The organism is Streptomyces sp. S3(2020), from assembly GCF_013044505.1.
Taxonomy (GTDB): domain Bacteria; phylum Actinomycetota; class Actinomycetes; order Streptomycetales; family Streptomycetaceae; genus Streptomyces.
Window position 1 is genome coordinate 1 of sequence record NZ_JABERD010000071.1, and the last position, 45,663, is coordinate 45,663.

Sequence of the window (45,663 nt, forward strand, 5' to 3'; positions counted from 1 at the left end):
GTCCCCCGGTTCCCCCGTGGGCACCGTCAACCCCGCCACCCCGCACGGCACTTCGTCCGTGGCGTACGGCAGTCGCAGCACCCCGTCCCGCGTCCACAGCCCGGCGCCCGTCAACCACCCCATGGGCGCCGCGAGATGGTGGACCCGCCGCCCGTTCGGCCGCCACATGCCGACCCAGCTGCCGACCGGCCCGTCGATCCGCAGCGCCACCGCGCAGCTCTCCGGCATCAGCACAAGACCCGGCTGGATGGCGAACGGTGTCACCACGCACTCGGGCAGCCGCAGGCTCTCCGGGAACCGCACCGGCAGCGTGCCGCCGAGCACCCCCCAGCCGAGCCGCTCCTCACCGGGCGCGTCCGAGCGGATCAGCAGCAGCCCGCTGTCCGGGTCGGCCAGCAGCAGCCGGTCGTCACTGCCCGCGGCGATCTGGAGCAGCGGAGACACCTCACCGCCCCGCTCCAGATCGACCACGATCGCCTTGACGCACCCCCCGACCTCCCGGTCGAGCGCCAGCATCCGCCCCGCCCGGTCCAGCCACACCCCGCCCGAGCAGCGCCCCGGGATCTCCGCGAGATGCTCGGGCCCGAAGGCGCCCCCCGCCACCAGCCACACGGCGGTCGAGTGCCGGCCCACGGCGAGGGCGTACGCCTTCTCGCCGCCCGGCGCGGGCGGCAGCAGCCACAGCCGGGTGCCCTCCTCCGGGCACTCGACCGCCCCGAGCGGCAGCTCGCCGGTGTCGGGACCGGTCGGGTAGAGCAGCGAGAAATTGTGCCGCCCGTCCGTGAACCGCCTGATCAGAACCCGTCCGTCGCCCATCGGCTGCACCTCGGTGCCCGGCTCCTCCGGCTGGTTGCCGGGCAGCGGTACCGCGTACGGCTCGGGGCCGTCCAACGTCCAGCGCTCCGGGAACCAGGAGTCGCCGTCCAGCGTGAGGCGGGCGGCGTACGCGCCGTCCGCGGTGATCGTGCAGCCAGCCTGCGGCGTACCGTCCTCGTCCGCCGCCGTGGGCTCGATCGCACAGGCCGTCATCGTTCGGTCACCTCCGGCCACGAAGCTAGTTTTCGCACGCACAGACGTGGGACGAGCCGACGACCGCTTCACACAAAGGGGTGGCCCAGGAACGATTCGCCTGAGGAAAGCGGGACGATTGTGCTGGGCGGGGTCATCGGGAGCCGGACCGGTACATCGGCACAGACCAGCCAGGTAGCCTTTCCCCCGTGCCCCGTCTGTCTGAAGTCATCACCGCGCTGGAGAACCTGTGGCCCGCCGAGCGGGCCGAGTCCTGGGACGCGGTCGGCACCGTCGTGGGCGACCCCGACCAGGAGGTCTCGCGGGTCCTGTTCGCCGTCGACCCGGTCCAGGAGATCGTCGACGAGGCCGTGAAGCTGGGCGCCGACCTGCTGGTCACCCACCACCCGCTCTATCTGCGCGGTACGACGACGGTCGCGGCGACCACCTTCAAGGGCCGCGTCGTCCACACCCTCATCAAGAACGACATCGCGCTGCACGTCGCGCACACGAACGCGGACACGGCGGACCCGGGCGTGAGCGACGCGCTCGCGGGCGCGCTGGACCTCCGTGTCGTACGACCGCTGGTGCCGGACCCCTCCGACGCCTCGGGGCGCCGGGGCCTCGGCCGGATCTGCGAGCTGGACCACCCGCTGCCGCTGAGGGAGTTCGCGGCGAGGGCCGCCGCCCGCCTCCCCGCCACCGCGCAGGGCATCCGCGTGGCCGGTGACCCGGAGTCGACGATCCGCACGGTCGCCGTCAGCGGCGGCTCCGGCGACAGCCTCTTCGACGTCGTGCGCGCCGCGGGCGTCGACGCCTTCCTCACCGCGGACCTGCGCCACCACCCGGCCTCCGAGGCCGTGGCCCACAGTCCTCTCGCGCTGCTCGACGCGGCGCACTGGGCCACCGAATGGCCCTGGTGCGAGCTGGCCGCGACCCAGCTCGACGAGATCTCCGACCGTCACGGATGGGACCTGCGCGTCCACGTCTCCAAGACGGTCACCGACCCCTGGACCGCCCACGCGGCGTCCAATCCGACGGAAACCCCTGGAGCCCCCAACTGAACGCCGCGCCCGCCGACCAGATCCGCCTTCTCGACGTCCAGTCCCTCGACGTCCGCCTCCAGCAGCTCGCGCACAAGCGCAAGTCGCTGCCCGAGCACGCCGAGATCGAGTCGCTGACCAAGGACCACACCCAGCTGCGTGACCTGCTGGTCGCCGCGCAGACCGAGGAGAGCGACACCGCCCGCGAGCAGACCAAGGCCGAGCAGGACGTGGACCAGGTGCGCCAGCGCGCCACCCGCGACCAGCAGCGCCTGGACTCCGGGGCCGTCACCTCCCCGAAGGACCTGGAGAACCTCCAGCGCGAGATCACCTCCCTCGCCAAGCGCCAGGGCGACCTCGAGGACATCGTCCTGGAGGTCATGGAGCGCCGGGAGTCCGCGCAGGAGCGGGTCGTCGAGCTGACCGAGCGGGTCGGTGCGGTGCAGGGCAAGATCGACGACGCGACGGCCCGCCGGGAGGCGGCGTTCGAGGGCATCGACGGCGAGGTCGCCACCGTCACCAAGGAGCGCGAGGTCGTCTCGGGCACGATCCCCGCGGACCTGCTCAAGCTCTACGACAAGCTGCGCGTGCAGCAGGGCGGCATCGGCGCGGCGAAGCTGTACCAGCGGACCTGCCAGGGCTGCCGCCAGGAGCTGGCGATCACCGACATCAACGAGATCCGCTCGGCCGCGCCGGACACCGTCGTCCGCTGCGAGAACTGCGCCCGCATCCTGGTGCGCACGTCCGAGTCCGGCCTCTAGGAGCCTGTGTCGTGCGGGAGTTCATCGTCGAGGCCGACGGCGGGTCCCGGGGCAACCCCGGCCCCGCGGGCTACGGTTCCGTGGTCATCGACGCGACGACGGGCGAGACGCTGCTGGAGCGGGCCGAGTACATCGGCGTCGCGACCAACAACGTCGCCGAGTACCGGGGCCTGCTGGCCGGCCTCCGCGCGGCCCATGAACTGGACCCCGCCGCCTCCGTCCACGTCCGCATGGACTCCAAGCTCGTCGTCGAGCAGATGTCGGGCCGCTGGAAGATCAAGCACCCGGACATGAAGCCGCTCGCGATGGAGGCGGGGCGGGTGTATCCGGCGGACCAGGTGACGTACGAGTGGATCCCACGGGCCAGCAACAAGCACGCCGACCGGTTGGCGAACGAGGCGATGGATGCGGGGAAGAGGGGGGAGCGGTGGACTGCGTCGGCGTCCACGGCGGAGCTGGACGTGGCTGACTCCGCGTCCGTCGCGGCTTCCACGGCGGAGACCGACGTGGCTGACTCATCGTCCGTCGCGGCTTCTACGGCGGAGCCGGACGTGACCGCCGCTCCTTCCCCTGCCGACGCTTCCCGCCGCGGAGCGGTGGAGTTCTCGGGCGGCGGAGCCGCTGCGGCTGATGTGCGTGCCGCGAAGGTGGTCGCGAGTCCTGGGTGGGCGCCGGCGGACATGGGGGCGCCGGCGACTTTCGTGCTGCTGCGGCACGGGGAGACGCCGTTGACTCCGCAGAAGCGGTTCTCGGGGAGTGGGGGGACCGATCCGTCCCTGTCCGAGGTCGGGCGTGAGCAGGCCGAGCGCGTCGCCGCCGCCCTCGCCCGGCGTGGGACGGTCCAGGAGATCCTCGCCTCGCCCCTCACCCGTACCCGGGAGACCGCCGCCGCCGTGGCCGAGCGGCTCGGGCTGGACGTGACCGTCGAGGACGGGCTCAGGGAGACCGACTTCGGCGCGTGGGAGGGGCTCACCTTCGCCGAGGTGCGGGAGCGGTACCCCGACGACCTCAACACCTGGCTCTCCGACCCCGACGCCGAACCCACCGGCGGCGGTGAGAGCTTCGCGGCCACCGCCACCCGTATCGCGGCGACGAGGGACAAGCTGGTCGCGGCATACGCGGGACGCACGGTCCTGCTCGTCACCCACGTCACGCCGATCAAGACGTTCGTACGCCTCGCGCTCGGCGCCCCGCCGGAGTCCCTGTTCCGGATGGAACTGTCGGCCGCGTCCCTGTCCGCCGTGGCGTACTACGCCGACGGCAACGCGAGCGTACGGCTCTTCAACGACACGTCCCACCTGCGTCCCTGAGCCCCGACGCCGCGCGGGCCAGCTCCTCGATCCGGGCCCAGTCCCGCGCGGCGACCGCATCCGGGGGCAGCATCCAGGTCCCGCCCACGCAGCCGACGTTGGGCAGGGACAGATACTCCGGCGCGTTCGCCGGACCGATACCCCCCGTAGGGCAGAACCGCGCCTGGGGCAGCGGCCCGGCCAGCGACCTCAGATACGCCGTTCCGCCCGCCGCCTGCGCCGGGAAGAACTTCATCTCCCGCACCCCGCGTTCAAGGAGCGCCACCACCTCCGACACCGTGGACACCCCCGGCAGGAACGGCACCCCGGACGCCCGCATCGCGTCGAGGAGCACGTCCGTCCAGCCCGGGCTGACGAGGAACCGCGCCCCGGCCCGTACGCACCGCGTCACCTGCTCCGGCGTCACGACCGTCCCCGCCCCGACCACCGCGCCCGGCACCCCGTCGGCGATCGCCCGGATCGCGTCCAACGCGACCGGCGTCCGCAAGGTCACCTCGATCGCCGGCAGCCCTCCGGCCACCAGCGCCCGCGCCAGCGGCACGGCATCGGAGGCGTCCTCGATGACGACGACGGGCACGACGGGGGCGAGATCCAGCACACTCATGGCCTCATCGTGCCCACGAGGAGCGAGGCGCGCAACGAGCGTTGCAGAGTGCGCAATGGCTGGCCGGGTTGGGTTGGTTCCTAGTGGATCTCGTCCACCAGCACATCCAGCGACCAGGCCTTCCCCGCCCCCTTCGGCGGCTCCACCTCCACCACGTACCCGAGGTCCCGCAGCGCCTCCACCAGCTCGGCGGGCCCCGCCGGAGCGATGCCCGCCGACAGCAGACTCCGTACGATCCGCCCCTTGGTCGCCTTGTTGAAGTGGCTGACCACCTTTCGCGTCGGCGCGTGGAGCACCCGCACACCCGCCGTCCGCGAGGCCACGTCCCCCTTCGGCTTCCACGCCGCCGTATAGGCCGAGGACCGCAGATCCAGCACCAGCCCGTCCCCGGCGGCCTCGGGAAGCGCCGCCGCCATCGGCGTACGCCAGTGCGCGCCGAGCGCTCCGAGGCCGGGCAGCTTCACACCCATGGAGCACCGGTACGACGGGATCCTGTCGGCGACCCCGACGGCACCCCACAGCCCCGAGAAGACGAGCAGCTGACGGGCGGCCCGCTTCCTGGCGGCCGCGTCGAGGGAGGACAGCTCCAGAGCGTCGTACAGCACACCCGTGTAGATCTCCCCGGCGGGCCGCGCCCCGGCGGTCCGCAGCTCGGTGTTCTTGCCGACCTCGCCCCTCAGCCCCTCGCTCAGCCCGAGCACCTCGCGCGCCTTGTCCTCGTCACCGGCGCACAGTTCGACGAGCTCGCCGAGCACGGCCGCACGGGCCTCGGTCAGCCCCGGCAGCGACAACGACTCCAGCTTCAGCGGAGCGCCACGACCGGAGGAGGCCTTGCCTTCGGACGGCGGCAGCAGGACAAGCACGGGCGGGATCTCCTTCTGTAGGGCTGTAGATCCTGTAGATCCTTAGGGCTGTAGATCCTTTGGATCCAGTAGAGCTCCCGGACAGCGTACGGGCCCCGATGTGCTTACCCTCGCTGTATGCCCCGCCGCCACATCCGCGTGACCGGCGCCCCCGAAGCCCCCCTCCGGGCCGCCCTCACAGCGCTGCGCACCGAACTGGGAGTGCCGGAGACCTATCCGCCGGGGGCCATGGCGGACGTCGGGACACCTCCCGTACTCCCGTCGTACGACGCCACCGACATCCCCCTGTTCACCATCGACCCGCCCACCTCCACCGACCTCGACCAGGCGATGCACCTCTCCCGCCGGGGCAGCGGCTACCGCGTCCGGTACGCCATCGCGGACGTCGCCGCCTTCGTCGTACCCGGATCGGCGTTGGACCAGGAGACCCACCGGCGGGTGATGACCCTCTACTTCCCGGACGAGAAGGTCCCCCTGCACCCGACCCCGCTGAGCGAGGGCGCGGCCAGCCTGCTGCCGGACCAGGTGTGCCCGGCCGCACTGTGGACGATCGACCTCGACGCGGAGGGCCGTACGGAGGCCGTCGACGTACGCCGCGCGCTGGTCCGCAGCCGGGCGAAGCTCGACTACGAGGGCGTACAGAAGGAGATCTCCGCGAAGACCGCCGAGGAGCCGCTCGCCCTGCTGGAGGTGATCGGGCGGCTGCGGGAGGAACTGGAGGTGGAGCGGGGCGGGATCTCGCTGAAGGTCCCCGAGCAGGAGATCGTGGAGCGGGACGGCACGTACGAACTGACCTACCGCGCCGGAACGCCCGCAGACGGCTGGAACGCCCAGATCTCCCTGCTCACCGGCATGGCCGCGGCCGACCTGATGCTCGCGTACGGCACCGGCGTGCTCCGCACCCTCCCCGCCGCCCCCGACGGCGCGGTGGGCCGCCTGCGCCGTACGGCCCACGCCCTGCACATCGACTGGCCGCACCATGTGTCGTACGCGGCGCTGGTCCGCTCCCTGGACCCGCGTGTCCCGCACCACGCGGCGTTCCTCCAGGAGTGCACGACGCTGCTGCGGGGCGCGGGCTACACGGTCTTCCGGGACGGCGTACTGCCCGACATCACCACCCACTCCGCGGTCGCCGCGCCGTACGCCCACTGCACGGCTCCCCTGCGCCGCCTGGCCGACCGGTACGCGTCGGAGATCTGTCTGGCGGCGGTGGCGGGGGAGCCGGTGCCCGACTGGGTCCTCGCCGCTTTTGATCAGCTGCCGCGCGAAATGGCCGAGGGCGGCCGACGCGCGGGCGCGGTGGAACGGGCCTGCGTGGACATCGTCGAGGGGGCCCTGCTGAAGGACCGGGTGGGGGAGGTGTTCGACGGCTGCGTGGTGGAGGTGGAGGAGCGCCGACCGACGGTGGGCGTGGTGCAGTTGGAGTCACCGGCGGTCATCGGACGGATCGAGGGTGCCGGTCTGCCTCTGGGCGAGCGGCTGCGGGTCCGCCTCACCCAGGCGGGCCCGGGACCTGTGCGTTTCGAGCGTGCGTGATCGCGCGGACGAGCTCGCCGGGTTCGTCGGTGTGGAAGCGGACGAGGTGGATCTGCTTCGGCCGCCCGAAGAAGGTGAAGTGGGTGACTGGCTGGGCCAGTTCGAGGGTGACGGTGGTCCGTGCGCCCATGGTGAGGTCGAGTTCGCCGTCGGCGCGGTGGTGGGTGGTGCGCAACTCGCGTCGTACGGAGGCGATGTGCCGTAGCGGTACACGCAGATCCACGTGCGCGGACCGTCGGATCCGCAGGGAGTCGGCCGCGAGCACGTGGGGCCGTACGACGTTGGCCGCGTGCATGCCGACGACGAGGACGACGGTGTAGACGTCCAGGACGAGAACGGGCCGGTGCACGGCCGGCAGGTCCCGCAGGAGCACGGACATGGTCACCGACTCGATCACGCACACGAACGCGAACCCGAACATCAACGGGCCCTCGCCACGGGCGTATCCGAATCCCTGTCCGCGGCGGGCCTGGTGCGTCCGCTGCGCCGCCCACAGCACGAGGCTGACGAGCAGCCGCAGTTCGTGCCGTACGAGGGCGGAGGCCGCCGTTCTCATGTCTCCTCCTCGGTGCGGACGCGGGTGAGGATGCGCAGGGCGCGGCGGATGGCCTCCGCCTGGGCCGGGGCGAAGTCGGCGTAGAAGGCGCGCAGGAAACTGTGGTCCTCGTCGATGTCGGTCGAGGGCAGGAGTTCCGGCGGGATGAGGGCCGCGAGCGTACGGGCCGCCTCGGCGACCTCGGGGTCGCCGGGGGCCGCGTCGGCGAGGGCGTCGAGCAGCGCGTACGCCTCGTTGGCCGCGGTGACGGCCTCGGGTGAGCCGAGCGCCGAGCCGACGGCACTCATCAGCCGCTCCCGTTCCTCCGGACTCGCGGCGGTCTCGATCAGTGCGAGGACCTCGCGGTCCTTGGCGGCCATGGGGGAGTCGGACAGCGGCGTCATCGCGCTGAACAGGACGGCGAGTTCGGGAGAGACGGGCCCCTCGGCAGGCAGTTCGCCGGCGTCCAGCAACGCCCGCAGCCGCACCCGCCGCTCCCGGATCGCCGTCTCCTGCCGCGCGAGATCCTCGTCCAGCTCCTGGAGGATCTCGGTCAGCTCCTTCTCCGTGTCATCGGCCAGCACGTCCCGCACCTCCGCGAGCCCCAGCCCCAACTCGGTCAGCCGCCGGATCCGCGCGAGCACGACGGCGTGCCGCAGCGTGTAGTCCCGATACCCGTTGCCCAGCCGCTCCGGCTCCGGCAGCAGCCCCTGATGGTGGTAATGCCGCACGGTCCGCGTGGTGACGCCGACGGCGGCGGCGAGTTCTCCGATCCGCATGGGATCAGTAGAGACGTTGACGTTGCGGCAGGGTCAAGCGGTGGTGCGCTGTGGGCGGTGCCGGCACCTCCTCTTGACGGCTAACGCCGTTAGCCTTACTTTTACGGATGTGAGGCTAACGCTGTTAGCTAACCAGTGGATCGCATCCAGCGATCGAGTCATCGACCGGAGGCAGTCATGAGCACCGTCGCGAACGCCACCACCCCGCACCGCTCGGTCCTCTCCCTGGCCCGCCGCACCGCATGGCTCGCCAACGCCCTGTTCTGGTCCGCCTTCGCGGTCCTGGAGGCCGTCAACCACGGCTGGCCGGCCGGCACCCTCGCGCTCGCCTTCTTCGTCCTGCCGGACCTGACCTTCCTGGTGGCCCTCGACGACGCGCCCCGGATGGCGAAGGGACAGCTGCCGCCGCGCGCGGTGCCGTACTACAACGCGATGCACCGGGCCCTGATCCCCCTGGGCCTGCTGCTGGCCTACTCGGTCCAGCCCTTCTTCGCCTGGCCCCCCGCCTTCGCGGCCCTGTGCGGCTGGCTCGCCCACATCTCGTACGATCGCGCCTTCGGCTACGGACTGCGTACGAGGGAGGGCTTCCAGCGTGGAACGGAGGAGGGTTTCCAGCGTGGAACCGAGGAGGGCTTCCGGCGTGGAGCCAAGGAAGGCTTCCGGCGTGACTGACCGTCTCACTCCCCGCGCCCGCGAGATCGCGACGGCCGCCCGGACCCTCCTGGAGGAGTCCGGGCCCGCCGCGCTCACCCTGCGGACCCTCGCCGACCGCCTCGGCATCAAGGCGCCCTCCCTCTACAAGCACTTCCCCGACAAGCACGCCGTGGAGGTGGAGCTGATCGCGCAGATGCTGGAGGAGTCGGCGGCGGCGATGGAGGCGGCGGAAGCACGCGAGCCCGGTTCCCTCCCGACCTTGGCGGAGACGTATCGCACCTACGCCCTCGACCACCCCCACCTCTACTGCCTCGCCACCGAACGCCCCCTGCCCCGCGCCGCACTGCCCGCCGGCCTGGAGGACCGGGCCGCGATGCCGCTGATGCGGGTGTGTGGCGGCGACATCGACCTGGCCCGTTCGGTGTGGGCGTTCGCCCACGGGATGGTGGTCCTGGAGATCCACGGACGGTTTCCGGACGACGCGGACCTGGCGGCGGCATGGGAAAGGGGCCTGAAGGCGTTCCATCCGTGAGAGTCCTCCAGGACGGGCCCGTCCTGGCCGGGGAAGCGGGAACGGGGGCGTCGGATGGGTGAGCAGGCCGTGTGGACGAGGGCGCGGCTGGGCCGGTGCGGACCGCGCCTGGACCTTCTGACGGCCCGTTTCGACAAGCACGTCTACGCCCCGCACGCCCACGACGAGTTCACGGTCGGCGTCTGCGTCGGCGGCTCGGAGGTCATCGACTACCGGGGCGGCCACATCCGTACGGGCCCGGGCTCCATCGTCGTACTGGCGCCGGGGGAGGTGCACACGGGCGGCCCCGGAAACGCGACGGACGGCTACGCGTACCGCGCGCTGTACGCGGATACGGGGCTGCTGAAGGACGGGATGCTGGGCCTGCCGCACTTCCGTGAGCCGCTGATAGACGACCCGGAACTGGCCGCGGCGTTGCTCGTGGTCCACACGGACCTGAACGCCTGCCCCGACCCCCTGGAGGCCGAGTCCCGCCTCCCATGGCTGCTCACGGCACTGGCCCGCCGCCACTCGGCATCCCGCCCGGCGCCGGACACGGTGCCGGGTGCCGACCGCATCGCGCTCGCCGTCCGAGACCGTCTGGCCGACGGACTGCTGGAACCCCCCTCGCTGGCGGACCTGGCCGCGGAACAGGGCCTTTCCCGCTACCAGTTGCTCCGTGCCTTCCGTACGACGATGGGGATACCGCCGTACGCCTGGCTGGCCCAGCACCGGGTGCACCGGGCCCGCCGCCTGCTGGAGTCGGGGATCCGCCCCGCCGATGTGGCGTCGCTGGTCGGCTTCGCGGACCAGGCGCACCTCACCCGCTGGTTCCGCCGCGTCCTCGGGGTGACCCCGGCGGCGTACCGCAACAGCGTTCAAGACGTCAGGCCCTGATCGGGCCGAAGGTGTGCGCATGACTGCACGCGGCTGGTTCCTGTTCTCCCTGATGGGAGTGGTCTGGGGCATCCCCTACCTGATGATCAAGGTGGCGGTGGAGGCCCCGCTGTCCCCGTCCTTCGTGGTGTTCACGCGCTGCGCGCTGGGCGCGGCGCTGCTGCTGCCGTTCGCGGTGCGGGGCCTGGGCGGGACGGTCAGGCGGGCCTGGAAGCCGATGCTGGCGTTCGCGTGCATAGAGATCATCGGCCCGTGGTTCACGCTGACGGACGCCGAACGCCACCTGTCCAGCTCGACGGCGGGTCTGCTGATCGCCGGGGTGCCGATCGTGGGGGTGACACTGGCGCGCTTCTTCGGGGACACGGAGCGGCTGGGGGCGAGGCGGTTGACGGGTCTGGGGTTGGGCCTGGCAGGGGTGGGAGTCCTGACGGTCCCGCACCTGACGGGAGGGGACGCGAGGTCGCTGGCGGAGGTACTGGTGACGGTGGTGGGCTACGCCACGGCTCCGCTGATAGCGGCACGACACCTGAGGGAGGTCCCGTCCTTGCAGCTCACGGCGTCCTGCCTGGGCCTGGCGGCGCTGGTGTACGCGACGCCGGCCGCGATGACCTGGCCGTCGGTCATGCCTTCGACGTCGGTGGTGCTGGCGCTGGCGGGCCTGGGGGTGATCTGCACGGCGGTGGCGTTCGTCGCGTTCCTGGAGCTGATCAAGGAGGTCGGCCCGACGCGCTCGACGGTGATCACGTACGTCAACCCGGCGGTGGCGGTGGCGGCGGGGGCGTTGTTCCTGGGCGAGGAGCTGACGCCGGGAATGGGGGTCGCCTTCACCCTGATCCTGGCGGGCTCGGTCCTGGCCACGGCGGCCGGTCCTGCGAAGGATGCGAGCCCGGTAACATGGTCGCCACGGCAGACGAGCCGGGCGGACGGCCGCGTGGAGTCCCCTTGACGGGGGGCTTCCCGAGGAACGTCCGGGCTCCACAGGGCAAGGTGGTGGCTAACGGCCACCCGGGGTGACCCGCGGGACAGTGCCACAGAAAACAGACCGCCGGGGACCTCGGTCCTCGGTAAGGGTGAAACGGTGGTGTAAGAGACCACCAGTGCCCAGGGTGACCTGGGCAGCTAGGTAAACCCCACCTGGAGCAAGGTCAAAAGGAGCCGCCGTAACAAGCGGCTCTGCGAGGACGTCCGAGGGCTGCCCGCCCGAGTCCCCGGGTAGACCGCACGAGGCCGGTGGCAACACCGGCCCTAGATGGATGGCCGTCTCCCCGACCGCCGCGAGGCAGTCGGGCGACAGAACCCGGCGTACAGCCCGACTCGTCTGCCGCCCCGTATTTCCGCAGGTCAGGGGCATTGTTTTTCCGCTAAACAAACCATCGGGGTCGAATCTGGGTCGAATCTGCGCTACGGGTATCGTCGTTTCTGTCTGCTGCCCATGCAGCATATCCGGGCATTCCGGGTGTTAAATCCGGCCCGGAGTCGCTATGGAGCAGACATCTCGGATGCTGATGCACTCGGAAGTACATGTACGAGGTGTCTCCGTCTCGGCTTTCTCCCGCCGTGCCTCCTCGTTCGTGTGCCACCAGTAGTAGCCGGAGCGGTCCCAGTCCAGGACGTCACACATGCGCTTCACGCCATGGGTGCTCCGGTGTTCGTCGACGAAACGGAAGCGGATTCACCGCGTCGTCTTCCTCGCGAAATAGGCGGCGGCCTTCCGGAGAATCTCGTGCCCTCCTTCAGTCGTGCGTTCACCCGCCGCAGGCGCTTGAGTTCATCCTTTTCATCCGAGGTCATATCGGCGTCACCCCGCCGTTCGCTGCCTCTCGGCGATTGTCGTCGCGGACCCACTTGCGTAACGTCTCCTGGACACTCAGGCTGGAGGCGATGTCCGTGAGGGGGCGGTCCTTCGAGGGACGAACCAGGTCCACTGCATTCCGCTTGAACTCTTCGGGGTAATTCTTCCGCTTTGCTGCCGTGGATCACTCCCTCTGGATGACGAAACATCCAGCGTCCAGGTGTCGGAATTTTGGGGGTTACTCCATGGCCCTCCAAACCCAGCCTCGGCAACACTGGCGCTGCCTATGGAAGTGGTCCCTTCCGGCTTGAGCACAGTCCACAGCTAGCGGTTTTCCTCGTCTTCCCGGCCCCGTCCGCACCTAATATCTCTTCAGCGTACATTCGGAAATTCAGAAACGGGCGCGATGATGCACCTATTCCCGGTCCTTCAGGGCTGTGAGTTCGGGATGGTGCGGGAAGTCGTCGGTTGCCGTATCGAGCAGTGTGCGGAGACTGATTTGCTGACCCCCTCCGCCGAGTTTGAGGTTGCGCAGTGCGGCGAACCAGTTCGCGCGGCCGGTTCCCTGGAGTTTCAGGCGTGAGATGTCTCCGCCTGCGCGGGCCCAGATTTCCTGATCGGTCGGACCGGCGGGGTACAGGTCGGTCATGATCGTTTCGATCGTGCGCCAGTGGTCGGGCTGAACCGGTTGTGCGGAGGTCGGGGTTTTCAGGCCGCCGCGGTCGAGTGCGATGGGGAAGTTGTCTTCCAGGTCGGAGGCCTTGAAGATAGGGTGCTGTCGCCCGGGAAAGGCTGTGCGGACATTTTCGGCGACGTGGTTAAAGACATCGAAGACCCGAATGAGACCGTCTCCCGTTGTGCGCGCTTTTCCTTCGAGTGCTTCGAGGAGATACTGAGTGAATACGCTGTTACGTTCGCCGTTCAGTACCAGGGAGTATTCCTGCGCGCGCGATGATGCAATGACGACGCGGCCGGTGCCCTGGGCGAGTTGTTGGAGAGACTTTTCGCTGAACCCGGCGTGGATAGAGTCTTCGTCGGTGTGTGTCTTCAGCGCGGCCACTCCGCCGGCGTGGCAGGCGTCAATCAGTACCAGGAGCCGTTGTGCCTTGATTGCGGCGAGTGCTGCGGTGAGCTCAACTTCGGGGAGGGTGGCTCCCAGAAGATTATTGGTCTGGAAGTCCACAGGGAGGAGGGCGCTTGTATCGCCTACCCCTGTGGGGAATCGGCCGCCATGTCCCGAGAAGAAGATGACGACGGTGTCTTCCGCCGTGGATGTTGATGCCAGGTCGGCCAGGCCGGATCGAATGCCGTGCAAGGTCGCCTGGTCGTCCAGGAGGACCTGGACTTGGTCCGGGGGGAAACCGCAGTACTCTGCTGCCCGGAGGACGGATGCGGTGTCCCGGGCGTCGTTCAGCACGGCTTCTGGGAGGCTGCTTATATTTTCGTAGTTGGCAATGCCGATTACTAGTGCTCGTCTTGTTCCGAGGGTCACCTTTTCGTAGCCTCATTTTCTTTGCGTACCGCTCGGCGGTCATCGCTCGTTCGTGAATTCTTGGTTATCGGCGAAGAAGCGAAGTGGCTGATTCGCTGGGTAGTCGTTACGCATTTCATTCAGCAGTTGCTTCAGGTGAGGATTTCCGATGCCGTGCTCGATGCGCTGGAGTGCTTGGTGCCACCGTGTGCGGCCACTGCCTCGTTGGTCGAGATCGGCCGTACGGCCTCCGGCTCGTTCCCACAGCTCCTGGTCGTTGGGCCCTGCCGGGTAGAGTTCGGCCGCCAGGTCTTCCAGTGCTTTCCACCTTTCGGCGGGGCTGATGGCAGACAACTTGAGTCGCCATCGGTCCAACAGACCGATCATAGGCAGGCACGCGCGCAGCGCGGGCCGGACGTCGTCACGTCCTTGTCGCAGCATTCCTGTGAGCTCGTCAGCCGTGTGTTTCCAATGCCGGTCGAGTGCGAGATCGCCGATGGCCTCCCATGTGGAGGGAGGAATGCGCTGTCCATGCGAGAGCGCTGCGCGAAGCCATCTACGGAAGCGGTATTCGTCGAATGTCGGCAACGCCGTCACAATCCCGACTACCTCACCGGCTTCCATGCGGCTGAGTTGGCTGTCGAGTTCGGGACTTCGGAGAACAGCGGTTTGGAGGTGCGGTTCCAGGCGGAAGGGGGGCAGGCCCGTACAGGCCTTCTCGAGCCATCCGTGTACGGTCGCCCGAGTGAGAGCGTCGAGATCTAGGCTGCTGAGTTTGGCCCATACTTCGGAACGGCGTGGGAAGGCACCGAGGTCAGCCAGGGGGGTGCGGGACAGGCAGCGGATGAGGCCGTCCTGAACCGGTCGACCGTCGATGAGGTCGGTGAGAGCAGCGTGGAATGCGGCTTGTGGATTAGCAGGACCTTGCCAGGCGTTCAGGTCGTATTTCAGCGAAGCCGTCCACAAGGTCTGAACTGTCTGAGTGGAGAAGTCGAGGTCCGCGAGGAGGACTGGCGTCCGGGCGGCGTAGTTGCCCGCCAGGTCAATCATCCGTGCGTCGCCGATGTCGACGGAGCAGCGCACAATCTCTTCTGGCGTCGCGTTCCTCAACGCCAGTTCCAGGCCATCTGCAACGGAGTGGGGTTCGGCGGTGAGTTGGAGGCGGGCGGCCTCGCACGGAGGGAAGGCGGTCGACACCGCGGCGCCGTGCAGCCGGGGAAAGCGCTCTTCGCGAGCGATGTCGATCATGTGCTGCGCCGCGCGGAGGGGAAGCATGCGCGGAGCTGCTTCAACCAATCGACCTACCAGTGCGTGGTCCGGCCTAGCCGCTGTCCACAGGGGTCGCGTGAGTTCTGGATCAGCGGCGACCCAGCGCCACACGGCGCGGGCGAACGCCGGACCTGGTGTGCCTGCTGCCTTCCGCAGGCCTCCAAGTACGGCCTCCCTCCACTGGCGCGTGCTCTTGGACGTGTGTATGGCGTCCTGGATCATCGTCGTGAACGAGGTGTCCTGGGCCGGCGGGAAGGTGTTGTCCCCCGTCCAGGTCTCCAGATGGGTCCATACAGCCTGCGCGTGCTCGAACCCTTGCATGTCGAGGTTGCGCAGTGTCAGAACGTCGCCAGCGGTCGCGGTTTCAAGCTGGTGCAGTAGGCGCTGCAGGAGCTTGGCCTTACCGTTTGTGCCGTGGCTGGGCTCGGGTGACAGCCGCTGCACAAGCCGAACGGCGGTGATGGTGTTGTCGATAGTGTCCGGCGTGTCGGTGGTCAGCCTGTAGGCCTGTTCCAGCAGGGGGAGTTCGCTGAATGCGGTGGCTTCGGCTCCGATTTCGTCAGCGAAGGAGCGTAGCAGCGTGCCTTGTTCGTGGCCGGTGAGGGCGGCGGCCGCCAGGGAACCTGGCGCCGGTGACACGGTGTCCAGCCGCTGGTGCCCGCGCCACCGCGCGACGAGGGCGTGAGGGGTGCAAACGAGTGCTGGCGTTGGAGTCTCGACAAGGTCGCTGGGGCCGAAGCTCAGGCGGAACGCGAAGTTGCGACGCAGGGCCGGCCACAGCCGAGCCCACAAAGACACGACCAAGTCGTCGAAGTCTTGGTGGCCCAGGCGGACCGCGGGGCCGGCCGAGCGCTGTGCGAGTGCTGCCGCAGCTGCTGGCAGATCGGTTGCGGCAGGCGGGATGTCGTTCCCGAGTTCGACTTCCAGGGGTGTGATGGCCAGAGGGGCGTGGGGTCGGGCCATCAACCAGGCGAGAAGGGGGCGCAAGTCGGAGACGGAGACGAGATCATTGAGCGGCACGATGAGCGCGTGGGACAGCACCATGCCAGCCCGTGTTGCCTGCGCGTCCAGAAAGGTGCGAGCGAGCACGTAGTGGTCATGGTGGGGAAACCCTGACAGGAAAGGTGACCACTCCACGCCGGGCGGCGCGGTGTCAGGCAGGTCAAGTCGGGGTGCCAGCTCCGCTGCAAGGCTCCAGGGGCCACTAGCATCCCTGAGTCCGTGCCCTCCCCGGACCTCCCCGAACAGTGCCTGTTCTGCATGTATACGCAAGGCCCTAGTCCGCCTCTTGTTGGCTCTGTTTGTCAAGGAGGAGGTGGATTGGCCAGGTGAGGTCGGGTGAGCGCTCACCCTCTGGCGTCACGACGAACCCGAACTGCTCCGGGCCCCGGCTGGAGTAGTCGCTGTCAGATGTGTGCGGGGTGAGGGGGCGGCCCAGGGCTGACAGCCCCATGACAGTGGGTGCGGGCCACGTAGCACTGAGAAACGCCCAGAACATCGGCAGACGTACCTGGAGCGCCTCGGACGGAGTGCCTTCGAATCCGAGTTCATCCCAGCAAGTGAGGAGTACGGCCAGCTGTGGGCTTCCCGGTCGAACTCCTGGGGACGACATGCCCCTGACGTAAACGAGCATTTGCAGAAGCTCAATGAGGCGCGCCTGGTCCGAGATCTGGTGAGCCGGATTCTCGGGCGCTGCTTTACGCAAGTCGGAAAGGGGTCGTGAGAGCACGTCGTCGCCCAACTGCGTCTGTTGGAGGCGGATCATCAGCATCCAGCGGTCCGCCTGCTGGACACGCGTGCACCAGGCATCCGACACGCGGCGAGTTTCGATCATGGATTTGATCTGCTCGCCGCCGTACTCGGGCCAGATGATTTGTCCGGATGTGCCGTCTTCCTGCGATACGGGCCACACGCTGTCCACATAGATGGAGGTGGCCGTGTGATCGGCTGCTTTTCCTTCACTGAGGCTTTCTAGTGCCGCTTCGAACGGCTCAAGGTTTGTAGCCTGGCCGTTCATACGCAGTCGGCAGTCCTTCTTCATGAGCCGCCTGAGCATTTGCGCCCCATAATGCGTTTTACCTACACCACTCTCGCCGAGCAGAAGGATGGAATCGCCGGAACCACTCATGCCGGTTTCACCCCGTACATGAAGAGCGGGTCGTCGCTGCCTGACGGGACTGACGGTAGGGCGGCGTGCGGCCGTCGTGAGGTGAGTGCCCAGTCGAGGAGTCGAGTCAGAACGTCATCTGCCTGTCGTTCGCCGGCATCGCCCGGGGTGACACTGACCGAGAATTCCTCAGCCTCGGGCATCGGGCCGAATACCGATTGGCGGACGGACTCCTCCATTGCGGGAGCGATAGAGACATCTGATTTGGTCCACACCAACGCAACGGGGCGTGATTGTCGCTCGTCGGCCACACGGGCGGCGAGTAGCTGCAGGGCGCTACGGGCGGATCCCATGCTTGCGCCCGACAGAGCTTCGCGGTCGGCGACGAGAAGAAAAACGTCCGCGTGTTCGGCGATCCAGCGGGCTCCTGCAGCTTCGGATCCGTCCTTGTTGATGGCCCACTTCTGGAACCACTCGCCAGGTGCGTCGGTGAAGAGGTAGTCCACGGGCTGCTTCTGCCCGGCACGAAAGCTCAGATGCAGCAACCCCGGAGCCCGCCCGCTGCGGCTCGCGGTGTGCGGGGGAAACCCGGGCGCCTGCCCGGGGGCCCAGCGCAGGGATTCCGCCACTGCCTCCCAGCCGGCCAGCGAGAAGGAGCCTGCAAACTGGCCTGCGCGCAATTCGGCGGCGCCTCGGCCCAACAGCAGGTACCAGGCGCCTAACATTGTCGTCTTCCCTGCGTTCTGCGGTCCGATAGTCGCGATGATCCGGGGACGGGCTCGGCCGGCGACGAAGGCGAGATCGGCAAGTCCCAGTGCACTGCCGGACCAGGGCAGCAGTACATCACCGGTCGGCTCGGGCACGGAAGTGTCCTTGCCCGAGCCGTGATATACGGGGCATGCAGAGAGGTCGACGTGGCCGAGAGCGCAGCCGGTGTCGGGAACGAAGCAGCTCTGCTGTGGGCAGTCGTCCATACCGTTCACCCTCGGCTTCGCCGCTTGCTGCTGCGGCTGGCCTTACTGGCGGCTGTGGCGCTGGTGGCCTGGAGTTCGCGGAACACCCAGCATGCCCACTGCGCCAACGTCAGGCGTGCAGCGTCTGGCACTCCGGTCAAGCGGCGGAATGCGCTCCGGTCGCGTGAGGCAGGCGCATCGCAGTGGGCGATCAGCGCGATCACCGGACCGCGGCCTTCGGGCGGCGCCGTGAGTAGCGCTCCCGCACCGCGAGCCATATCCAGCGACTTCTCGGTCTGCGCAAGCTCGACTAGGTCACTGACCGCGTAGGTCTGTTCCGTGTCAACCAGGGGAAGGGACATCACCGTCTCAGCCAGGAAGGCCACCACGCTGCCAGGGGATGACACCGGCACCTGCTGGTGCAGGTCGAAGGCCATCAGCGTTGCCGCCGCGGTCGGGGGCAAGTCCCGGTAGCTGACCCGGCGGGTCGGAGAGAACAGCGACTCTTTCCACCACACCAGGGCCACCCTGCGCTGGAGGCTTGTGGTGGCGGCTGCCACGGCGGTCAGCGCCTCGGCAACGTACTCGGAGACGCCTGTTGCCAGTGACCGGATGGGCTCCGACAAGTCGGCGTTGCCAACGGTCAGTCCGTTTACAGCCGTATCCAGGGCCTCAGCCACAGAAACAGCCATACGGTTACCGAACTCACCTGCCCAGTGCACAGGGTTATTGTGCGGCGAGTGTGGATTTCCGTTCGAGACCAACTGTTGCCCCTGCTGCGGGTCAACGTAATGAGGGCCTGCCGCCGCATAGAAGCCGGCCTTGAGATGGTCGACATCCGTAGGGTCGGCGGTCACCGTCAGTGGCGTGAGCTCCGGTACCTTAAGGTCCGCGATTGGGGCTGAGATGGAGGAGGGCACCGCCCACTCCGCTTCGGCCCGCGCATCGACGTCCTTCTCGATCTCCATGATCACGTCGGCCCACACCGCTGTGTCGGCACTCGGCACCGAAACCGAGAAAGCATTGCGAGCCAGGGCAACGAAAGCCGCTCCGACGGAGGGGGTGTCCGTAGCTGCCTGGACCAAACCCTCGAGAACAATGGCGCGAGCCACGGCAACCGGTGTGCCGGAGAACGTGTTCACGTACGTCACCCAGTGCTTGCTGAGGGCATCGAGCGCTTCGACGATCACGGGGTCGTCCCCGTCCACCTCGGGGTCGACAGCCGCGAGGACGTATGCCACTGCTTTGGAAGGAGACTTCCTCAGCTCACTGGCCAGCTCACCGGCAGCAGCGCCGATCTTGTCGAGCTTAGCGTCGTCTCCATTGACATCGATGAGCCCGCCTTTCAGGAAACGCAGAAGGATGCTCTCAGCCACTTACGCCCCACCCTTGCCGTGCTGATGATTCCCCTCCGGGGGGGGATCACATTCCGCTGTCACACTGCGGTCAGATGCCAGGCAACTCAGCATGCCGCCACAGGTCGTTCACGTCTTGCAGCCGCTTAGGCCCTGGACTGCAAGTCAGACAACAGAGCATAAGCGACAACAGGAGAACCACGGGCCGGTAGAGTCTGAAGTGGGCGTGTTCGGCGGGGTGTTACGTCACCTTGCACTCCGGGGATCATGAGTATGCCGTCGCGTGGCCCGGCGAAGGTGAGTTGGGGGCCGGTCGGCCGCACGACGGCCTGTTATAAATCGAGGCTCTTCGCGGAGGGCTCGGGGACCGGCTGGGCGGGCACGGCACGGGTGGATCTCATCTGATGCCAACAGGCGTGGGGCGCCGACGATCCCCGCTAGGGTTCACACCTTATCCACAATTGCTCTCGGCGGGGGACTTGTTCGTGTCGAGGATTGCTGCTCGTCGTGCTTCGGACCCGGCTCGGATCGGGCGCTTCCGGGTGGTCGGGGTGCTGGGCGCGGGTGGGATGGGCACCGTGTACGCCGCGGTCGGGGAGCGGGGTGAGCGGGTAGCGGTGAAGGCCGTGCGCGCCGGGCAGGCTGCGGATGACCAGTTCCGGGCCCGATTCCGGCGCGAGGTGCAGGTTCTGCGGCGGGTGTCGGGTCCGTGTCTGGTGCCGCTGCTGGAGGCCGATCCCGAGGCGGACATCCCGTGGCTGGCGACGGCCTACGTACCCGGCTTGACGCTCGGAGAGCACACGTCGGTGCACGGGCCGCTGGCTGGGATCCAGCTGCACCTGTTCGCCGCGGGGACGGCCGGGGCGCTCGCGGCCGTGCACGCCGCCGGGGTGGTCCACCGCGATCTGAAACCCGCGAATGTGATCCTGGCCCCGGACGGGCCGCGGGTGCTGGACTTCGGTATCGCCCACGTCTCCGACGGCACCGCGGTCACCCGTACCGGCCTGCTCACCGGGACCCCGGGCTGGCTGAGCCCCGAGTATTACCGTGACGGCACTGCCGGGCCGTCAGGGGATGTCTTTGCCTGGGGTGTGCTGCTTGCCTTCGCGGCCACCGGCCGCCACCCCTTCGGCGCCGGCAATGCCGAGGCCGTCGCCTTCCGTGTCCTCAGCGCCGAGCCGGACCTCGACGGTGTCCCCGACGACATGCTCAGCCTGGTGACGGCGTGCCTCGCCAAAGACCCGGGCCATCGGCCGTTGTCCGCCGTCGTGGCGCAGAAGACCGCCGAGCTGCTCGGCGAGCAGGCGACTCAGGTCCTCGGGGATGTCCACGACAGGCCGACCGCGGTCCCGAACCTGATCGCCGAGCAGTGGCATCCCCCGACCGTCGAAGACCCCGCCTGGCCGGCTTCCGCGACACGCCCTCCCTACAGCCGCGCCCGGCTCATCGTCGTCGCGGCCACTGTGTTCGCCGCGGCCGCCACAGGGACCTGGTTCGCGCTGGACCCGGGCCACGCCTCAGCGCGCGCCACCCACTCCCCACACACGGCCGCGTCCCGCCCCACCCTCGGCGCCACACCGGCTGGGACCACGTCACCTCCCGCCCGTTCCGCCGTCACCGAGTCGCAGACCCCGACCGTCGCGGCGTCGTCCGCGCCGACGCAGACCCAGGTGATCACCCTCAGCCCCTGGTCCCCAGTCGGCACTCCGGCAACCGGCATCACCATCACCGACCGTGCCAGCGGCTCTTGCTTCGGGACCGCCGAATCCACGATGCGCACGGACGCCTGGCGCTGCACCGCCGGCGACCGAATCCTCGACCCCTGTTTCTCCCCGGACTCCAATCCCTCGGACACCAGCGCTCTGTGCCTGGACGGAGCTCCCGACCGCATGGTCGAACTGTCGGTCCCCGAGGGCTTCCCCGGCAACAACAACCACATGCCGGACGGACCCGACATCGAACCGATCACCCTCGTCCTGACCAACGGCGCCCGCTGCTCGTTCGCCGGTGGAGGCACCGCAACGCTCGCGGGACAACGCCTGAACTACGGCTGCGACAACGGCGGCTACCTGTACGGCTACCCGAACAAGACCGCCGCCGTGTGGACCATCTCGTACGCCGCTCCCGGCAGCGGAGCCAGCGTCTCCACGCCGATCACGACTGTCTACGAGTAGCGCGCTGACAGCCACGCTGCTGAATCGGCGGATAGTGGCATCGGTCGCCGGATCCGGCTGAGCGGAATCGGTCATGGCTGACTTGCGCTCTTTCGGGCTCGTCCTGCGTTGCTGAGACTCTCGCTTCAGGAAGGTTCGGGGGAGGGCGAGATGGCTGTTCAACGTGGACGGAAGCCGGCTCGTCGTAGCGGGCGGGCCACAGGAGCAAAGCCGATCGTGCTCGGCGGAGGCGGCCTGCTCATCGTGCTGATGGCGTTCTGGTCGGAGGTGTGGCCGTACGTCGTTGGGAGCGTAGTCCTCGGCGGTATCGGAGCTATCGGCTGGTGGCTGTTGCGCACCGACCGGAGGGTGTGTGCTCGGGACCGCCGTTGGCGCCAGGACGAGGCGGTGAAGGCCGGTCGGCGGACCCTGGCCGAGGTGGATGCGATGGTGTGCACTGAATTCGAGGAGCTGGTCGCCGACTTGTGTGGATCCTTGTGAGGGCTACAGAGGAAGGGGCGGTCGATCTGCTGAGACGGTCACCGAAGCAGTGCGGCTGAGGCCGCTCCTGGACGCGGAGATTGGAGGCAGGAGGGGCAGGCCTCAGGACGCGGACGCCGCGCAAGCTACGAAGGTAGACCCGTTCCGCAACGACGTCGTCGGAGCGTCGATGTGTGAGAACGCGGTTCCGAACACGGTGACCATGACCTCCTCCACAGCGAGAGGTGGGTGGGCGTAGATATCCCAGGTCTCGGAGAATTTGGCGTGCCGGGAGAGTGCTTGCACGGTCTTCGGGTCGTGCTTGCCGGAGCCGCCGAGCGTGGTGGTGTAGAAGTGCTTGAGGTCGTGGAAGCGGGTTCTGTCCGGAAGTCCAGCTTGCTTCACGGCCTTTCGCCATTTCTGGTGGAAGTCGCTGATCAGTACGGGTCGGCCGTAACGGTTCGTGACGATCAGGCCCTCGTCCGGCGGCTCGTCGTAGCCGCGTGCCCGGCGGCGGCGCTCGGCGCCTGGTGAGACGGGCTCCGGCTCCGAGAAACGTGACACGTGGTGTAGCAGCCGCTCGATCAGGAAGTGATCCACCGGCAAGGTCGCGTAACTGGCCTTGGTCTTGAGGCGTACGGCCTTACCGCGCTGCCGTTGTTCTTCGATGTGCAGCAGGTCGTGGTTCCAGGCCACCTGGCTTCGCTTCAGCCCGAAGGCCTCGCCCTGGCGTAGTCCGGCGCAGGCTCCGAGCCAGATCAGGACCTCGTAGCGTGGCGCGACCGTCCGCATTGCCGCCGCGACCGCGGCGACCTGCCCAGGAGACAGTGCAACTTTGACGCGGGGGGTGACGTCCGGGAGGTCGATCCGCGCCACGATGTTTGCAGGTAGCGGGACGTCCTCGTCCAGCATGTAGTGCACGAGGATGCGCCAGGTCTTGAAGATCTGGACGACGGTGCAGGCAGAGTCGAGGCCTTCCTTGTCGAGGATGTAGTCGACGAAGGCCATGGAATCGGGTCGGCGCAGGCTGCTTGCACGGCGGTGGCCGGCGAAGGGCAGGATGTGGTTGCGGAGGTGGCTTTCGTAGGTGTCGCAGGTATTGGTGTTCTTCTTCCGCTTGCGTCTCCTTTCCATCATCTCGGTTGCGAAGTGTTCAACCGGCAGGCTGCCCGGATTACTGTCGCGCGAGGTCTGCCTTTCGACCTCCGTGAGCACCTTGTCCAGGTAGTCGCGGGCTTGCTGCCAGGTGGCAAAGGTCGGCCGTTTCTCCTTTCCTGCGGAGTCGGTGTACCGGGCCTGCCAGCGATGGCCTCGGCCGTGGTCCGCAGACGGGTGCAGAGGTTGCCGTGGCGTACCGCACCGGCACGGGGTGTCACCGCGTTCTGGTTTTGGATATCTCTTGTGCCAGCGATCGAACGGCTCGATTGGCTTGCTCATGTGCCCCGCCCACGAAACTGAGCTGCATGTTGGACCTGTCGCCGACCTTTTGCACTGGCTAGGCGGTGGACGCGACGATGTTGTTGCTGCCCGCCACGGCGATGCTGTCCGTTACGACGAGTAGTTATGCACAGCTGTTCATGGTGCACGCAAAGGTGTGACGGTCGAGTCGCCGTGTGCCAGCACGTGAACCGTCACCGGACCCGCGACTCCTGTCCCTGGGTATGCAAATCCGTCGCCTCAGAGAGGAACGGGGATACAGCCTGGAAGAACTCGCAGAGCGCAGCGGGCTGAGCTTTCGCGGCCTCATCTATATCGAGCACGGGCAGCGCAGCCCCAGTGTTCTTACGATTTTGGACATCGCAGCAGGGCTCGATGTGGAACCGGGGGAACTCGTCAATCACATCGCCCAGGAAGAATCCGGTAAATCTGCCCCTGATAGTTCCAGCTGACAATCCGAGGATCGTGATTCGAGGCTGTCGCAGATCCTCGCTGGCTACCCGGCCATGCGCGCCCAGGGTGAGGGCGACTTCGACGAGGAGAGTGACAGTGCCAGCACCCTGGTCGGCTTCCTGTGCCGCGCGGAACACGACCACGACGCGGTGACCGCGGCTCGGGACGACATCAGTACCGGCTACCTGCAGAAGTTCCCCATCTGCTCCGACGTCCTGCGCGGCGAGATCGGAGTCGCCAGCGACGCAGCCCTGACCCGCGCCCTGGAGCGGCTGGAGCTGACCCTGTTCGCGGGAATGGGGGAGTGGACCCGGTGCGGTCTGGGCTGAGCTGAACCGTACGTCGAAGGGATGACGGCCCACGCCTCGTCTGTCCACGACAGCAGCCTGCGCTAGAGCGGATCTTCGTATCAGCGCGTGGGCCTTGAACGACTTGAGCGAGCATTCCGTATGATCGATCAAGAGTGGGAAACGTTTGGATTGCATGGCAAGACGACCATTGTGGAGCGCCGAGGGCTCGCACTAGGGTCATCGCTGTCACGCTGGCGGCAGGGCAGGTATGACCGCACTAGCCTGACCTAAAGGCAGGGGCTTGTGCCCGTGACCCGGGCAGCCGTGCCTCAGTTGTGCCGGGTAGGCAGCGTGGCCGTCATGGGTGGGTGCAGCAGCCGCGGCCAGCCGTGCTGGCGTGTTCAGCCCATTCCGTGAAAGGTTTCCTACCGGTAGGTAAGTAGGCGGTCGTCTCCGAAGGGCGAGCCTCCTTGAGGCGAGGGTAGAGGTAGCAACATGGCTGTGGCGGCGCGGGGTCCGGCAGAAGCGATCTCCGGTGCGGCGGCGCCTGGCACCCTGTTCCCTCAGGGTGCAGCTATCGGCGTGTTGAGTATGTTCGGCATCGATGCGGTAGTTGCGTACAGCGAAAACGAGGACGAGATCAAGCGACGTGCGCGCGTTGGCACGCGGGAACTCACCAATCCTCGGGCGTTGGACCTGCTGATGAACCTCCCCCTGGGCGAGCCTGTCCCGGTGACTTCACTGAGCGACACGGAGCAGCGCGTGCTGAGGCGGATGCCCGCGGGAACGGTTACCCGGCATGACAACGTCGTCGTTCGCGAAGCAACTCACCCCATCCGTGTCGATCTGGCCGTCGTCCCGGGCAAAGGCTGGGCCTCTGCTAAGGAAAAAGTCGAATGGTTCACACCTTTCTGCGCGCGGGCTGTCTTGATCGACCGGCCTCTGCGGCGTCGAGATGACGCCGTGATGGAGGCAGAGTTCTACGGCATTGGGCTACTCGTCGCGACCAGCAATGACGTTGAGGTCGTTGTCCCGCCTCGCCCCTTTGTGCGGCGTCGGCACACTGTGGCCGGCTGGAGGTTCGTGGAAGAGGCGTATAAGCAGCTCTCGGCTCGGTGAGCCGCCTCAGGGCGTGATCGGCAGCGTTGCCCAGGCCTCCAGCGGGTCAGGGACTACAAAGCCCGCCTTCGAATTTGCCGACAGCCCCAGGCGCTCGTTTTCCAGGGCGTAGTGCGCGATGGCGGCGGCGCACTTGTCGCGCCACCACGCTTTGCGCTCCAGCCCGGGCTTCCTGCTGGTGATCTCGATGACCCAGGCGCTCCAGGTGCTGATGTTGTGGTCTTCCGACTCGCGCCGCGCTTCGCCGCCCGGATCGTTGAAGCGGTCCAGGCCGCGACCGTCACAGACGTCGCAGCTGCACGTTGCTGGCTGGTGATTGGCGTACAGGCGGGCCAGAGACTGGGTGCCCTTGAAGCACATCAGGCTCGGCATCAGCACTGATGGGTATTGAGGTCCACCGCCGTTGGGGTTGAACAACGCCCGCTCGCCAGGGGGAATGCTGTGTCGACTGGCGCTATCAGCGCCGATACCTGCAAACAGCCCGCCGTGCGCGAGTGCGTCCAGTGCGGCCAGATCGGTCCGCAGCAGGGCGACGTCAGGAAGCTCGGCCAGGACTCGCCGCAGATTGGCGGGAACACTCTTGGCTTGTTCCATCGGATCGAATTGCCGGAACAGCGTCAGCGCCTTCGGATGCGGGATGCGCTTGCAGACGGCGATCAGCTGACTGAGGAACGCGTCGGTGAGCCAGGCGATGTCGATCGGGAGGTTGACGATTGTGTCGGCCCGCTCGATGCGCTCGGACTGGCGCATGACCGCCTTGAGTGCCCTGGAAGCTCCCGGAGGGATGTATCCGGTCGGTGTGAGAGCGGCGCTGGCGCCACGGGCCTTCTGTAGCTGAAGCGAGGTATCGACGGTGTCGAACAGCTCGTTGCCGTCCAGCAGAAAGGGTTCATCGGCTGTCGCCGTGTGTGTCTTGTAGGCCGCAGTGTCGATCAGCAGGGCGCCTGTGAAGCCGGAGGTGCGGAGCTGGTAGGCGCGTTCACCTGCCTTCTCCCCGCTCATGACGACGCCGCCGAGGTCATCGTCCAGCGGGGTCCGCATCTGCGGTACGAAGCGGGCATTCTCATGCAGCAGTACACGGCCCTGCAGCAGCGGCGCGGCCGGTACCGACGCATCGAGGACCCGCAGGGCGGGGGTGCGGCCGGGGAACGGCGAGTATGCCATTGTCACCTACTTGTCGGTGATTCCGGTGGCCGTGTGGTCACCGGGGTGGAGGAAGGACACGAGTAGATCTCGGTGAACTCCTCGAGTTCCAGGCCGACTAGGTGGGCTGCCTGGGACAGGTCGAGGTTGTGCTGCTGCCTCAGTCGGGTCACGACCTCGGCAAGGTGACGCGGGGTCTCGAACTCGAAGGTAACGGGTTCGGTGGTTCGGTAGCCCAAGGCGGACATCTCCACCATGAGCGAGCGGTACTGCCACTCGGTGAGGACGCCTAGTGACTTGGCTCGGCGGGCGAGTGCTGCCATCGAGACCCTCCACCGACGCTTCAGTTCCATCAACCGCTGCAAGTCCATGCGCGGCCGAAGCTCGGTCACGATGTCCTCGTGCGGCATGAGGAATTCGGCTGCGAATTCATCGGCTTGCTGTTCCTGCAAGCGTCCGTCCCCAGGCTCAGTGTGCATCACGATGTGCCCGAGCTCGTGCGCCAGGCTGAAACGATAACGGTCCGCAGGGGCAGTCGAGTTGAGAAGGAAGAGCGGGCGTTCACCGTGCGGCCACTGGCTCACGGCATCCAGCTCACGCGCTTGCAGATCGCGAGCCACGAGTAGAGCGCCAGCGGTTTCGAGCACCTCTACCACATTGGGGACGGGACCGGACGGGAGCCCCCATTCCAACCGCAGCGTCTCCGCGGCATCGGCCGGCGTATCAAAGTCGTCGACTGCGATGTGTCTGAACGCGTGCTTCTCGTCGTCGTAGCTCGCGGCCGTCAGGGCTTCCACCTGGAGGCGAGTAACTGCCAGAGTCGCGTGAACGCGTCGCAGTGCCAATGCGCCCATGGAAGCGCGCTTGCGGTGATGAACGAGCCCAACGCCCACCCCGTCGTTGTCAGTGGTGCGGCATAGCATCTCCGGTGTGTACCTGAGAGCTGTGGAGATCAGGGCGAGACGATCGCCCTTCACTAGCAGGCGGCCGGCTTCGGCTCGGCTGACATACCCCTGTGACACGGTTTCGCTGGTCGCCCGGCCCGTCATCTCGCGTGCCAGGTCAACCTGCGTCCAACCGCGCGACTCGCGAGCCAACGTCAACATGGCGGGCTGCGCCACCAAGTCGACGATGTCATCCACGGCGACAACCACCTTCCACGGTCAGACTCTCCAGCAAGCAGCACCATACAACCCCACGTGGCATGCACGGAAACATACCTCAAAATATTCCACTGGTGATGCGCGCCGCTGCTTCCGGAGCGAGGATCCCTTGGTGATCAGATTTAGCCTCCGCCTGCTTGAGGCCTGGCGTGTGGGTGTGTAGGGCGGGGTGGGTGTGCGTGATCCACTGGTCCAGGTTGTAGCTCCGGCGGGCATCACTTGGTGCGAGGAGCGGTCTTGCCTCGCGCTTACGGTCGTCGGGTGTGTCACGGTCGGCCCCGGATTCGCAACCACTGCATAGAAGTAGTTGCGATAGTGGAAATTGGTTGCGACACTGGTATCGGAGAGTCGGGCAGCGTGAGGGGAGGCGGTTATGGAAAGCGGACTGACAGGTGTGGAAGCGCTGGGTTCGTTGCTTCCTGCAGAGTCCTTGACCCAGGCTGCAAGCCCTGCTGACGTTGGACGTCGAGTCGGACAGGCCCGTACTCGCCGTGCACTGACGGGTGACGCCCTTGGCGTGCTCGTCGGGCTGGGGAAGGATCAAATCTCAAAGATCGAAAACGGTCGTCGTAGGATCAGTGTCCGGGAGCTGCCGAAGTTCGCGGAAGCTCTGGGCGTCTCGGTAGCTCATCTGCTCGGGCAGACCTCCCGGCCTACGTTGGCTATGGCTCACCGGCTGGCAGGCGACACCAACCCAGACGAGGACAGCAACGCCAAGCGCCGCGCCCTGCAATTGCTTGAGGTCGAGGACGTGCTGACTCAGCGCGCGGCGCCGCCTCCGGCTTTGCCGACCGCGGCGGGGCAGCAGGTTTTCGATTACGCACGCAAGGAACTGTCCCAGCGCCCGCGCAACAAGGCCGAGGCCGAACGACAGGGCAAACACCTAGCCGAGCAGATGAGGCGCCAGCTTGGCCTGGGGTCGCACGAGCTGGGTGACCTGCCTGGACTGATCGAGCGGCACTTCGGGGTCGACGTAGCGTTGTCTCCGCTCGGAACTCAGACGGATGGGCTATGCATCCATGGCGACGGCGTGGCTCTGATTGTGGCCAGCACTGACTTCTCCCAAGGTCATGTGCGGTTCACCCTCGCTCACGAACTGGGCCACCACCTGCTCGGTGACCCACGAGACGTGATCAACGAAGGCGAGCGGGACATGTTCGCCGACAATCTGCAAGAAAGGCGTGTCAACGCCTTTGCGGGCCACCTGCTGATGCCCGAGGAAGGCATTCGCGAGACCCTGAAATGGCTAAGCACCGGACGTGTCACCGAGCGCAGCCTGGTGGCACTCATGGAGCAGTTCGGCGTCTCCCTGGCGGCCCTGGTCTACCAGCTCTGCGTTATGGGCTTGATCACCTACGATCAGAGCAAGCGCCTGCGCAGCCAGAGGGTGACAGATCTCGTCACACGCCACGCCTCGGTGGCTCCCACTGGTGCTGGGATCACGGTTCGGCAGACAGTCCGCGCGCCTGAGCGTCTCTTGAGCGCCGCGGTAGACGCAGCACGCAACCAGCGCGTCGGCCTGGGCGTCGTGGCGACCTTGCTGCAACGCGAGGACGACGATGCTCTGTGGGATGCGGTGATGGAAGCTGATCCCGAGGTGCTCGTCTGACGCCGGCCAGCGCGGTGACGAGTCCCGCGCTCGCAAAGCCTGCCCTGTGGTTCGTCGACACCTCCTCGCTGTTGTCCCTTGCCGCTGATGACAACTTGCGCCAGACGGTCCAGGGTGAACTGGTATCGCAGCGCCGCGTCTTGCTGGACGTCGTCGTCGACGAACTGGAACGCCTGGCAAGCCAGGGCCTACCAGGCATCAAAGACCTGGCGGTAGCGGCGCTGGAGCAACTCGACTGGCTCGGCGAACCCGTAGACACCGGCGAACTTGTCGCGGCGGAGCGGGTCGTGGAGATTCAGGACATCATGCGCAGCGGCAGGAGCCTGAGACATCCGGCGGAGCACTGGGCAGAGTCAGTGATCATGACCATGGCCGAGCGGCTTCAGCAGATGGACCCGTACATGCTGTGCGAGGACTACAACGCACGCGTTGAATCACTCCACCACAACCTCACGCCCTTCAGCATGCACAAGCTGCTGGCACGCATGGTCGAAGGGGATCGTCTCGCCGCTGATACAGCGGTTACTTTCGCAGATGCTCTCCAGGCAGCTGAACGAGGCAAGGACTACACAGCCGCGGAGTTCATATCCGGCCGGTTGGGACGTGTGGGCCAGCCCTAAGCGGAGAGCTGGACGGCCGCCGCCCCCGCCGACTACCTACGTGGCCAGACGCCAGCAGCGATGGGAGGCTGCCCGCAGCGGCTACCCTTTGGCCGGGGAGCAGGCGCGGGGTGCTGGTTGGCCAGGAGTGCACTGGGCCGCCGCTGAGGGCTGCGTATGGGTGTGCCTCGGTGATGGCCTCCTGAGAGAGTTGTGCGCCGTGCTGCTCATGTTCCGTCCGTTTTCCCCCGCATCGGGTCCGGTGCGTAGCCCTTGGCACGGAGCCAGGTGTCGAGGGCGAGGGCGACGACGTCTCCGTGGGGGATGTCTGTATCAGCGTTGTAGCGGCGGATCCGGCGCTGGAGCTGGAGGACTTCAGGGACGGCGTAGTTGAGTTGACCGCGCTTGGTGTGCCGGTTTCCGATGACGCCCAGAGTGTCCGGATGCGGCGTAAGAACGTCATCGGTGGGCTGGGACTCGGCGTCGAGCGCCTCGGCGAGCTCACGCAGTCGGCGGGCGTACAGGGAGTGATTTGGCACGAGAGCTGCTCCGGACGGTCTGGCTAGGCGGATAGCTATCCGCCTATTGGGCTATTGGAATAGGCGGCAGGGGCGGCCGCACCCCGACATGGGGGCGGCCGCCTCGTGTACCGCGGTCGGGTTCAAAACCCGCGGGCAGTGAGCCACTCGTCCAGCGCGACGGAGACGATGTCGCCGATGGGCAGGTGGTCGAGTTCGTTGTCCAGTGCGAAGCGTTTGATCCGCTTCTTCAGCTTCAACGCGGCGGGGGCCGACGAGTCGAGACTCTCGCGCGTGATGATGCGCTGATTGAGGACGACGGCGGCCTCGGGGATGTTCTCGGGACGACCGGGACCATGGGCGTAGGGTGCCCCCTCACTGGGCGCCTCCTGCGCCCGAGCTTTCTGCGCCTGATGGGATACAGGACCGTCGGGCCTGAACGGGAACGCCGTACCGGCCGCCGCCGGAGTGACCGCTTGGCGGATGGCCACCTCGGCGGTCGGTGCCGTGCCAGAAAGTGCGAGCGCGGCGTGGGGCGGGCTGTCCTGATCATCGGATTCGGCTGGCTGATTGGGCGGGCTCCCAAGCGCTTCAGACTGGGGAGCCAAGGCCACTGGTCGCGGCTGCCGCTCGGCCAGCCCGTCGGCGGATTCCGTCCGCGCCTCGGCAGCCTCGACGGCTTCTGTCAGATTCTGAGCCGGTGCCTCGAAGGCAGCGGCAGCAGGAGTGTGCTCAACCCGCGGTGTGCCAGCACCAACCATTTCGCCCTGTGCGGTGTCCTGTTCGGCGGCGAACTGCTCTGGCGTGAGCTCAGCGGTCGGCGGCGGGGGCGGCGGGGTCGTCTTCTTAGTTCCGCCCAGGGCACGCCCGCCGGTGCGGCGGGTTGGCGGCTTCGGCCTGTCGTTCTTCTCGCTCATGCCTCGGTCAGCTCCTTCATCAGGTTGGCGTACTCGCTCAGTTCGGTCGGGACCTCGCCGAAGGCCTCCATGTAGTGCACCCACGAGTGGATGGCGGTCTCGGCGAGTGGGAACGGCTCGTCGCGGTCCGGGCCGATGCCTTCGCCCTGGGCGGGCTCCAGCAGCTGCTGCTTCGCCCGGCCGGGCAGGCTGGTGCGGTCGTCGGCCTTGACCATGACCACGTGGGCGGTGACGTCGTGGGGGTTGCGGGCGGCGGCGCGCTCGGCCTCGTCGAAGGTGGCGACGAGCTTGCGGCGCTCGATCTTGGTGGGTGCGACCGGCACGAGCAGCAGGTTCGCCTCGGTAACAGCCTCGTGGAAGATGCGGGCGCTGCCGCCGCCGGCGTCGACCACGATCGCGCCGAACTCCGCGCGCTTGGTGCGGATGTATTCGGCGATGTCGTCGAACGGGTACCGCTCGACGACGAGGTTGGCGGGGATTTCGAAGCCGGCGGCCTGGGCGACCTTGAACCAGTCGTAGGCGGACTGGCTGGTGGCGTCGGCGTCCAGCAGCAGGGTGGGCATGTTGAGGACGACGGCGTAGTAGAGGGCGATGAACCAGGCGGAGGTGGTCTTGCCGGTGCCGCCCTTGAGCATGCCGACCACGATGACGAAGGCGTCCCAGACGCTCCCTGTGGCCGCGGCCAGGGTCTTGGTACGGGTTTTCTCACTCACGTGTGCTTGATCTCCTGAATCGGGAAGGGTGTGTTGGGTACATGCGTCGGTGAGAAGGCCGACGCACGGAGGCTGCTGAATGCCACGGGGGAGGGGCTCGTGCTGCAGGGCTGGATCGCGTATCGCACGCCTTCTGTGCCGCGATCTGCGGGGCTCGGCCGGGGACCCGCGCGAGGGGGCTCATGACCGTTTCCTCGGGCTGCGGGCCGGGCCGTGGTGGTGCTTGGGCCGCATGCGGGTGCCCGCTAGGTGGAGGAGTCGGTAGACGGTACCGATGGAGTAGCTGCACTCCTTGGCGAGGTCCGGCACCGTGGCGCCAGCCTCGTACCGCGCCCGTAGGGACAACGCGAGCTTCTTGCGCCGTGCGGCGTCGGCTGCGGAGCGGATGCGCAGTGTCTGCTGTGTGGTGCGAGGCGTTCCCCCGGCCTCGATCAGCAGCCGCCGCGCGGCACGGCGCGTCACGGATCCGGCTACGGCCAACTCCGCGAGTGTGGCGCCCTGTTCGTCGTAGAGGCGACGCAGACGGGCGGCGAGATTGCGGCGGGCCTGCCCGTCACGCATCCGGCGCGTCTGCCACGACGTGCGCATCACGGTCCTGGCCTCGCGCAGACGGTTGAGGACCGTGCCGTAGGACAGGCCACTGCTGGCCACGAGTTGGTCCACGGTGGAACCGGACTCGTACTGCTCTCGCAGTGCTTGCGCGGTGACCTGATCGTCGTGATCGGCCGTGGGTGGAGGGGGTGGGTTCACGTTGCGCACTCCCATTCGCTGCGGGCTTCGGCATGGGCGGCGGCCAGCTCGTCGTAACTGCGCTGGTCGGCAGGGGTGATGAGGATCAGCCGTCCATCGGTGGCGATCCGCCAGTCGGGAGCGGCGCTGCCGGTGACCGGATCGAGGACACATCCGTCCGGGGCGTGCCATGCGGTGGGAACCTCGTCGGGGCGTGGCGCGGGAACCACGACCTGGCGCCCGTCGCGGACGATCACCACGGCCTTGCTGCGGTGCTCTGACAGCCGCTCCAGTGCCCGTTGGTACGCCGCGCGCTCGGCGGCGTGCACCGCCTTGCGCCGGGACGCGACGCCCGCGGTCCCGTGCCGCGTCGCGACTGCCTCCCAGCCGCGGGCCGGCTCGACGATCTCTTCGGGCGCAGCCTCTGGAGGGCGGTCACCGAAGCCCTCCAGAGCATGAGGTGCCAGGGCCCAGGTCTCACCGCTGTGGTGGACGAGGCCGTGGTCGGCCAGGCGCCGCAAGGTGCGGTAGAGGGTGGCGCGGGAGACGGAGGACGAGCCAGCAAGCTCGGCGACCGTCTGCGCCGCACGGGCGTGCAGTGCACCAATGATCACCAGTGCGGCGCTGCCGAGACCATGTCGGGCGAAGGCGTCGTAGCCCATCAGCCGACCGATGACGGTGGAGTCGAGGTCGGCGGTTGTATCCGTCTCAGAAGTGGGCCACTCCTCAAGTGCCAGGTCGGGGGGGTACTGAGTGGTTCGGAAACGAGATTGCGCTACGGGGATGCTGTGGCGGTCGGGGCTGCCCTCGGCGAGATACCAGGTCGAGCCTTCGCGGCCGTGGCCGACTCGCAGACGTCGCAGCCAGCCCCGCGGTTTGAGGACGGTCTCGTAGACGACCCGGAGGGTGGTGCGGGATATCCCCGCTTCCTCCGCGGTCTGCCGCTCGCTGGCGTGGTGCAGGGGCCCGCCTGCGATCTCGGCGAAGTTCAGATGCGCCCGCAGGACCCGCAGCGCGGTCCGCCCACGTTCCCCACGCCAGGGCGTTGTCTCGATGCGGTCCCGCAGCGCGGCGAGAACCTCGTACGTGTGGTGCCGCGATTCCAGCATCGTCGTGTTGCTGACCGCGAACGAGGCACTTGCCCACACCCGACCGATGTACGCCAAGGCACGTGACTGGCCGGAGCGCAGCGCGATGTTCCGGGCGTGCCGCCCTCCTTCGTGATCGGGGTGGAGCAGTAGTCGGGTCAGCTCGTCGACGGTGCAGCCGGCGCGGGCAACGTGGCAGGCGATGGCCGCCGTGATCCGGTGCCCGTGCTCGGCCGCGCCTTGACGGTCCGCGCGCAGGACCAGGGTCCGGCCGTCGGAGGCGAGCTTGCTGTAACTGCCCGCCGCATAGCGGCCGGTGAGGTCCCCGAGCAGAATGAGATCGGCTGCAGCCGTAGGCAGCTGGTGAAGGCCCAGTCGCTCGCCTGGGTGAAATGGCCGTCGGAGAGAACCTGTCTGGTGGGTGCTGTGTGGCACTGTGGAGCCGTCCCGCAAGGACAGAGACGCCACCCAGGCCCGCTAAAACCACGGGTGGTGTCCGGTACCGACCTCCAATCGGTGCCAGCGATGCCTCCAGGATGGCCATCCTGGAGGCATTCGTATGCCTGGTTCCGCTGCTGGAGGCAGGCGTCCCCATCACGGCTCGACCGAGGTCGATTCGGAGTGCCGTCAGCGGGTTCACGGCCTGATCAACACCGTCCGACCTGGGCCGACCCGGATCAAATCAGAGGGCGATTGCCTCTGACTGACTCCGAGCAGCTCGGTTCGAATCGGGGTCGAATCAGAGCGGTTTCCTCTGACTGCCTCCGATCGCCTCTGCAACCCGACCTAGCAGGTCACAGCCGATCCGGACCGCGAAAGCACAGGTCAGAAAGGTGCGTCAGGAATACCCGGCGTACAGCCCGACTCGTCTGCCGCCAGCTGAGGCTTTGCCTTGGAAGGGGTCGCTGATCTGCGACAGGGCTCCTTTCGCCGATGCGCTCAGCACGGATGAGCTTCTTGTGGGGACCTGCGGAGGCAGGCAGAGGTGTTCGGCGGCCTCGCTAGTGGCGCACGGAGAATGCGGCGTGCTGTGGCCCCGGGACGTCAGCCGGGAAGATCTACGTGCCATGCGTCATGGAACCGGACGTCGCAGTCCACGGGTGACAGCGACGTCCCCGGGTCTGGATCAGGATCCGGCGCCAACCCGGCGCGATAGGCGCCCGTGACTTCACTCGCTGCCAGTGGCTTGAGGCGGCCGCCGGCGAGCAGCCAGCCGCGTACCTCCTTGAGGGGGAGCGGAACACGGCGCCCGGGAAGGCGTACGGTCTCCTCGGTGAAGGTGCGCAGGATGACGCCGGCTCGCTGGCTGCTCCCGAGTAGGACGCGTAGCGCTGCCGCCACGTTTGGCAATTCGATCTCCAGGGAACCGCTCTCCTCGTCGGATTCGATCCCTGTGCTCATCTCGTTCACGTACAGGATGTGAAGGCTGCGGCGCGAGGCCACCGGCTCGATCATCGCGGAGACCACCGCATGGACCCGAGCAGTCGGAACCGCCTGAGCCAGGCCGAAGAGCGCCAGCCGTCGTGCTCGGTCCAGGGGTGCGTGGCTGCCCGGAGGCAGTGGGACGTCGCGCCAGCCCCAGAAGCCACCGGCTGCGTTCAGCACCGTTTCCCGGACGAGGCCTGACGGTGGCGCGGAACTGCCGTCGTTGTGCGGGAGGTGCTCGGAGCAACAGGCGTAGCCGTCACACCTGGTGATGTGTGACGGGCGGGTCTGTTGCTTTTTTCCGGCAACCGGTAAAGGTGCAAGTGACCGTCATCAGCTTGGACTTCGTCGGTTTTCCCATGGCTGCCCCCGTGTGTTGTGTGCCGAATGCCAGTGACAAGAACGGCACTGGTGACCACGGACAGTGACGGTTGGGTGGCTGTGGCGGTCAGGCGTGGCCGGTCGGCAGGCCGTTCCTGGCTGCCCTTGTCCCGCCCCCGCCAAGGTAGGCTTGATCGCACAGATATCGCGGCCCGACGGGCTTCCGCTCCACCCCGGTGGAGTTTCGAAGGACATGCCCCCACCCGCACGAGTCATTTCGTGCTGCCTGGGGGAAGTCCTTGCTGTTCCGCGCGTCCGCCGAAACGGTTGCTGTCATGGCGCTCGACGGTTCGCTGTTCCTGCATCTCACCGAGCAGTTCGCGCATATGCACGGTTACAGCCCCGGCCTGTCCGAGGTCCGCTCCTGGGAGCGAAGCATCCCGGCTCTGACGGCCGTCCTGAACGAGGCCGGTCTCGGTGATGTCGAGGTCATGATCGAGTACGCACTGCCGCTGAACAGTAAGCGTGCTGACGCCGTGCTCGCCGGTGTGCACCCCGTCACGGGGGAGCCGTCGTACGTCGTCGTGGAGCTGAAGCAGTGGAGCCAGGCGACCCCGGATGAGGATGACCCGGTCCTCTGCTATGTGGACGCTTACGCTCATCCCGTCCTCAACCCCATCGAGCAGGTACGCCGATACTGCGAGTACCTCGTCAATTTCAATGGCGCGGTCGCCGAGTACCGCCGGCGCGTCAGCGGCGTGGCATTCCTCCACAACGCCACCGAGTTCGGGGTGAGTGGGCTGCGGGAACTCGAACTCGACGACCAGGGGCAGCTGTTCACCGCCGAGCGACGAGGGGAGTTCCTCTCTCACCTCCGCGGCAGACTGAGCGACAAGCATTCGGGGGCCCAGGCAGCGGACGAACTCCTCGCGGGCAGGACTGTCCCGTCGAAGCAGCTGATGTCCGTCGCGGCTCAGGAAGTGCGTGAGCGTGAACAGTTCACGCTGCTGGACGAGCAGCAGGTCGCCTACCGCCTGGTGCTCAACGCCGTCCGCAAGGCGAAGAGGTCTGATCACAAGGAAGTCCTGATCGTTACCGGAGGCCCTGGAACGGGCAAGAGCGTCATCGCCCTCTCCGTGCTGGGTGAGCTCTACCGGCAGGGAGTACCAGCCCTGCATGCCACTGGCTCCCAGTCGTTCACCAAGACGATGCGCAAGGTGGCAGGTGCCCGTAAGCGCGAAGTGCAAGACCTCTTCAAGTACTTCAACAGCTTCATGATGACTGAGAAGAACACCCTTGACGTACTGATCTGCGACGAGGCCCATCGCATCCGTGAGACCTCGGCCAACCGCTACACACGGGCCGCCCACCGCACGGGTAGGCCGCAGATAGACGAACTGATCGACGTCGCACGCGTTCCCGTGTTCCTCCTCGACGAACACCAGGTGGTACGGCCAGGCGAAATGGGCACGGTTGCCGAGATCAAGGCAGCGGCTGCCCGCAAGGGCGTCGTCTGCCATGTCGTCCCGCTGGAGAGCCAGTTCCGCTGCGGTGGCAGCGACGCCTATCTGCGATGGGTGGTACGGCTCCTCGGTCTGGAGGCGGGTGGCCCTGTGACCTGGGATCCTGACGACCGCATGCAGTTGCTCGTTGCCGAGAGCCCTCAGGAGATGGAGTCCTTCCTGGAAGGCCGCCGTACCCAGGGGTATGGGGCCCGGATGTCCGCCGGCTACTGCTGGCCCTGGTCCCCGGAGCCAAAGCCCGGGCACCCCCTCCCGCTGGATGTCGTCATCGGCGACTGGGCCCGACCGTGGAACCTGCGCGGTGAGCGTGCCGTATCGGGCGCACCGCCGTCGGCGTTGTGGGCTACCGACCCGGCGGGTTTCGGACAGGTCGGCTGCGTCTACACGGCCCAGGGGTTCGAGTACGACTGGTCCGGCGTCATCATCGGCCCGGACCTGCTCTGGCGGGGCGACCGCTGGGTCACGGATCGTGCGGCGTCCAAGGATCCGGTGTTCAAGAAGTCCACGCCGGACGCGGACGTGGACCGACTGATCCGCAACACCTACAAAGTGCTGCTGACAAGGGGCATGGTCGGCACCGTCGTGTACTCGACGGACCCGGAGACCCAGGAGAAGCTGCGCGAACTGGTGGGGGCGGAGCGAGTGGGGGCTGCGGTGTGACAGCGCTGCGGGCTTCTCCAACAGCGCTTTGAAGCCACCGCGGCATTTCCGCCAACTGTCCTGCCACACCGCAGCAACCTCGAACAACAGACGTACGCGCCAACCAGTGGCCCGCCTAAGATCACCTGTACCGGATGCGGCCCGACGGGCTTCCCTCAGCAGGACATGCCCCCACCCGCACGAGTCACTCGTGCCCTGGGGGAACCTGCTCGTGTCGATGCTCCTGCTGAAACTCTCGGCAAGAGACCTGCTCACGCTCAACTTGAGGCGCCGCATGGTGCCTCATCTCGCCGAGAGGTGGCGGCACTTCCGGCGTACCGAGGCATCACTCACCGAACGCTCCGCCTGGGCCGAGAGCCTGGTCGAACTCGCCAAGGACCTGGTGGCGGCGGATCGTGGCAACGTACAGATGATCGTCGAGTGCGCGGCGACGGTGGACCAGCCGGAGAACCCGAACGACCTGCGGCTCGTCGATGTCGTCCTCATCGGCAGACATCCGGACAACCACGAGCTGTCAGTACAACTCGTCGAGCTGAAACGCTGGTCCACAGTGACGCGGGTTGAAGCGGCCACGGCCGAGTTGGTTCATGTACCCGGCATGATGGAGCCGAAGAAGCACCCCGCTGTCCAACTGCGGGAGTACCACCAGCTCTTCACGGGCGAACGGGGACCGTTGAGCGGGCTCCCCTTTGAGTGTGGCGGCTTCGCCTACCTGCACAACGCCACGGACGAATCCGTCAGGCCGTTGATGGACATCGGCGTGCCCACCGGTGCTTACGCGCGCATGTACACGAACGACGGCCGCGACCGGCTGCTGGCCGATCTGCGCAAGAACTTCGCCGAGGAGGGCGGCGATGCCGCGGCCGAGATACTCCTCAGCCGGATGAACCTGCGGAACACGCCCTTGCTCGACGCGATGATCCGGTCGCGGGGTGAGGACACTGTGTTCACCCTGCGCGGGCGGCAGCAGCAGGTTGCGGAGGACATCCTGGACACCGCTTCGCGGGTTCTGGGGGACCCGGACCAGACTGCTCTGGTCCCGGACGACAGACGCGTCGTCTTCCTCGTGACCGGTGGCGCCGGTACGGGGAAGAGCGCCATCGGCCTACAGGTCAAGGCGGATCTCGAAGCTGAGGGACGAACCGTCAAGTACGCCAGCGGCAGCCGCGCCTTCAACGGCGCGATGCAGGAACACGTCGGTTACGGTGACCGGGAGTTCAAAGAGAGCTTCACTTACTTCAGCAGCTTCGTCACCCCGCCGGACCCTCCTCTGGATGTACTGATCTGCGACGAGGCGCATCGCCTCCGGGACCGCTCGACGAGCCGCTTCTGGAAACCCGAACAACAGGGAACCCAGCCCCAGGTGGACGAGCTCCTCGACGCCTCTCGCCTGACGGTCTTCTTCCTGGACCAAAGTCAGTCCGTGCGGCCGAACGAAGTCGGCACGGTCAGGCTGATCGAGGACGCAGCCATGCAGCGCGGCGCTGGAATTGTCCGGTATCAGCTACGTGAACAGTTCCGTTGCGGGGGCAGTGACGCCTACGTGCGCTGGGTGCGCGCCGCTCTGGGGCTGTCGGAAGAAGAACCGGAGAAGTGGACTCCGGACGGGCTGATGCACGTCGAAGTCGCGGACAACCCTGAAGCGCTGGAGCGGATCATCCGCACGGAAGCCCTGGCCGGCGCTTCGGCTCGCATGGTCGCAGGCTATTGCTGGCCCTGGACCAAACCGCAGGGCAAAGAGAAGCGACTCGAGCCTGATGTCCGTATCGGTGGTTGGCATCGCCCGTGGAACGCGGACAGCGAGACCTTCTGCGAGAACGGGGCACCTCCGTCGAGGATCTGGTCCGTGAATGAGGCGGGTCTCGACCAGATCGGCTGCGTGTACACAGCGCAGGGGCTCGAATGGGACTGGTGTGGCGTCATCATGGGTGATGACATGGTGCGTCGCGACGGGCATTGGGTGTTCCGGCGTGGGAAGGACCGCAAAGAGCCGGGAACGAAAATCAAACGAGTCGCGGACCCGGGGTCGTTCGACCCGAAAGTGCGAGCGAGCAGTCTCACCGACGAAGACTTCGCCCGCTGCGTTCGCCACGCCTACCACGTACTGATGACACGTGCGAGCCGTGCCACCGTTCTCTACTCCACAGACGAAGAGACAAGGGCCTATCTGAAGGAACTCGTGGGCGAAGTGCACCTGCACGGACTCCGTCCTACCTGGGAGAACCTTCCGCCCGAGGCGCGCATGCCGCATCTTCCGCGCCCGCAGCGCAGTGGCAGGAGCCGCTCACGCAGGCGGAGGGGCAGGGCGCAGTCAGGGCAGCATCCCCTCTTCTGAAGGGCGGAGGGGCGCATCGTCGGTCCGAAGGGCAGGTGCCGGGCGATTGAGGAGTGGCGGGCTCACCGGGCCCGCCACTTGCCCGCCTCAGAAGAGCAGGCGCGCTGCCGCCGTCAGTGCCGTCAACACGAGGTTGGATACGACTCCCGCGGCGGCGCCCACCAGAACCTCACGGGGCCAGGTGCGGCGCGCAGGCTTGTACTCGTCGGTGTTCATCGGGCCACTCCTCGGTGTGGATTCGGAATGGCAGGGATCGCCCTACCGGGCATCCGCCCTCACCATGAGGTGAGGTCCACTTGGTGGCACAGCCGTTCATCATCCACAACCGGCGAACCGGCCTGCGAACTCCGCTCTCGTACCTCCGGGAAGGTGCGCAGCGTGAACGTACCTTATCGCACAGCAAAGTTGAGAACTTCTAGCTTCAATGCGGCCGCTTGGCTGTAGTCCGGAGCAGTCCCGAGCCTGGCCTGGATGCCGATGATCTCGATCAGAGCCGGTCTCCGGTACGTCTGTCCTCGCTGTGTCGCCGATTGCCGCGCAATTCCCGGCGACGGTTTGTGCGGAATCAGTCAGCAAGAAGAAGGAGGGCGGGACGTCAGCGACGGCAGGACCACCGCATCCAGGTAGTCGAGCAGAAACGCCCGATCCGGTGGCTCGTCGGCGACCAGGGGGCGGGCCACCAGCGCTCCGATGAGGACATACGAGACGTACTCCAACCCCGCGCAGTCCGGGCGGACTTCGCCTCGGTCCACGGCCCGCCGGAGGATCTCTTCGAGGCCGGTGGGGTCAGGGGCGACGATCAGGTCGCGGAGGGCTCGCAGCAGGTCGGGTTGGGTGTGGACGGCGTGGATCAGGCCCCGGACCAGGGCGGTTTCTCTGCGTAGTTCCTCGTCGTCCAGTTGGCCCACCAGTTCGTGGAAGTCCCCGCGCAGGGACCCCGTGTCGATGTCACCGACCACGTTGCCCTTGGTCTGGCGCAGGGCCTGGGCCACCAGTTCCGGCTTGCTCGTCCACTGGCGGTACAGGGTGGCCTTGCTGCACCGTGTGCGGGTCGCGATCGCGTCCATGGTCAGGGCCTCGTAGCCGACCTCGCGCAGGAGGTCGAGGACGGCGGCGTAGAGCTCTGCCTCGCGTTCGGGGGAGATGCGGCTGCGGCTGCGGCGCTTTCGCGGGGTGGTGGTCTGCTCCGTTGCTGTCATCCGCGAGCACCTCATTCGAACGAAACGGTTTCGTACACATCTGAGCGTAGCGTAGGATGCTGTAGATACGAAACCGTTTCGGTAGTGAAATGAGGGTCAGGCGTATGACCGTCACCCTGCCCGCTCCGGCCAAGCCCGGCCGCCCCCGGGACGCCGGCGCAGACGACCGCATCCTGCGCGCCGTCGTCGACGAACTCTCCGACCACGGTGTCGCGGGCTTCCGGATCAACAACGTCGCCGCCCGCGCCAAGGTGGCCAAGCGGACCCTCTACAGCCGTTGGGCCGAGCGGGACGAGCTGATCCTGGCCGGGCTCAGCACGCTCGCCCTCGACCTGGTCCCGCCCCGCACCGGCAGCCTCGTCAGTGACATGAACGTCCTCTACGACGACATCGCCGACGCCCTCGATAGCCCGCGCTGGCTCATCGCCGCCCGCTGCTCCTTCGAACTCCCCGACCATCCCGAGCTGTACGCCCTCTTCCAGCGCGACTGCATCGACAAGCCCCTCGCCGTCGTCGAGGACGTGCTCCGGGACGCGCAGCTACGGGGGGAACTGCGTGCCGGTGTCGACCGGTCCGTGGCCGCCGAGACCTTCACCGGCACCATCGCGGGGTTCAGCTCGCACATCGCCCGGCTGCGGGGCGTCAGCGCGCGCGGTGCGCGGCAACACTTCCTCCGGCTATTCCTGTACGGGCTGCACGATGACGGGGACCGCTCCGGTCACTCCGACGTCGTCCCAGAATGACGCCCCGGCCCTGCCCCCGTAGGCCCCATCACCACTGCCCCCACCACCATCCCCACCGAGATCGCCGTCACCACCGTCACCAGCTGCAACAGATCATGGAACCCCTCGATCACATAACCGCCCGCCAACGTCGTCAGCCCCCGCATCCCCAGTGAGCCGACCGTGAGGGTGAAGAAGCCCGGCAGGAGGAGGACCAGGCGTGGTGGGCGGGCCGGGGAGCGGGCCAGCAGGGTGGACGCGGCCGTCAGCGCCACCGCCGCCACGAACGTGCCGCCCGTCTCGCCGATCAGCTTGGTGACCCCCGACTGCACCGCGACCGTCAGGTACACCAGGGCGAGCAGGGGCCAGAACGCCCGCCGGGGGATCGCGAAGGCCAGCACCGTGCCCGCGGTGAACACGATCCACGACAGGAACAGCGCCCAGCGCGGCATGTCCGCGTCCGCCGCCACATCGAACAGGGCGTGCGTGGACGTGCCGGTCACGAACACGCCCAGCATCACGCCCAGATAGAGCTGGACCAGCAGGAAGACCGAGTAGACCAGGCGGATCGCGCCCGTCGTCATGCGGCCGACGGCCAACTCGGCCGTGGCCGCGCTCAGATAGTCGCCGGGGACGAAGTAGAAGAGCGCCGGGAGCATGAGGAGGACCGGGCCGCCGTGGGACGGGGTGCGGGCGAACGCCTCGATCGTGACCACCGAGATCACCGTCGAGACCAGCAGCGGCAGCACCTTCGCCAGACGCGGCGCCCGGTCCGCGGCGACGGCGAGGACCGCCGCGATCGTGGCCAGCACCGCCGTGGTGGCCACCTCGTACCAGGTCGGCTGCATCAGCGGAGCGAAGCCCAGCGAGAACAGGACGATGCCCAGCAGCTTCGCCCACCAGGGGTACGGCGGCCGGGACTCCTCGATCCGGGTCAGTCGGCGCTCGGCCTCGGCCGCGTCCACGCGACCCGCCGCCACGTCCGCCAGCAGCGGCTTGAGGGCCGTGACCTGGTCCAGCCGGAACACCTCGGGGAACCCCCGCACGGTGAGGGTGCGGTTGTCGCCGTCCGCCGCGGTCACGGTGAGCGTCACCGCGTCGGGGACCACGAGGAGGCTCGCGTCACCACCGAGGGCGCGGGCCGCGCCGGTCACCGCCTCCTCGATGCCCTGGGCGCCCTCGCCACTGGTGTTCAGCAGCAGCCGGGTCAACCGGGCCAGGAAAGACGTGAGTTCGCCGAGACCGGGGGCGGCGGCAGCGCGTGACTCCACGGGCGGCCTCCTCGGACGGTCCGACGGCTCCTCGTGCGGGCAGCTCCAGCGTGCCGCGCGACCGGTGCCGCGGGCGAGGCGGGTGGGCCGTACGGGCGACGGTCGCGAACGGTGACGCCGTCACTCCGACGGAGTAGGCCGCCATGCGGGGGGCGTGGATCACGCCGAGGCTGGCGATAGCCCGCGAAGGCGCCCCGCGCCGTTCCCAACTGCCGAGCCCAGGAGGGCTTCATGGCCTCGATGGACGTCCCCGCCGACGTGCCGAAGCGGACGCAGACGGCGCATGCGGCGGCGAGATCCACCTCAGCGCCCATGCTCACCTGGGTGACCCTGGCACTGATGACCACCTCCTCGGTGGCCAGCCTGCGCGCCGCCCCGACGATGGCCGTCTACGGCCTCGCGTGCGTGTTCCTCTACCTCGTCCCCGCGATCGTGTTCCTGCTGCCGACCGCGCTGGTGTCGGCGGAACTCGCGTCCGGCTGGAGCGGCGGTGTCTACCGGTGGGTGAGCGAGGGGCTGTCGAAGCCGCTCGGATTCCTCGCCGTGTGGTGCCAGTTCGCGATGACGATCTTCTACTACCCGAGCCTGCTCGCGTTCGTGGCGAGCACCATCTCGTACGTCATCGATCCCGCCCTCGCCTCCAACGGGCTCTACACCGCGATCGTCATCATGGTCCTGTACTGGACCGGCGTATGGGTGTCCTCGCGGGGCACCAAAGCCCTTGCGGGGCTGTCCAGTTGGGGTCTGATCATCGGCACCCTCGTGCCCGGCACGATCCTCGTCGTCCTCGGCATCGTCTTCCTCGGCCAGGGCAACCCGTCGGCCGCGCCGATGACCGCCAGCCATCTGATGCCGGAGTGGGCGGGCCTGGCCAGCCTCGTGCTGATCGTCAACAACTTCCTCTCCTACTCCGGCATGGAGATGAACGCCGTCCACGTCTCGTCGCTGAAGGACCCGGCGAAGGAATACCCCAAGTCGATGTTCATGGCGATGGGGTTGGTGCTGCTCATCTTCATCCTGCCCGCGCTGGCCATCAGTTGGGTTGTGCCGGCCGACCAGACCAGCCTGACCGCCGGTGTGATGCAGGCGTTCAACGCCTTCTTCTCCTACTTCCACATCGGCTGGATGACCCCGATCGCGGCCGTGATGCTGGTCGCCGCCTCCCTCGGCGGCATGCTCACCTGGCTCGCCGGGCCCTCCAAGGGCCTGCTGGAGATCTCCCGCAGCGAGGGCTATCTGCCGCCCTTCCTGCAGAAGCTCAACAAGCACGGTATCCAGCAGAACATCCTGGTCACCCAGGGCGTCGTCACCACCGTCATCGCCCTGATGTACGCGCTGATCCCGAACGTCTCCAGCGTCTACTGGATCTTCTCCACCATCACCACGCAGGTCTACCTCATCGTCTACCTGCTGATGTTCGCCGCCGCCATGCGCCTCAGGAAGACCCAGCCCGACCATCCCCGCGGCTACCGCGTCCCCGCCCTGCACCTCATGTGCACCGTCGGCCTGCTGGCCTCCGTCGCGGCCCTCGCGATCGGCTTCGTGCCGCCCTCGCAGTTCGGCGGCGGCAGCGTCTGGTCGTACGTCGCCATCATCGGCAGCGGCCTGGTCATCCTCGGCCTGATCATCCCCTACGCCTTCCTCAGGTTCCGCCGACCGGCCTGGCGTTCCGAAGGGAGCACGTCATGAGCCCCACCCGGTTCGCCTCCGAGCACAAGTGGATCTACATCGGAGCGATCGTCGTCCTGGTCGCCCTCGCGGTCATCGGCGTCATCCAGTACGAGAGCGTGAAGACCACCAACGAGGCGGCGGAGAAGGCCAACAAGCTGGCCGACGCCGCCGAGGACGCCGGCTATCCGCGCCCCGACACCGACGTCATCGAACGGGCCCTGGGCACCGACGGCGGACAGGTCTGCGACGACCCCGCCACCGCCCTGAAGTCCGCCCTGTGGAAGATCAACGTCTCCAACGGTGCCGCGTTCGTCGGCCAGCGTCCGGTCATCGGCGACGCCAAGGCGCTGCGCGCCGAGGCCAAGATCTTGGAGATCTACTGCCCGGACAAGCTCGACGAGTTCAAGGACAGGCTCGACGACCTGAAGACCGACGACACGGTGAGGCGGGCCGCATGACCACCGAACTGGCCGCGAAGATCGCCGAGTTGATGCCCCGGGCGAAACAGGACCTCACCGACCTCGTCGCCGTCCCGTCCATCGCGGACCCCCGCCAGTACCCGCCCGAGGAGTGCCACAAGGCCGCCCGATGGGTCGCCGACGCCTTCTCCGACGCGGGCCTCAGAGACCTGCGCCGCCCGGAGCGTCCTCCTAGCCACCCCTCACGCGCCCCACCCA

44 protein-coding genes, 1 other RNA gene and 1 pseudogene are annotated in these 45,663 nt (G+C 67.5%); 22 read left to right on the forward strand and 24 right to left on the reverse strand.

Annotation, left to right across the window (positions count from 1 at the left end):
• Positions 1 to 1,029, reverse strand: a 1,029-nt coding sequence (locus tag HLK59_RS22855; protein ID WP_171143362.1) for a hypothetical protein, incomplete at its 3' end; no start/stop codon positions are given.
• A 188-nt stretch (positions 1,030 to 1,217) separates the two neighbouring features.
• On the opposite strand from HLK59_RS22855, the gene HLK59_RS22860 reads away from it, so the two are divergent.
• From HLK59_RS22860 to HLK59_RS22870, 3 genes are read left to right on the forward strand one after another with little or no spacing between them, the layout of a single operon-like run.
• Positions 1,218 to 2,072 carry a Nif3-like dinuclear metal center hexameric protein gene (locus HLK59_RS22860; protein ID WP_171143363.1) on the forward strand — a complete coding sequence of 285 codons (855 nt, stop codon included), beginning with the start codon at positions 1,218 to 1,220 and terminating at the stop codon, positions 2,070 to 2,072.
• The gene (locus HLK59_RS22865) at positions 2,069 to 2,812 is read left to right on the forward strand and encodes a C4-type zinc ribbon domain-containing protein (protein ID WP_206327479.1); all 744 of its coding nucleotides are present in this window, start codon (positions 2,069 to 2,071) and stop codon (positions 2,810 to 2,812) included. The genes HLK59_RS22860 and HLK59_RS22865 overlap by 4 nt, the downstream gene beginning before the upstream one ends.
• A gap of 11 nt (positions 2,813 to 2,823) precedes the next feature.
• Positions 2,824 to 4,122 carry a bifunctional RNase H/acid phosphatase gene (locus HLK59_RS22870; RefSeq protein WP_171143365.1) on the forward strand — a complete coding sequence of 433 codons (1,299 nt, stop codon included), beginning with the start codon at positions 2,824 to 2,826 and terminating at the stop codon, positions 4,120 to 4,122.
• Here the strand turns inward: HLK59_RS22870 and HLK59_RS22875 are convergent.
• Together HLK59_RS22875 and yaaA are read right to left on the reverse strand one after the other, a co-directional pair.
• Positions 4,094 to 4,726 carry a bifunctional 4-hydroxy-2-oxoglutarate aldolase/2-dehydro-3-deoxy-phosphogluconate aldolase gene (locus tag HLK59_RS22875; protein ID WP_171143366.1) on the reverse strand — a complete coding sequence of 211 codons (633 nt, stop codon included), beginning with the start codon at positions 4,724 to 4,726 and terminating at the stop codon, positions 4,094 to 4,096. The genes HLK59_RS22870 and HLK59_RS22875 overlap by 29 nt on opposite strands.
• Positions 4,727 to 4,806: 80 nt before the next feature.
• Positions 4,807 to 5,589, reverse strand: a complete 783-nt coding sequence (gene yaaA / locus HLK59_RS22880; protein ID WP_171143367.1) for a peroxide stress protein YaaA — start codon at positions 5,587 to 5,589, stop codon at positions 4,807 to 4,809.
• Between the two features lie 117 nt (positions 5,590 to 5,706).
• Between yaaA and HLK59_RS22885 the strand changes: the two genes are divergently transcribed.
• A complete protein-coding gene (locus HLK59_RS22885; protein WP_171143368.1) occupies positions 5,707 to 7,125 on the forward strand; it encodes an RNB domain-containing ribonuclease in 1,419 nt (472 codons plus the stop codon).
• Here HLK59_RS22885 and HLK59_RS22890 read toward each other — a convergent pair.
• On the reverse strand, positions 7,082 to 7,681 hold the full coding sequence (locus HLK59_RS22890) for a hypothetical protein (protein ID WP_171143369.1): 600 nt from the start codon (positions 7,679 to 7,681) through the stop codon (positions 7,082 to 7,084). The genes HLK59_RS22885 and HLK59_RS22890 overlap by 44 nt on opposite strands.
• Positions 7,678 to 8,439 carry a MerR family transcriptional regulator gene (locus HLK59_RS22895; protein ID WP_171143370.1) on the reverse strand — a complete coding sequence of 254 codons (762 nt, stop codon included), beginning with the start codon at positions 8,437 to 8,439 and terminating at the stop codon, positions 7,678 to 7,680. The genes HLK59_RS22890 and HLK59_RS22895 overlap by 4 nt, the downstream gene beginning before the upstream one ends.
• 177 nt (positions 8,440 to 8,616) lie before the next feature.
• Between HLK59_RS22895 and HLK59_RS22900 the strand changes: the two genes are divergently transcribed.
• The 3 genes from HLK59_RS22900 to HLK59_RS22910 are packed head-to-tail and all read left to right on the forward strand — an operon-like array spanning position 8,617 to position 10,501.
• A complete protein-coding gene (locus HLK59_RS22900; RefSeq protein ID WP_171143371.1) occupies positions 8,617 to 9,111 on the forward strand; it encodes a DUF4260 family protein in 495 nt (164 codons plus the stop codon).
• The gene (locus tag HLK59_RS22905; RefSeq protein WP_171143372.1) at positions 9,104 to 9,625 is read left to right on the forward strand and encodes a TetR/AcrR family transcriptional regulator; all 522 of its coding nucleotides are present in this window, start codon (positions 9,104 to 9,106) and stop codon (positions 9,623 to 9,625) included. Before HLK59_RS22900 ends, HLK59_RS22905 begins: the two co-directional genes overlap by 8 nt.
• A gap of 54 nt (positions 9,626 to 9,679) precedes the next feature.
• The gene (locus HLK59_RS22910; RefSeq protein ID WP_171143373.1) at positions 9,680 to 10,501 is read left to right on the forward strand and encodes an AraC family transcriptional regulator; all 822 of its coding nucleotides are present in this window, start codon (positions 9,680 to 9,682) and stop codon (positions 10,499 to 10,501) included.
• A 75-nt stretch (positions 10,502 to 10,576) separates the two neighbouring features.
• On the opposite strand, the gene HLK59_RS22915 is transcribed toward HLK59_RS22910, so the two are convergent.
• Entirely contained in the window at positions 10,577 to 10,864 is a 288-nt protein-coding gene (locus HLK59_RS22915) for a hypothetical protein (RefSeq protein ID WP_171143374.1), read from the reverse strand.
• A 129-nt stretch (positions 10,865 to 10,993) separates the two neighbouring features.
• Positions 10,994 to 11,359 (reverse strand): hypothetical protein, encoded by a 366-nt coding sequence (locus HLK59_RS51180; RefSeq protein ID WP_240982583.1) that lies wholly within the window; start codon positions 11,357 to 11,359, stop codon positions 10,994 to 10,996.
• A 53-nt stretch (positions 11,360 to 11,412) separates the two neighbouring features.
• Here HLK59_RS51180 and rnpB point away from each other — a divergent pair.
• An RNA gene (gene rnpB, locus HLK59_RS22925) (RNase P RNA component class A) lies at positions 11,413 to 11,822 on the forward strand.
• An 886-nt stretch (positions 11,823 to 12,708) separates the two neighbouring features.
• Here rnpB and HLK59_RS51190 read toward each other — a convergent pair.
• From HLK59_RS51190 to HLK59_RS22955, 5 genes are all read right to left on the reverse strand, one after another.
• Positions 12,709 to 13,785: a caspase family protein gene (locus HLK59_RS51190; protein WP_171143375.1), complete on the reverse strand. Its 1,077-nt coding sequence runs from the start codon at positions 13,783 to 13,785 to the stop codon at positions 12,709 to 12,711.
• Positions 13,786 to 13,824: 39 nt separating this feature from the next.
• On the reverse strand, positions 13,825 to 16,383 hold the full coding sequence (locus HLK59_RS22940; RefSeq protein ID WP_346779799.1) for an effector-associated domain EAD1-containing protein: 2,559 nt from the start codon (positions 16,381 to 16,383) through the stop codon (positions 13,825 to 13,827).
• Positions 16,310 to 17,161 carry a hypothetical protein gene (locus HLK59_RS22945; RefSeq protein ID WP_206327476.1) on the reverse strand — a complete coding sequence of 284 codons (852 nt, stop codon included), beginning with the start codon at positions 17,159 to 17,161 and terminating at the stop codon, positions 16,310 to 16,312. Before HLK59_RS22945 ends, HLK59_RS22940 begins: the two co-directional genes overlap by 74 nt.
• Positions 17,158 to 18,003: a hypothetical protein gene (locus HLK59_RS22950; protein WP_346779800.1), complete on the reverse strand. Its 846-nt coding sequence runs from the start codon at positions 18,001 to 18,003 to the stop codon at positions 17,158 to 17,160. Before HLK59_RS22950 ends, HLK59_RS22945 begins: the two co-directional genes overlap by 4 nt.
• 116 nt (positions 18,004 to 18,119) lie before the next feature.
• Entirely contained in the window at positions 18,120 to 19,469 is a 1,350-nt protein-coding gene (locus tag HLK59_RS22955) for a GTPase-associated system all-helical protein GASH (protein ID WP_171143377.1), read from the reverse strand.
• A gap of 246 nt (positions 19,470 to 19,715) precedes the next feature.
• On the opposite strand from HLK59_RS22955, the gene HLK59_RS22960 reads away from it, so the two are divergent.
• The 3 genes from HLK59_RS22960 to HLK59_RS22970 all read left to right on the forward strand — a co-directional run bounded on the left by HLK59_RS22960 (position 19,716) and on the right by HLK59_RS22970 (position 22,102).
• A complete protein-coding gene (locus tag HLK59_RS22960; protein WP_171143378.1) occupies positions 19,716 to 19,853 on the forward strand; it encodes a hypothetical protein in 138 nt (45 codons plus the stop codon).
• Positions 19,854 to 19,999: 146 nt separating this feature from the next.
• A complete protein-coding gene (locus tag HLK59_RS22965) occupies positions 20,000 to 21,622 on the forward strand; it encodes a serine/threonine-protein kinase (RefSeq protein WP_346779801.1) in 1,623 nt (540 codons plus the stop codon).
• A gap of 216 nt (positions 21,623 to 21,838) precedes the next feature.
• Positions 21,839 to 22,102, forward strand: coding sequence for a hypothetical protein (locus tag HLK59_RS22970; protein WP_206327477.1), 264 nt, complete (start codon positions 21,839 to 21,841; stop codon positions 22,100 to 22,102).
• Positions 22,103 to 22,204: 102 nt separating this feature from the next.
• Here HLK59_RS22970 and HLK59_RS22975 read toward each other — a convergent pair whose 3' ends face one another.
• Complete coding sequence (locus HLK59_RS22975) at positions 22,205 to 23,518, reverse strand: site-specific integrase (protein ID WP_240982586.1); 1,314 nt, start codon at positions 23,516 to 23,518, stop codon at positions 22,205 to 22,207.
• Between the two features lie 176 nt (positions 23,519 to 23,694).
• On the opposite strand from HLK59_RS22975, the gene HLK59_RS22980 reads away from it, so the two are divergent.
• The 3 genes from HLK59_RS22980 to HLK59_RS22990 all read left to right on the forward strand — a co-directional run bounded on the left by HLK59_RS22980 (position 23,695) and on the right by HLK59_RS22990 (position 25,380).
• The gene (locus HLK59_RS22980) at positions 23,695 to 23,970 is read left to right on the forward strand and encodes a helix-turn-helix transcriptional regulator (protein ID WP_346779802.1); all 276 of its coding nucleotides are present in this window, start codon (positions 23,695 to 23,697) and stop codon (positions 23,968 to 23,970) included.
• A 54-nt stretch (positions 23,971 to 24,024) separates the two neighbouring features.
• The gene (locus HLK59_RS22985; RefSeq protein ID WP_171143380.1) at positions 24,025 to 24,300 is read left to right on the forward strand and encodes a hypothetical protein; all 276 of its coding nucleotides are present in this window, start codon (positions 24,025 to 24,027) and stop codon (positions 24,298 to 24,300) included.
• Between the two features lie 456 nt (positions 24,301 to 24,756).
• On the forward strand, positions 24,757 to 25,380 hold the full coding sequence (locus HLK59_RS22990; protein WP_240982587.1) for a hypothetical protein: 624 nt from the start codon (positions 24,757 to 24,759) through the stop codon (positions 25,378 to 25,380).
• A gap of 6 nt (positions 25,381 to 25,386) precedes the next feature.
• Here the strand turns inward: HLK59_RS22990 and HLK59_RS22995 are convergent, their stop codons facing one another.
• Complete coding sequence (locus HLK59_RS22995; protein WP_171143381.1) at positions 25,387 to 26,544, reverse strand: hypothetical protein; 1,158 nt, start codon at positions 26,542 to 26,544, stop codon at positions 25,387 to 25,389.
• Between the two features lie 2 nt (positions 26,545 to 26,546).
• On the reverse strand, positions 26,547 to 27,665 hold the full coding sequence (locus HLK59_RS23000) for an ImmA/IrrE family metallo-endopeptidase (RefSeq protein ID WP_346779803.1): 1,119 nt from the start codon (positions 27,663 to 27,665) through the stop codon (positions 26,547 to 26,549).
• Positions 27,666 to 28,059: 394 nt separating this feature from the next.
• On the opposite strand from HLK59_RS23000, the gene HLK59_RS23005 reads away from it, so the two are divergent.
• Positions 28,060 to 29,295 (forward strand): XRE family transcriptional regulator, encoded by a 1,236-nt coding sequence (locus HLK59_RS23005; RefSeq protein WP_171143383.1) that lies wholly within the window; start codon positions 28,060 to 28,062, stop codon positions 29,293 to 29,295.
• A 14-nt stretch (positions 29,296 to 29,309) separates the two neighbouring features.
• On the forward strand, positions 29,310 to 29,915 hold the full coding sequence (locus HLK59_RS23010) for a PIN domain-containing protein (RefSeq protein ID WP_171143384.1): 606 nt from the start codon (positions 29,310 to 29,312) through the stop codon (positions 29,913 to 29,915).
• Positions 29,916 to 30,121: 206 nt separating this feature from the next.
• Here the strand turns inward: HLK59_RS23010 and HLK59_RS23015 are convergent, their stop codons facing one another.
• From HLK59_RS23015 to HLK59_RS23040, 6 genes are all read right to left on the reverse strand, one after another.
• Positions 30,122 to 30,433 (reverse strand): hypothetical protein, encoded by a 312-nt coding sequence (locus HLK59_RS23015; protein WP_171143385.1) that lies wholly within the window; start codon positions 30,431 to 30,433, stop codon positions 30,122 to 30,124.
• 122 nt (positions 30,434 to 30,555) lie between these two features.
• Positions 30,556 to 31,329 carry a hypothetical protein gene (locus tag HLK59_RS23020; protein WP_171143386.1) on the reverse strand — a complete coding sequence of 258 codons (774 nt, stop codon included), beginning with the start codon at positions 31,327 to 31,329 and terminating at the stop codon, positions 30,556 to 30,558.
• A complete protein-coding gene (locus HLK59_RS23025) occupies positions 31,326 to 32,042 on the reverse strand; it encodes a ParA family protein (protein WP_171143387.1) in 717 nt (238 codons plus the stop codon). Before HLK59_RS23025 ends, HLK59_RS23020 begins: the two co-directional genes overlap by 4 nt.
• 180 nt (positions 32,043 to 32,222) lie before the next feature.
• Positions 32,223 to 32,792: a helix-turn-helix domain containing protein gene (locus tag HLK59_RS23030; RefSeq protein ID WP_346779804.1), complete on the reverse strand. Its 570-nt coding sequence runs from the start codon at positions 32,790 to 32,792 to the stop codon at positions 32,223 to 32,225.
• Complete coding sequence (locus HLK59_RS23035) at positions 32,789 to 34,294, reverse strand: transcriptional regulator (RefSeq protein ID WP_346779805.1); 1,506 nt, start codon at positions 34,292 to 34,294, stop codon at positions 32,789 to 32,791. Before HLK59_RS23035 ends, HLK59_RS23030 begins: the two co-directional genes overlap by 4 nt.
• A gap of 609 nt (positions 34,295 to 34,903) precedes the next feature.
• The gene (locus tag HLK59_RS23040) at positions 34,904 to 35,314 is read right to left on the reverse strand and encodes a hypothetical protein (protein ID WP_171143389.1); all 411 of its coding nucleotides are present in this window, start codon (positions 35,312 to 35,314) and stop codon (positions 34,904 to 34,906) included.
• A gap of 590 nt (positions 35,315 to 35,904) precedes the next feature.
• On the opposite strand from HLK59_RS23040, the gene HLK59_RS23045 reads away from it, so the two are divergent.
• Both HLK59_RS23045 and HLK59_RS23050 read left to right on the forward strand, forming a co-directional pair.
• On the forward strand, positions 35,905 to 37,788 hold the full coding sequence (locus HLK59_RS23045) for a DUF2075 domain-containing protein (RefSeq protein WP_171143390.1): 1,884 nt from the start codon (positions 35,905 to 35,907) through the stop codon (positions 37,786 to 37,788).
• Between the two features lie 217 nt (positions 37,789 to 38,005).
• Complete coding sequence (locus HLK59_RS23050) at positions 38,006 to 40,123, forward strand: DUF2075 domain-containing protein (RefSeq protein ID WP_240982594.1); 2,118 nt, start codon at positions 38,006 to 38,008, stop codon at positions 40,121 to 40,123.
• A gap of 87 nt (positions 40,124 to 40,210) precedes the next feature.
• Here HLK59_RS23050 and HLK59_RS51195 read toward each other — a convergent pair whose 3' ends face one another.
• Entirely contained in the window at positions 40,211 to 40,339 is a 129-nt protein-coding gene (locus HLK59_RS51195; RefSeq protein WP_240982588.1) for a DUF6408 family protein, read from the reverse strand.
• A 353-nt stretch (positions 40,340 to 40,692) separates the two neighbouring features.
• On the reverse strand, positions 40,693 to 41,322 hold the full coding sequence (locus HLK59_RS23055; RefSeq protein ID WP_171143391.1) for a TetR/AcrR family transcriptional regulator: 630 nt from the start codon (positions 41,320 to 41,322) through the stop codon (positions 40,693 to 40,695).
• 104 nt (positions 41,323 to 41,426) lie between these two features.
• Between HLK59_RS23055 and HLK59_RS23060 the strand changes: the two genes are divergently transcribed.
• Entirely contained in the window at positions 41,427 to 42,065 is a 639-nt protein-coding gene (locus HLK59_RS23060; RefSeq protein ID WP_171143392.1) for a TetR/AcrR family transcriptional regulator, read from the forward strand.
• Here the strand turns inward: HLK59_RS23060 and HLK59_RS23065 are convergent.
• Entirely contained in the window at positions 42,041 to 43,315 is a 1,275-nt protein-coding gene (locus HLK59_RS23065) for a threonine/serine exporter family protein (RefSeq protein WP_171143393.1), read from the reverse strand. The genes HLK59_RS23060 and HLK59_RS23065 overlap by 25 nt on opposite strands.
• 231 nt (positions 43,316 to 43,546) lie before the next feature.
• Between HLK59_RS23065 and HLK59_RS23070 the strand changes: the two genes are divergently transcribed.
• From HLK59_RS23070 to HLK59_RS23080, 3 genes and pseudogenes are all read left to right on the forward strand, one after another.
• Positions 43,547 to 45,004 (forward strand): APC family permease, encoded by a 1,458-nt coding sequence (locus HLK59_RS23070; RefSeq protein WP_171143394.1) that lies wholly within the window; start codon positions 43,547 to 43,549, stop codon positions 45,002 to 45,004.
• The gene (locus tag HLK59_RS23075; protein ID WP_171143395.1) at positions 45,001 to 45,444 is read left to right on the forward strand and encodes a hypothetical protein; all 444 of its coding nucleotides are present in this window, start codon (positions 45,001 to 45,003) and stop codon (positions 45,442 to 45,444) included. Before HLK59_RS23070 ends, HLK59_RS23075 begins: the two co-directional genes overlap by 4 nt.
• Positions 45,441 to 45,663 (forward strand): annotated as a pseudogene (locus tag HLK59_RS23080) (dipeptidase); the annotation flags it as partial. The gene HLK59_RS23075 and the pseudogene HLK59_RS23080, both read left to right, overlap by 4 nt.

Excerpts from the sequence above, each read along its gene's own strand:
- HLK59_RS22875 (WP_171143366.1), bottom strand. The coding sequence starts at position 4,726 with ATGAGTGTGCTGGATCTCGCCCCCGTCGTGCCCGTCGTCGTCATCGAG.
- HLK59_RS22885 (WP_171143368.1), top strand. The coding sequence starts at position 5,707 with ATGCCCCGCCGCCACATCCGCGTGACCGGCGCCCCCGAAGCCCCCCTC.
- HLK59_RS22890 (WP_171143369.1), bottom strand. The coding sequence starts at position 7,681 with ATGAGAACGGCGGCCTCCGCCCTCGTACGGCACGAACTGCGGCTGCTC.
- HLK59_RS22895 (WP_171143370.1), bottom strand. The coding sequence starts at position 8,439 with ATGCGGATCGGAGAACTCGCCGCCGCCGTCGGCGTCACCACGCGGACC.
- HLK59_RS22900 (WP_171143371.1), top strand. The coding sequence starts at position 8,617 with ATGAGCACCGTCGCGAACGCCACCACCCCGCACCGCTCGGTCCTCTCC.
- HLK59_RS22910 (WP_171143373.1), top strand. The coding sequence starts at position 9,680 with ATGGGTGAGCAGGCCGTGTGGACGAGGGCGCGGCTGGGCCGGTGCGGA.
- HLK59_RS22945 (WP_206327476.1), bottom strand. The coding sequence starts at position 17,161 with ATGAGTGGTTCCGGCGATTCCATCCTTCTGCTCGGCGAGAGTGGTGTA.
- HLK59_RS22960 (WP_171143378.1), top strand. The coding sequence starts at position 19,716 with ATGAGTATGCCGTCGCGTGGCCCGGCGAAGGTGAGTTGGGGGCCGGTC.
- HLK59_RS22975 (WP_240982586.1), bottom strand. The coding sequence starts at position 23,518 with ATGAGCAAGCCAATCGAGCCGTTCGATCGCTGGCACAAGAGATATCCA.
- HLK59_RS22985 (WP_171143380.1), top strand. The coding sequence starts at position 24,025 with ATGCGCGCCCAGGGTGAGGGCGACTTCGACGAGGAGAGTGACAGTGCC.
- HLK59_RS22990 (WP_240982587.1), top strand. The coding sequence starts at position 24,757 with ATGGCTGTGGCGGCGCGGGGTCCGGCAGAAGCGATCTCCGGTGCGGCG.
- HLK59_RS22995 (WP_171143381.1), bottom strand. The coding sequence starts at position 26,544 with ATGGCATACTCGCCGTTCCCCGGCCGCACCCCCGCCCTGCGGGTCCTC.
- HLK59_RS23005 (WP_171143383.1), top strand. The coding sequence starts at position 28,060 with ATGGAAAGCGGACTGACAGGTGTGGAAGCGCTGGGTTCGTTGCTTCCT.
- HLK59_RS23020 (WP_171143386.1), bottom strand. The coding sequence starts at position 31,329 with ATGAGCGAGAAGAACGACAGGCCGAAGCCGCCAACCCGCCGCACCGGC.
- HLK59_RS23040 (WP_171143389.1), bottom strand. The coding sequence starts at position 35,314 with ATGATCGAGCCGGTGGCCTCGCGCCGCAGCCTTCACATCCTGTACGTG.
- HLK59_RS23050 (WP_240982594.1), top strand. The coding sequence starts at position 38,006 with ATGCTCCTGCTGAAACTCTCGGCAAGAGACCTGCTCACGCTCAACTTG.
- HLK59_RS51195 (WP_240982588.1), bottom strand. The coding sequence starts at position 40,339 with ATGAACACCGACGAGTACAAGCCTGCGCGCCGCACCTGGCCCCGTGAG.
- HLK59_RS23055 (WP_171143391.1), bottom strand. The coding sequence starts at position 41,322 with ATGACAGCAACGGAGCAGACCACCACCCCGCGAAAGCGCCGCAGCCGC.
- HLK59_RS23060 (WP_171143392.1), top strand. The coding sequence starts at position 41,427 with ATGACCGTCACCCTGCCCGCTCCGGCCAAGCCCGGCCGCCCCCGGGAC.
- HLK59_RS23070 (WP_171143394.1), top strand. The coding sequence starts at position 43,547 with ATGGCCTCGATGGACGTCCCCGCCGACGTGCCGAAGCGGACGCAGACG.
- HLK59_RS23075 (WP_171143395.1), top strand. The coding sequence starts at position 45,001 with ATGAGCCCCACCCGGTTCGCCTCCGAGCACAAGTGGATCTACATCGGA.